This is a genomic window from Pseudomonas syringae (assembly GCF_021606685.1).
Classification (GTDB): Bacteria; Pseudomonadota; Gammaproteobacteria; order Pseudomonadales; family Pseudomonadaceae; genus Aquipseudomonas; species Aquipseudomonas syringae_R.
This window is the reverse complement of the sequence record NZ_WKCB01000025.1, coordinates 1-56070: the sequence shown is the minus strand read 5'-3', so window position 1 is coordinate 56070 and position 56070 is coordinate 1. Positions and strand designations below refer to the sequence as shown.

Below are 56070 nucleotides of genomic sequence, written 5' to 3'. Positions count from 1 at the left end.
TTCTTCCTGGTATTCGTCCATGGTGGACTCCTTTTTGTCTGATTCAAGCGGCTGCAGATAAATGACCTGCATCACCAGCCTAAAGTGCCGTCATGACGAAAAAATGTCTGCGCCATGACGTTCCTGCACTTCAGGATTAAACGTAGCAGCATCAGGCGGATTTAGCATCTGAGGCTTCAAGGCCTCACGCCACATCATTGCAATTGCAATCATATTTCCATTAGGGTGCAGGCATCCCTTGCCAGGAAACTGCCCATGACCACGCATTGCGCACAACATTGTATCGACGCCCTGAGTAACGCCCCCTCCTGCGCCAACTCGCCGCTGTACACCGTGATAAACATGGCCAACACCCTGGAATTCAGCCGCCAGGCCTGGGTCATCCGTGGGCAGTCGCGCTCGCGGCGCGTGGGTGGCTGGCCTACCTGGTTCGCGCGCAATACCGGCGAAAAGCCAATGCTCTACCTGCACAGCGCCACGTCGTCGGCGCAGTTGTGCGCGCTGGTGGACGAAACCGCGCAGCGCGGCATCCTGTGCAACGACATCGAAACCCAGCCCTCGCCATGGCCCAAGGGCACGCAACCTTCCCTGCCGTTGTGGCTGGCGGCCCATCCGCGCTGCACCCCCTATGACCCCGCCTCCGGGGACGAGGCACGGGCGATTGTGCTGGCGGGGTTACACGCACTGTATATCGACAGCCAACCAGGGTTTTATTACCTGGCGCTGCATGACCATCAGAGCACCGTATCGCTGAGCGAGCAGGCCTATGGGGATGCACTCAAAGGCATGTATCGGGTCCAGGGCGACCGCTCGGTAGACGTGCGATTGCTCGGCGCCGGGTGTGCGCTTGAAGAGGTCGTGCAGGCCGCACGCTTGCTGGAACAGGACTGGAATATCACCGCGCAGCTGTGGAGCTGCCCCAGCTACACACGGCTGGCCCGCGAGGCAGCGGCGGCTGAGCGCTGGAACCGCCTGCATCCCACAGCAGCCAAGCGCAGCTGCCATCTGCGTGACTGCTTGGCGGGAAGCGAGGCGCCGGTGATTGCCGTCACGGGCTACCCGCAACCGATTGTCGACCAGTTGGCGGCTTATGTGGATGCGCGCTATGTGGCGCTGGGGGCGGGTTCGGTGCAGGCGGCGGCGCCGAGTCGGTACTGGATTGTGGTGTCTGCGTTAAGGGCATTGGCGGATGCAGGGCAAATCGATGCGCAGCAAGTGCAAACCGCAATGCAGCGCTACCCACTGAAATGACTTGGGATGCAGTCAATGTGGGAGGGGGCTTGCTCCCGATGGCAGTGTGTCAGCGGATACGCCGCTATCGGGAGCAAGCCCCCTCCCACATTGGATCTCTATTGTTTCTTGGAGCTGCGTCGTCCTCGAACCTGTACCCCGGCCTCCACCGCCAGCCCGGCAGTGCGCTCCAACGCATCGGCAAAGGCCTGGCGATGCTCCGGCTCGATCTGTGACAAAAACAACTCATCTACCGTGCTTTCGTAGATTTTCCACATGTGTTTGCGCAACACCCGGCCCGCATCGGTGATCGAGGCAAACGCCGCGCGGCCGTCGCTGTCGCCGTCAGAGCGCGAACGCAGCACCAGGCCGTCTTTTTCCAGGCGGTCGACCAGCCGCGTGAGGTTGTAACGCTCGATGGCCAGCACATCGGCCAATTCGTGCATTCGGCGGGTGCCATCGGGGCCGCTTTCCAGACCCCAGAGGGCGTCGTACCAGGCGTAGGGCGGCAGGTCGGCAGCGGCCAGGCGGCGTTCGATTTCACGGATGACGGTCCTGTGAGCCCTGACAAAACGGAACCATACATCAGGCTCTTTCGACGACATGCAACACCATCCGGGGGATTTCAAGAAGGTTGCAATAGTAGCTCATCCCGCGCTAGATTCGGCCTTGTAGTTGCAATTGCAATTACTTTGACGGCACTCCCACAAGGAATCCGCCACTTAAAATCCGCCTACCCTGGAGCCTCACATGACCCCGAATAACGCAGTCAGACGCGATGACGATCCACAGGAAACCCGCGAGTGGCTGGAATCTATCGAATCGGTGCTGTCCACCGAAGGCCGCCCGCGCGCGCACTACCTGATCGATCAGTTGCTGGATTTCGACGTGGCGCGGCATGGCGACTTCTACGGGCGGGTGACCACCCCCTACGTCAATACCATCCCGGTGGACCGCCAGTTGCCCTACCCCGGCAACCTGGCCATCGAACGACGGACCAACGCGTTTATCCGCTGGAACGCCATGGCCATGGTGCTGCGCGCCGGCAAGCATTCCGGTGTGGGTGGGCATATCGCGACCTACGCGTCAGCCGCCGTGTTGTACGACGTAGGCTTCGACCACTTTTTCCGTGGCCGCACGGATACGCGGGAAACCTTGCGCGAATTTTTCGAAGTGGATCGCCACTTCATCGCACTCGCGGCCTTGAAGGCACTGGCAGATGACGGTGTGGTGGGTCGCGAGAAGGTCAGTGAGGCGATCAAACGCTACGGGATCAACGTCGACAAGGTCGACCCCGTAGCGGTCTGAGTCACTGCGCAGGCGTCGGCAGCGGTGGAATCGCCTCTGTCGGCGGTGGCAGGTCTGAAGTAGCCGGCGCTGGTGCAGGTGCCGGCTCTTCTTGTGGCGCAATCGGCGCAGGCTCGGCCGGTGGCGTCACAGGCTCGGAAACGGCCGGTTCTGCCTTCGGCGCCTCGACCTTGTCGGCAACCGGCGCGGCCTTGGGCTCTGGCACACCCAGGTCAGCCTTGGGCGTCTCGGGAATATGCTCGGCCTTCTTCACTTCCTGCGGCAGGAACACATCCACCAGGGCAAAGTAACGGTCGTAGAACTTGGGCGCGGACACCGTCTCGCTGGCGACTTTGACCATCGAGTCATCGGTGGAGCCAATCGGCATCGACACCGAACCCAGTACACCCACCCCCAGGCTCGCGGAGTTGTTGACCTTCTTCAGCGCATAGCGATCCTGCAAGGCGTTGGCGAACATCGTCGAGTGGTTGACGCCCTTGCCGTCATCCGCGCACACCACGTTGAAGCTGATCTGCAGGTGCGTTTCGCCGGTCTGTTGGAAGCTCTTGTTACCCACCACCAGTTTTGGATCGTTACTGGTGATGATGTAGCCCTGACTCAGCAACGCACGCCGTGCGGCTTCGCACGCGGCGACATCAGTGACCGGGTAATCCCGGGAAAACGTGCCGGAGTCGTCGAAATTCTCATGTTCATAAATAGCGGTCTTGGGTGACGAGCAGCCCGCGGCGCCCGCCAACACCAGCGCCAACCCGAGGCTACGCAAGTGAAATGATGTCGACATTGAAAATCCTGAGGAAAACGGTCCGGGCGGTATTGTGCAACAGAACGACGCGTTGGCGCGCGCATTCCTGTCGGTAAAACGTCACAGGCTTATGGGACGGCGCCTGCAGGAAACAGCCCGGCACACATATGATCAATAAATACGCGCAATTTGGCCGAAGCATGCCGACTTGATGGCCACAGCATCCAGAAACTGCCTCGGTGTTCCAGGTAATCATCCAGCACTCGTTGCAGGCGGCCCTCTGCCACGGCCTGGTTGACCATGTAGTCCGGCAGGCAGGCAATGCCCAACCCTTCGTGCACCACATGGTTGAGGGACTCGATCGTGGTGCTGACAAACGGTGTGCGCAAGGTCGGTTCGGCGCCACCCGGTACGAGGCGCAAGGGCCAGGGCTCGAGTTTGCCGGTGGCGCAGAATTTGTGCCGCAGGCACGCGTGGTCGCTCAACTGCTGGGGCTGTTGCGGCGTACCGTGCTGTTCAAAGTAGGCCGGCGTCCCCACCAGCACCAGGTGGTAATGCCCCAGGTGGCGCGCCATCAAACGCGAATCTTCCGGCTTACCGGTGCGAATCACCGCGTCAAAACCTTCCTCGATCACATCCACCATGCGGTCGGAAAAATCCACATCCAGCTCGATTTGCGGGTAAGCCCGCATAAAGTCGCTGAGCACCGGCATCAACAAGCCACGCACTTGCGGCACACTGATGCGCAATTTGCCCCGGGGCGTGGCGCCGGCCTCCGTCAACTCGCGCTCCGCCGCCTCCACCTCGGCCAAAATACGCCGCGACCGCTCAAGGAACAGCGCACCTTCGCTGGTCAGGGTGATGCTGCGGGTACTGCGATGAAACAGCCGCACGCCCAGGCGTTCCTCCATGCGCGCGATGCTTTTGCCCACCGCCGAGGACGACACCCCCAGCACACGACCGGCGGCGGTAAAGCTGCGCGTCTCCGCCACCTGCACAAAGACCGAGAGGCTGCCCAAGCTGTCCATGACTCTCTCCCTGGTGATTACGGACACCTGCGTCCGATAAGTTCGGAACCTTAGCCTGTTTTTCCGCAAGCGACAGCCCCCTACCCTGCGTCCTTGCCCTTTTGCATGGATCGACATCATGAGCAACAACCCCAAACTGCCCCCGGATACGCTGCCGCTGGGTGGCCTATTGGCACTGGCGTGCGCCGGTTTTATCACCATCCTTACCGAAGCCATGCCCGCCGGGCTGCTGCCACAGATGGGCGAAGGCCTGGGCGTGTCGCCAGCATTGGTCGGCCAATTGGTCACCCTCTACGCCTTGGGGTCATTGCTCGCGGCTATCCCCCTCACACTGCTGACCCGTGGGTGGCGCCGACGGCCGCTATTGCTGGTGGCCATTGGTGGCTTTGCCCTGGTCAACAGCGTGACCGCACTCTCCAGCCACTATGGCCTCACGCTGGTGGCGCGTTTTTTTGCCGGGGTCTTCGCCGGGCTGCTTTGGGCACTGCTGGCGGGGTATGCCAGCCGGATGGTGGCCCCGCACCTGCAAGGCCGCGCGATTGCCATCGCCATGCTCGGCGCGCCGCTGGCGCTATCCCTGGGGGTGCCAGCTGGCACATTACTCGGCACGCTGGTGGGCTGGCGTTTGAGTTTTGCGATCATGACCGGGCTGACTCTGGTGCTGCTGGTCTGGGCTCGCTGGCAGCTCCCGGACTTTGCCGGCCAACCCGCGCAAAAACGCCTGGGCCTGGGCCAAGTACTGCGGCTGCCGGGGATTCGTCCGGTGCTGTGGGTAACGTTTACCTACGTGCTGGCCCACAACATTCTGTACACCTACATCGCGCCGCTGCTGGTGCCCGCCGGGATCGCTGCGGACGTTGACCGGGTGTTGCTGGTATTTGGCCTGGCCGCGCTGGTGAGCATCTGGCTTGCGGGCCTGTTGATTGACCGGTGGTTGCGCCTGCTCGTGTTGATCAGTTGCTCGCTGTTTGGCCTGCTGGCCCTGGCACTGGCGTTATGGATCGAGTCGCCGATGGTGGTCTACACCGCCGTGGCCTTATGGGGCCTGGCATTCGGCGGGTTACCGGCCTTGCTGCAGACGGCGTTGGCGAAATCGGCGGGAGCCTCGGCCGATGCCGCGCAATCGATGCTGGTCACCGTGTGGAACCTTGGGATAGCGGGCGGCGGACTCGCTGGGGGTGTGCTGCTCCAGGGCTGGGGCGTCGCGGTGTTCCCTTGGGCGGTGATTGTGTTGATGCTATTGGCCATCGCCGGTGCATCCAAGGCTTCGCCCCAGCAACTGGCCGGGCCAGCCCTCCAGGTCGAAGGTTAAGAGTCGCGCATAGCCACAGGATTCATAAAAACGCACCAGGTCGCCCGTGCCGCCAGCGTAGCAGTCGACGCGCAGGCGGCTGACACCGGCCGCCCGGGCGCGGTCTTCGGCAAAGGCCAGCAGACGCCGGCCAAGGCCGCGTGCACGCTTGTCACGGCCGACGATCAACCAGCGCACATACACCTCGGGCTCGGTCGCGGCTGGCACATAAGGCATCGCCTCACCTAACACGAGCGCGGCGTGTATACGCCCTTCAGAATCCTCGACGACCCACGCCCCCGGCATCGCACACGCTTGTTCTGCTTGTGCAACTCGCCGGGGCACGGCCGACCACGGCTCAGTGCCCCATTGAGCGTGATTGCCGATGGCGACGAACCAGGCGATCACCTCATCAAAAACCTGCAGCACCGCCGGCGCGTCTGCCACGCCGGCACGACGAATCACCAAGCCCTCCATTCCTTGAATCAACACGCTTGAAACTCCTTGATCGGGATACTCAGCGTCCAGTCTAGCGCACATAAAAAAGCCCCCGGTCTTTTCAGGCCGGGGGCTTTTTGTTCAAAGCGGCATCAGTACTTCTTGATGTCAGCCTTGGTTTCCAACAGCTTGCGATACGCCGCGAAGTCTTGCTGGCCGACACGCGAAGCGAGGAAGCGGCGGTATTGCGCCTTTTCTTCGTCCGATGGGGCTGCAGCTTCGTTGACGCCGTTCAAGCGCACGATCACCAGGCTACCGTCAGCCAGGGTCACGGTGGTGAAGGTCGGCTTGTCCTTGGCCGCAGGCTTGGGCATGCGGAACAGGGCTTGCAGCACAGCCGGGTCGATCGCTTCCTGGCTACGGGTAGCCGCTTCAGTGACTTTCCAGGCTTGACCATCAACCGGCTGGTTCAGCGGCGTCTTGCCATCACGCAGGCTGGCGATCAACTCGTCGGCATGGGTCTTGGCAGCCGCGCTGGCGCGCTCCTTGGCCATCTGCGCACGGATCGGCGCGGCAACGCTTTCCAGTGGCAGTTGGGTCGGCTTGAGGTGCTCTTTGGCACGCAGCACGATGATGGTTTCCGGGTCCAGCTCGATGGCGGTGCTGTTGGCACCTTCATCCAGCACTTCCGGGCTGAACGCAGCGGTGACCACGGCGCGGTTGGCCGCAACACCTTCGCCACCTTCACGGCCAAATGGCGCGGAGGTGTGCACGGTCAGCTTGAGGTCAGACGCTGGTTGGGCCAGGTCGGAGGCTTCGAATGCCGCGTCTTCCAATTGCTTGGTTGCTTCGACAAAACGCTGCTCGACTTGTTGGGTCTTGAGCTCACGGGTCAGCTTGTCTTTCAGGCTGGCAAACGTCGGCACTTGCGGTGCTTCAACGCCCAACAGCTTGATCAGGTGCCAACCGAAGGTGCTGCGCACCGGCGCCGATACCTGGTCCTTGTTCAACGCGTACAAGGCGGTCTCGAAGTCCGGATCGTAAACGCCAGGGCCGGCAAAACCAAGGTCGCCGCCATTGTTGGCCGAACCTGGATCCTGGGAGAACTCCTTGGCCAGGGCTTCGAACTTCTCACCCTTGGCCAGGCGTGCCTGGATGTCTTCGATCTTCGCCTTGGCTTGCGCCTCGGTGACCTTATCGTTCACTTCAATCAGGATATGCGCGGCACGACGCTGTTCAGCGAGGTTGGCGGTTTCTTTCTGATAGGCCGCCTGCAGCTCATCATCCTTGACCGTGACCTGATCAAAGAAAGACGACTTCTTGAGCTCCAGGTAGTCGATGACCACTTGGTCCGGGGTCATGAACTCTTTGGCGTGCTGGTCGTAGTAAGCCTTGACCTCGTCGTCGGTAAGTTTCACCGCCGCAGGGTTGGCCTTGATGTTGACGGTGGCGAAATCGCGGGTCTGCTTCTCCAGACGAGCGAATGCCAGCACCTCGGCGTCGGTAACGAAACCGCTGCCAGCGATACCTGCGCGAACCTGGCCGATCAGCATTTCCTGGGTCAGCATCTGACGAAATTGCAGGCGGCTGTAGCCCAGCTGACGGATCACCTGGTCAAAGCGTTCAGCGTTGAACTTGCCGTCCACCTGGAATTCCGGTGTCTGCAGGATCACCTGATCCAGCGCAGCTTCCGAGAAGCCGAACTTGGAATCGGCCGCGCCTTGCAGCAGCAGCTTGCGATCGATCAGGCCCTTGAGGGCGGCGTCGCGCAGCAGTTTCTCGTCCAGCAGCGAAGCGTCGAAATCCTTGCCCAGTTGTTGCATCAGCTGGCGACGTTGCATGTCGACGGCCTGGCTCAGTTCGGTCTGGGTGATTTCTTCACCGTTGACCTTGGCCACGTCCTGCTTGGTGTTGGTCGAAGCCTGAAAAATAGCCTCGATACCGGTGAACGCCATCAATGCGACGATGATCCCGATAATGGTCTTGGCAATCCAGCCTTGTGAATTGTCCCTGATATTTTGCAGCATGCGTCCCCCAGAAACGGTTGAACTTCAAAAATAGGCAACCGTGGAGCGTGGGTAGAGTCCGGATAGAAGAAAGGCGCATCCGAGGATGCGCCTTCTCGTAACTGGCGGAGCGGTCGGGGGTTTGAATTCGTACCCCCGGCGTGGCGACCCAATGGATACGTGGGTCAGCTGCCGCTCCGCTGCCAGGCCAGACCTAAGTCCGACCCGGGTAGGTAAAGGCTCGGTCGAAGCTTAGTTAACGGCTTCTTTCAGGGCTTTACCGGCTTTGAAACCTGGTTTTTTGGCAGCAGCGATTTGCAGTGCTTTGCCAGTCTGTGGGTTACGGCCAGTGCGAGCTGGGCGGTCAGTCACAGAGAAAGTACCGAAGCCTACCAGTACCACGGAGTCGCCGGCCTTCAGAGCGCCAGTGACGGATTCGATTACTGCATCCAGCGCACGGCCAGCAGCAGCTTTCGGGATATCAGCGGATGCGGCGATAGCATCAATCAGTTCCGACTTGTTCACTCTAAGTCCCCTTATATATCTATTGAGTATGATTCTAAGTTTTTTGGTGAAAGCAAAAACCAGTGCTGAATGACCTACAGACACTTAGAAGAGCCGCTTTATAACAAGGGCTCTAAAAAGCTGTCAAGGAAGCCTCCAGGCTTTAACACATTAATGCGTGCTAATTCTTTCCTTGGAATCAGACTCGCGCTTTTCGTCCTTGGCGACTATCTCCGGAGCCACATCCGGCAAGGGCTCCGGCGCGTATTGCAGCGCAATTTGCAGGACCTCGTCAATCCATTTAACCGGTTTAATCTGAAGATCCTGCTTGATGTTGTCAGGAATTTCCTTCAAGTCGCGAACATTCTCTTCAGGAATGATCACGGTCTTGATGCCACCCCGGTGTGCCGCCAGCAATTTCTCTTTCAGACCACCGATGGCCAATACCTGACCCCGCAGGGTAATTTCCCCGGTCATTGCCACATCGGCGCGCACCGGAATACCGGTCAATGCCGACACCAGCGCCGTGCACATGCCTACGCCTGCGCTAGGGCCGTCTTTGGGAGTCGCCCCTTCCGGCATGTGGATGTGGGTGTCGTGCTTCTCGTGGAAGTCCAGGGGGATGCCCAGGCTCTTGGCGCGGCTGCGGACCACGGTTTGCGCGGCGGTGATGGATTCAACCATCACATCGCCGAGGGAGCCGGTCTTGATCAATTGACCTTTGCCCGGGATCACTGCGGCCTCGATGGTCAGCAATTCGCCACCCACCTGGGTCCACGCCAGGCCAGTCACCTGCCCTACCTGGTCCTGCTGCTCAGCCAGGCCGTAACGGAATTTACGCACGCCGAGGAAGTGCTCCAAGGCGTCGGCGGTTACCTTCACCGAGAAGCGTTTTTCCAGCGCATGTTCCTTGACCGCTTTGCGGCAGATCTTCGCAATCTGGCGCTCCAGGCCCCGTACACCGGCCTCGCGGGTGTAGTAACGAACGATGTCGCGGATCGCCTCGACCTCGAATTCGATCTCGCCTTTCTTCAAGCCGTTCGCCGAAATCTGCTTGGGCGCGAGGTATTTGACGGCGATGTTGATCTTCTCGTCTTCGGTGTAACCCGGCAGACGAATCACCTCCATCCGGTCCAGCAAGGCTGGCGGAATATTCATGGAGTTGGAGGTGCACAGGAACATTACGTCGGACAGGTCGTAGTCGACTTCCAGGTAATGGTCGTTGAAATTGTGGTTCTGCTCCGGGTCGAGCACTTCGAGCAGTGCCGATGCCGGATCGCCACGCATGTCGCTGCCCATTTTGTCGATTTCATCGAGCAGGAACAGCGGGTTGCGTACACCCACCTTTGTCATCTTTTGAATCAATCTTCCCGGCATCGAACCGATGTAAGTGCGGCGATGCCCACGGATTTCCGCCTCGTCACGCACACCACCCAGGGCCATGCGCACGAATTTACGGTTGGTGGCATTGGCAATGGACTCGGCCAGGGAGGTTTTACCCACGCCAGGCGGCCCGACCAGGCACAACACCGGGCCACGAATTTTCTTCACGCGCTTTTGCACGGCGAGGTATTCGAGGATACGTTCTTTGACTTCTTCGAGGCCGTAGTGGTCGGCATCCAGGATGTCTTCGGCGCGCGCCAGGTCCAGGCGCACCTTGGTCTGGGCCTTCCACGGCACCTGCACCAGCCAGTCGATGTAGGAGCGCACCACCGTGGCTTCGGCGGACATCGGCGACATTTGCTTGAGCTTGTTCAGCTCGGCGTTGGCTTTGGTCAGGGCGTCTTTTGGCAAGCCAGCGGCATCGATGCGCTTTTTCAGCTCTTCGATTTCGTTGTGGCCTTCCTCGCTGTCGCCGAGCTCCTTCTGAATGGCCTTCATCTGCTCATTCAGGTAGTACTCGCGCTGGCTGCGCTCCATTTGTTTCTTCACGCGACCACGGATGCGCTTCTCAACCTGCAGCAGGTCGATTTCAGCATCCAGCAGTGCCAGCACGTGTTCGACACGGGCCGGCAGGTCGATGATTTCGAGGATGTCCTGCTTCTGCTCGATCTTGAGCGCCATGTGCGCGGCCATGGTGTCGACCAGGCGGCTTGGCTCATCGATGCTGTTAAGCGAAGACAGGACTTCAGCCGGGACTTTCTTGCCCAACTGCACATACTGCTCGAATTGCGAGAGCAGGCTGCGTACAAAAACTTCGGATTCGCGCTCAGGGGCTTCGGCTTCGTCGATCAGCGCCACTTCGGCGCGCAGGTGGCCATCCACCTCCATGAAACGTTCCACCGCGCCGCGCTGCTCGCCTTCCACCAGCACCTTGACGGTGCCATCGGGCAGCTTGAGCAATTGCAGGACAGTTGCAACGGTACCGACGCGATACAGCGCATCTTCGCCTGGATCATCATCAGCTGGATTTCTCTGGGCCAACAGCAGGATCTGCTTGTCGCCCGTCATCGCGGCCTCGAGGGCTTCGATAGACTTCTCGCGCCCCACGAACAGCGGGATAACCATGTGCGGATAGACGACGACATCACGCAACGGCAGGAGAGGCAATTCAATGGTTGTCTTCATGATTTCGCCTCTATGACAGTTGAAAAATAAACTTGAAACCAAGATGGGGGCTGCGTGTAAAAAAAACAAGCTCAATGCCCGCAGTTACACGCAGTAAAAAATCTTCATGAAAAACAAAGGGGCCCCTAGAGGCCCCTTGTTTGTACCGAAACTGCGAAACGCTTACGCGTCTGGCGCAGCCTTGGCAGCCGGCTCACTGTTTTCGTAGATATACAGTGGCTTGGACTTACCTTCTATAACGCTTTCGTCGATCACCACTTTACTCACCTCGGACTGCGAGGGGATTTCGTACATGGTGTCGAGCAACACGCCTTCGAGAATAGAACGCAGGCCACGTGCACCGGTCTTGCGCTCCAGTGCCCGTTTGGCCACCGATTTGAGTGCGTCGGTACGGAACTCGAGGTCCACGCCTTCCATTTCGAACAGCTTCGCGTATTGCTTGGTCAGGGCGTTTTTCGGCTCGGTGAGGATCTGAATCAGAGCAGCCTCATCCAGCTCGTCCAACGTGGCCAGGACCGGCAGACGGCCAACGAATTCCGGGATCAGACCGAACTTGACCAAATCGTCAGGCTCGACTTCACGCAGGGACTCGCCCACCTTCTTGCCTTCTTCCTTGCTGCGCACTTCCGCACCGAAACCGATGCCGCCACGGGTGGAGCGCTGCTGGATAACTTTTTCCAGACCGGAGAACGCACCGCCACAGATGAACAGGATGTTACGCGTATCAACCTGAAGGAATTCCTGCTGCGGGTGCTTGCGGCCGCCTTGTGGCGGTACGGAAGCAACCGTGCCTTCGATCAGTTTCAACAGGGCCTGCTGCACGCCTTCACCGGAAACGTCCCGAGTGATCGACGGGTTGTCGGACTTGCGCGAGATCTTGTCGATTTCGTCGATGTAGACAATACCCATCTGGGCCTTCTCTACGTCGTAGTCACACTTCTGCAGCAGTTTCTGAATGATGTTCTCGACATCTTCACCCACGTACCCAGCCTCGGTGAGGGTGGTTGCGTCGGCGATGGTGAATGGAACGTTCAGCAAGCGAGCGAGGGTTTCTGCAAGCAGGGTTTTACCCGAGCCTGTAGGACCGATCAGCAAGATGTTGCTCTTGCCAAGCTCAACTTCGTCGCCTTTCTTGTCACGCTGGTTGAGGCGCTTGTAGTGGTTGTACACCGCTACGGCCAGAACCTTCTTTGCACGCTCTTGACCAATAACGTACTGGTCAAGGATGCCGCTGATTTCTTTAGGCGAAGGCAATTTATGCGCGCTGCTTTCGGCCTGGGCTTCCTGCACCTCCTCACGGATGATGTCATTGCACAGGTCGACGCACTCGTCGCAGATAAAGACCGAGGGGCCGGCAATCAATTTGCGCACTTCATGCTGGCTTTTGCCACAGAAGGAGCAATAGAGCAGCTTGCCGTTGTCCTCGCCGTTGCGGGTGTCAGTCATTCGTTCGATCCAAATCCGATAGGCTTGCAACACAAGATGAAGGCTTATGCGGGCTTTTTCAAGCCCGCCAGTGGTCGGACACGCCGACCAGCCCTATTTTGAGCGGCTTAGATTAAGCGGGGCGCTTCTCGATCACTGCGTCGATCAGACCATAGGCCTTCGCAGCTTCCGCACTCATGAAGTTGTCGCGGTTGGTGTCGCGCTCGATTTCTTCCAGGGTGTGCCCGCTGTGCTTGGCCATCAACGTGTTGAGGCGCTCGCGAATAAACAGGATTTCCTTGGCGTGAATTTCGATGTCCGACGCCTGGCCCTGGAAACCGCCCAGCGGCTGGTGAATCATCACGCGCGAGTTAGGCAGGCAGTAACGCTTGCCTTCGGCACCGGCCGTCAGCAGGAACGCGCCCATGCTGCAAGCCTGGCCAATGCAGGTAGTCGATACGTTCGGCTTGATGAACTGCATGGTGTCGTAGATCGACATGCCTGCCGTCACCGAACCGCCCGGGGAGTTGATGTAGAGATGGATGTCCTTGTCCGGGTTTTCCGCTTCAAGGAACAGCAGCTGCGCACAGATCAGGTTGGCCATGTAGTCCTCTACCGGGCCCACCAGAAAGATCACTCGCTCCTTGAGCAGGCGCGAGTAGATGTCGTAGGCGCGTTCGCCACGAGCGGACTGCTCGACAACCATCGGGACCAGGCCGCCTGCGGCCTGGATATCAGAGTTCTGCTGAATATAGGAATTACGGAACATGCTCTGCAGTTACTCCCAAATAGTCATGTCTTGAAAACGCATAAGCCAGCGCGAGGCTGGCTTATGGTTGAATTTCCAACGAGTTGGACAATCAGTCGGCTTGTGCTGCTTCCGCCGGTTTGACTGCTTCTTCGTAAGAGACCGCTTTGTCGGTCACCTTAGCCTTCTGCAGAACAGTATCCACAACTTGTTCTTCCAGCACAACCGAACGTACTTCGTTCAGTTGCTGGTCGTTCTTGTAGTACCAAGCCACAACCTGCTCAGGCTCCTGGTAGGCCGAAGCCATTTCCTGGATCATTTCACGAACGCGGTCTTCGTCAGGCTTGAGGTCGAATTGCTTGACCACTTCAGCCACGATCAGGCCCAGCACAACGCGGCGCTTGGCTTGCTCTTCAAACAGCTCAGCAGGCAGTTGGTCAGGCTTGATGTTGCCACCAAACTGCTGCACAGCTTGAACGCGCAGGCGATCCACTTCGTTGGACAGCAGAGCCTTAGGCACTTCGATCGGGTTGGCGGCCAGCAGACCGTCCATGACCTGGTTCTTGACCTTGGACTTGATGGCCTGGCGCAGTTCACGCTCCATGTTCTTGCGAACTTCGGTGCGGAAGCCTTCGATCCCGGTTTCCTTGATGCCGAATTGAGCGAAGAACTCTTCGTTCAGCTCTGGCAGCTTAGGCTCGGAAACGCTGTTGACGGTCACGGTGAACTCGGCGGCTTTGCCGGCCAGGTCCAGGTTCTGGTAGTCAGCCGGGAAAGTCAGGTTCAGAACGCGTTCTTCACCAGCTTTAGCGCCAACCAGGCCGTCTTCGAAGCCCGGGATCATGCGGTTGGAACCCAGCACCAGCTGAGTACCCTTGGCGGAGCCGCCAGCGAACACTTCGCCGTCAACCTTGCCCACGAAATCGATGTTCAGCTGGTCTTCGTTCTGGGCAGCACGCTCGGCCACTTCGAAACGGGTGTTCTGCTTGCGCAGGATTTCCAGCATGTTGTCCAGATCGGCATCAGCCACTTCGGCGCTCAGGCGCTCGATTTCGATACCTTCGAAACCGGCCACTTCGAACTCTGGGAACACTTCGAATACGGCTACGTACTCCAGGTCCTTGCCAGCTTCCAGGGACTTAGGCTCGATCGAAGGCGAGCCAGCCGGGTTCAGCTTTTGCTCAACAACGGCTTCATAGAAGGAAGCCTGGATCACGTCACCTACCGCTTCCTGACGCGCATCAGCACCAAAACGGCGCTTGATTTCGCTCATTGGCACTTTGCCTGGACGGAAACCAGCGATCTTGGCTTTTTGGGCGGTCTGCTGCAGACGCTTGTTGACCGCAGTCTCGATACGCTCGGCCGGCACGGTGATGCTCAGGCGGCGCTCGAGAGCAGTAGTATTTTCAACAGAAACTTGCATGGATATTCCTCGTTGCACAGACGTTAGCCGGCCATTTCCGACCCCAATCAAGGGCATGCATTCTAGTGGGTCAAACTCAAGAAGTCACCCTACTGGAAATACGCCCGTAAACAGCCGGCAATTTATCGGTACGAAGGCACTGTCAGCGCCTCGCCCCGGTGACAAATAAAGCCAATCACGCCAGGGCTCTGCGCCGCCCTTCTATATATAGAAGAGGTCGTGGCCAATCTCCCTGACGCCCTACCCTGCAATGAGGGCAGATAGACAACGCAGTATCATCGAGACACATAAATACGATGAAACGCACCGCCACTGCGACCCAGAACCTGCAGCCGCGAAAATCCGAACCGCCAAAACCAAAAAAGGCGCCAGACTGTTAAATCTGGCGCCTTTCGAATATGGGGTGGACGAAGGGGATCGAACCCTCGACAACGGGAGTCACAATCCCGTGCTCTACCAACTGAGCTACGCCCACCATATTGCGTTAACAAAGAAACCAAACTACTTCTTTGTTGAGCCCCACCCCGTCTTTCGACCGAGCAGCACTTTAATTGGTGCGGATGAAGAGACTCGAACTCTTACGCCTCGCGGCGCTGGAACCTAAATCCAGTGTGTCTACCAATTCCACCACATCCGCGCTTGAAGCTCTTAAAGCAAAGGCGCCAGATGATTAATCTGGCGCCTTTCAAAATATGGGGTGGACGAAGGGGATCGAACCCTCGACAACGGGAGTCACAATCCCGTGCTCTACCAACTGAGCTACGCCCACCATATAGCGCTACTTGTGCCAAAGCTGCCTAATGGCGCACCCGGCAGGACTCGAACCTGCGACCATCCGCTTAGAAGGCGGATGCTCTATCCAGCTGAGCTACGGGCGCCTTATTAATCTGTACTCGTTGAAGATTACAAACTAAGTGCTTCCAGCCTCACAGAACAACACTCTATCCTGCTCGACCTTCTTAACCAGTGCTAGGCTGTGCCCGACAAGTGCGACGAATAGTATAGAGGGTCCTGAAACCCGTCAAATCTTTTTTGAAAAAAATTCATTTTATTTAAGGGGTTAGGCCAATTTGCAGACCAAGCGCCTTTGCCCTCACGCCTTGGCGTGCGAGAATGCGCGCACTTTTCTTCCCCCTCTCGATGGTTAATCACGCGTAATGACTGCACAACTTATCGACGGCAAATCAATCGCCGCCAGCCTGCGCCAGCAGATCGCCAAACGGGTCACCGAGCGCAGCCAGCAAGGCCTGCGCACCCCGGGCCTCGCGGTGATCCTGGTCGGCAGCGATCCTGCCTCTCAGGTTTATGTCTCGCACAAGCGTAAAGACTGTGAAGAGGTCGGCTTTATTTCCAAGGCCTACGACTTGCCTTGCGAAACCACCCAGCAGGCCCTCACCGACCTGATCGACGGCCTCAACGATGACCCCGGCATCGACGGCATCCTGCTGCAACTGCCGCTGCCCGAGCACCTCGATGCCTCCAAGTTGCTCGAGCGCATCCGCCCGGACAAAGACGTCGACGGTTTCCACCCTTATAACGTCGGCCGCCTGGCCCAGCGTATTCCGCTGCTGCGTCCTTGCACCCCCAAAGGCATCATGACCTTGCTGGAAAGCACCGGTGTCAACCTGTACGGCCTCGATGCGGTCGTCGTCGGCGCGTCCAACATCGTCGGTCGCCCGATGGCCATGGAGCTGCTGCTGGCCGGTTGCACCGTAACCGTTACCCATCGCTTCACCAAGGACCTGGCCGGCCACGTCGGCCGCGCCGACCTGGTGGTGGTGGCCGCCGGCAAGCCGGGCCTGGTCAAGGGTGAGTGGATCAAGGAAGGCGCCATCGTCATCGACGTGGGCATCAACCGCCAGGAAGACGGCAAGCTGGTTGGCGATGTGGTGTACGAAACCGCCCTGCCCCGCGCCGGCTGGATCACCCCCGTACCCGGTGGTGTGGGCCCGATGACCCGTGCCTGCCTGCTGGAAAACACCCTGTACGCAGCAGAAACCCTGCACGGTTAATAACCCGCCGTACTGAAAAAGCCCTGCCTTATCGCGGGGCTTTTTATTGGCCGCGATAAAACCGGTTTTTTCTTAGTTTTTAAGCACTTTCGTCTGGTTCTCGAAGAACATTCGACAGTTATTCGTCCATACTCCTAATATTAATTTTGTGTTTTCCAGGGTTTTACAAAGTAGCAAGGCCCAGCAAATACAGGGCCTTTACTACTTTGGGATACACACCATTCGATAGCGGAACGCAGTCAGTGGTACAAAAATTGGTACGAGATCCATCCCTCACACGGCGTCCTGCCGACCGAACACAACTACCCAAAGAACCGACTGCTAAGCTCTTCAAACTGCCAGAGGAAAGCCGATGCCAAATTCAGACCTACTCCCCTCCCTTCTGTCCAAGCTCTACGAAAACCAGCTGGCCCTTGAGGCATCCATCATGGAGTTAACAAACTGGGTGCAGCAGCGCGGCTCCGTTGAAGTCGCCGAGAACATCCGTGGCGCCCTGCACACCATCAACGAGAACGAAGAGTTCATCAAACTGACACTGGGCGTTCTGATGTCGCCTGAGTGATCGCTACTTGCAGGCAATCGTCCACAGCTGGTCAAGCTTTGTGGTGTAGCTCTGGCTCATCATCTCACGCCGCATCCCCCAGTCAGGATTGGTAGGCACGCTGGCAGACCGTAGCGTCCCCCTTCCCCATCGATCGTTGATTTGGTCCAGCACTGACATTACCCGTGTCGCTTCTGCCGGCTGCGAGACCGCGAATAGATCATCGGTGTACTCGCCAGGCTGGCAGAGGTTCAGCAACATCACCTCGGCCTTGCTGTACTTGAATCCAGGCCGAAAAATACGGTCGAGCGCATCAACGGCGGCTTTGGTGAGTAGCCCGTGGTCAGGGTCACCGGCTTGAGCTGGGAGCCTATCGAGCGCAATGTGTTGAGCTGTTCCAGACCGCCACGGTAGCCCGGAAAAATATCGCCCTTGAGCGTGATCTTCTCGTCACCCATGCCCACGGCCTGCTGGGCCGACCGACGCGTCAGGCGCTCCTGGGAGGCCCAGCGGTATTCAGTCGAGCGACGCAGCGAATCAAAGGCCGCCGTATCAAGGTTGAAGTAATACGGTTGCGCCTTCGGGTCCAGCGGCTGAATGATCAGCAGATGGGGAAAAGGCTTCACCGCCTCTTTCGCCGGCGTCGCATCCGTGGCGAGCGCGCCAGTGGGCAGGATGTTGGCCAACGACGGGTCAATCTTGCCGGCGATCTTGTTGATCGCGGTAGCTGCCCGCCCTGCCTGCTCCTTCAAGGTGCCCAGGCGCTCGTCAATCTGCGACAGCGCGCGCGTAGCACGGTTGTAGGTGGCCACCAGCTGGCCAACCTTGGCTTGGGCAGTGGCAATACCGCGCATGACTCGCTGAAGCTTCTCCCCCACGGCAGGGCCAATAAACGGCAGATCCTCCAGCTCGTTAGCCGCGCCGGTGATTTCGCTGATCGCACCGTTTGACCACTTCGGATGTTGCCGACTGGCTGTCAATGGCATGGGACTCAGCCTGTACAGCGGCAACCTTGTCAGCCGCTGGCTGGTCCCCGTAGGCGATGTCATTGATCCGCACGCTAAGTTCGATGATCGACCTATCCAGGCTGCGCTCACGAACCGTTCCGGCGTAGGAAGCGGCGTTTGCAACACTCGGCGTATTGCGGGCAATTTCTGCAGCGTAGGCAAACGAACTCGCGCCACCAGGCAGATCCCCCACATAAACCCCGACCGTCACGATGTCGACGGGATGACCATCTCCGTGCAAGGCCAAAATTCCGCGATACAGCTCGGCGTTGTCCTCGTAGTAAAAGTCCTCTGGCACCAGGTCGGCGGCCAGGATGTCGATCAGCTCAGGGCGCAGGAACATCGCTCCCAGCACACCGTGTTCAGCTTCCAGGCTGTAGGGATCACGCATTGTAATTACCCTCAACAACCTTCACGAAGTTGCTTGGGGCAATCAGCCAATCGAAGTTGCAGCGGAAAGGATTCCCGCCAGAAGCCGAAACCTTACCCATCAGAAACTCGCTGGAGCGCACCAGGGCGAAATACTCAGCCCAGAAACTGAGATCCTGATGAACATCGCTTTCGTTCCAACGTGCGCTGACCTTGGCAATCCGATCCTTGGTCAACAACATGACTCGGGGGAACTCCGGGATCGTTGCGTTGAACAAATCGACGATTGCCTGGGTTGGGCATTTCGGCTTCGAAATTTTCGTTGGTTGCTCGGCACCAACAAGAGGTGACGGTTCACTTGATGGTTCTATTACGGTTCTGGGTGCGGCTGCTGCGGGGGTTTGCGTCGTGAGCTGCGGGGGTGGTGGTGCATCTGCTGCGGGGTGCGCCGCCTGCGGGGGTGCATAAGATGCGGGGGTTAGGGTGTAAATCGTTGAGCGCCCCATACGCTCCCGGACAGACAGGATGCCCACTTGGCCGAGCCACTTGATGGCAGCCTGAACCGTCCGTTCAGCGAGGCAAGTACGCTCAGAGATACGAGCAACGGAAGGCCAGCAAACACCCTCGTCGTTTGCATTATCGGCCAGCGAAATCAGTACAGCCTTTTGCGGGCCGCTCATGCCTTGCAACGGCCAGCACAGGCTCATGATGATGGTACTCATGCAGGGACATCCTGAGCAGGAGCCAGGGATGCCTTCAAGTAATCGAGGCATTCCCGGCGGAATTGAGACTTGGAAGCGCGCGAATACTGGCCGCTGATCATCAGGGCGGCATTCATCGCTGCGGATTGATTGGTGACTATGTGTCGTGACACCTTTTCGGGCTCGCCGGGAAGTGTCGTGACATCGCCAGAACTATTGACTGGGGGGGTGTTTTTGATCATTATTGACCTCGCTAAAACGCTGTACTGAACCGCCCTGCCAGGCGGTTTTTTTATGTCTGCTATTTGGGCACTGGATGAATCAACAGCTAATCCAGATCACTACCAGGCCTCGTTCTTCAGGTACAAAATCATCCCAACGAATGGCTAAGAGGCCTCTGGATATAGATCCGGTCTAAGCTCATGACGCGGTATACCGGTTGCCTGCTCGACGGAGATCACGCGCTCCGCTGGCACTCGCCCGGAGGCACACCAGCGCTGAACGTTCTGTGGCGTGCAGCCAAGCACGCGAGCTAGGGCCGACTGGCTGCCTGCTGCCCTGGCAGCACGCTCTGCTGCATTAGGTTCCATAGAATCCTCGTTAAAACTGCAATTACAACTCAAAGTTACAGAATTTCGAATATATCTACAAGTGAGAATTGCAATGCTCGCTACAAGTGCTGGTTGTATTCTCACTTCCATGACAACGACCTCCTCACGCATAGCCGCAGCACGAGAAGCGCAGGGACTCAATCAATCTGAGTTAGCCCGCAAGCTTGGCGTTAGCCCTCAGTCGGTCCAAGCATGGGAGTCGGGGCGCACAGCTCCACGAAACCCGCGCATCAAGCATCTGAGCGAAGTGCTTGGCGTCTCACTGGCTTACTTGATGGGTGAATCTGGGCCAGCCGAATCACACAGCGCCACTACTGACACCTCTCTACAAGCAATCGAACCCTGGGACGAAAGCACCCCTCTTGATGACGATGAGGTTTACGTACCTTTTCTTCGCGAGATTGAGCTCGCGGCCGGCTCTGGAAAATTTGCCATAGAGGAAAGCGACAGCTCTCGACTGCGCTTTTTCAAGAAGGATCTGCGGCACAACGGCGTTCAATTCAGTAACGCAAAGTGCGTGGTTGTAAGCGGGAACAGCATGCTTCCGGTATTACGAGACGGTGCAACCGTGGGTATCAATGTTGGAAAAAATACACTGAAGGACGTGGTTGACGGGGAGATGTACGCCATCAACCACAACGGCCAACTCAGAATTAAGCAACTGTTTCGCCTACCCACAGGCATTCGCTTGCGAAGCTTCAACCGCGATGAGCATCCTGATGAGGAGTACACATTTCAGGAGATCCAGGAGCAGCAACTTGGCATCCTGGGCCATGTGTTTTGGTGGGCAATGTACTCCCGCTAACCAATTCTAAATTCATTCCAAATCACCAGAGCCCGCCATTGCGCGGGCTTTTTCATGCATCCTAAAATTACAAAAATGCATCCTGTCTGCAAAAATAATTACAACCCACGCTTGCAAATTACAATTATGGGTTGTAATTTTGCCTCATCGCCGGATAACAACCGGCCCGATGGAAGGCAGCGATGAACCGGCCTCAATGGTTCAGAGGGTTGGCAACTGACCCGGGTGCGCAGCGTAAAGCGCCAAGACGAGTTATCCAGCGGGAGAACAAGCCGAAAGGCCCGCGGCTGGACAAACAATTTGATGGGCCGGCGACGACGCCAGTAGCGGGAAGCCGGCAAGCGACACCAGAAGATTTCACTTCTGCACCTGGTGACGGGTGCAGCGGGAAAACAACCGGGAGTCAAAGCGATGAACGAAATCATCAACGGCGCATGGAAGGGTCACCTCGGTAGAGGCCTTGCGCCCAAAGAGCTTCAGTACCTACTGGCCGCCGCCCAGGGCATGACGGCCAAAGAGATTGCCCGCCAGTTCGACGTAGCAGCCTGCACTGTAGCGAAGCGCCTTTCCTGCGCCATGTTCAAGCTCGGCGTTACCCGTCAGACCGCCATGATTGCCGAAGCTATGCGCCGCCAAATCATCTCGCCGATGTGCTTCGTGTTGGCGGCGCTGATCGCCATGCACGCAATGATCGGTGACGAGTCAATGCGTCGTGACCGCCGGGTGCCAGAACGCCGTACTGCAGAAGTCAGGATGGTACGCCGCGCCGAACAACTGGCGCTGCTTGCCTGATCATAGGTGGCCACTGCCTACCCGGTGAGCGAACAACGTAGAATTGGCAGCCATGTAAACGCACAGATACCAGCGCAGCCCAGATAGCCCCGCTGGCTTGTTACGTAATGAGGGAATAGCCCGGTTTCGACTGGGCTTTTTTATGTCTCGCTTTTATCCGTCAGCACCCTCCCCTGGGCCACCGGCAAAAAACAGTCGGTCAGGCTGCTGACGAATAAACGCAACCCACTGAGGTGTCAACCATGCACGCATCAATTCAACAGCGCATAGACGGGGTGGCGGCCCTGCATGTACGGTCCCGCATCGCCACCGCCGAGTTCTACGCCTTGATCGGAAAGGAGCAGCCTGTGCAACAGATTCGATTCCAAATTATTTGCCGCGGCAAGGCGTATCACATCGTTGAAATCGCGACTCGAAAGGTGAAGGGCTTCCGCTGGACGTGGAAGGAAGCGGTCAATCTGGCACAAGTGTTGGAAGCACACGCCCAAGGCATAAATATCTCACGGCCAGGTTAGTCCACATTCAATCTAAGGCTTACTAAAGCATAGTCCTGGTCACGCTGGCTGCCATGTCAAAAGCTGACTTAAGTACCTTATCAAAGTATCTCATACGCCCTTTCAGACTTGGCTGATTTAATGCCTTCAATATATATATTTTATCAGGCTTATCTAGATTCAATAGAGCCGCTTTTAAATAATCTGGATACTCTTTGTTTTCGGCACGACCTTTAACACCCGAAAAATATATGTGTCTATAGGCATCAATTTCGTTCTTTAAAGTTTCAGATTCAACCCGAAGATTTTCCATATCCTTTTGCAACTTTAACGTTTCTTCGTGAAGCGTCTTCGACAGTTCGATGATGAACTCCATTTCAGCCTTAGATCTTCTTGTGAGACTTCTCAAAGCTCCGAGCAGTGCAACAATAGCCAATAATACGGGTGCGAGAGCAACCAACGACATTAAATCTTCCATTACTCGCTCCTCAACCAGAACTCAGTGAAAGGTCTAAGATCAATAACGTGATACCAAAACTTCAGAGCAACATTCGTTACAAATAAAATCCCAATCGTCCATAGCGCATTGAAATCACCGACCGCGACGGCGGTCTTATTAGTAATCTGATACATAACCGCACCAAACATTGCGATATAAAAAATTGCGATAATAATGGAGATCACCAAAATAGGACCGATCCGGCATACCATCCCAGTTGATATCGAGTACATGCTAGCAGCCAAAACTGCCGACGCCACACTTACATCCCCAGAAATAGCCCATTCAACTAAAAGTGGACTGATTGGGAGAACTAGGTTCAAAAGAACGCTCATTATCCAATGCTGTGCAGCCTCTAAACGATCTATCCCTGTACTCATCGCACTACTCATTATCAAAAAATTCAACTTAACCGTATTTTTCGGCATCCACATACCGCATCAGCAGTAGATGATGGCTGATTGTCATGATGTCACATAACCCAACATATTACTCCTTTCGCATGCGGTCACGGATTGCGGCACCCGGGTGCCAGCGCCAACTACAGACATGGCTGGATATACCGTCCCACCGAATTGAAGAGGTAGGCGATGGCCGAGGAACATCAGGACGTCGACGGCGGAAGCCATGAAGCAGCGCCGCAAGCGCGAGAAGGCAGCTCGACTTCAACAACCAGCAGGAGGTGTTTCAGAACCTGCTGCGCAACGTGATCGCCGCAGACTTCGAAACGGCGGCGCAGATGCTCAATTGTGTCACGACACCTTTTGTTGTCAGCGAAAAGGTGTCGCAAGCATTTTATGAAAGCAGTATCGCTGAACTCGCGACAGATCCAGGCGATCTAGAGAGACCAGATGTCAGTCTCTGAACGTTACCTTGCCTGGCGCGGCAGCTGCAATACGAACCATGTCACCAGTAGTTTTACTGCTGCCAATGATGGTTAAGTGACCGCCACCGCTAGCGATTGCTGCCGCAATGCGAACCAAATCACCCGTAGTTTTTTGAGTATCAATCTCTAAAGACGCCCCGGCCGCCGCAATTCTCACGAGATCTCCGGTCGTTTTTGCACTTACACCCATTTTGCTCTCCTAATTCCGGCTCCATGCCGGTAACCCGTAATACCCCAACTCATACCAAATTGCTATGATGCGCCAAAAGCCAGGCTGGTCCAGCATGCCTAGGTTCACAACGCTAGAGACGCATATTGTGGGTGGCTATCGAGATCGATTGCGACAGGAATATCGGCAATTCCATAGATGGGCCTTGAGATGCAAATGAACGGGACATGCAGGCTCAGCTCCTCGAAGATGCTTATCCCCCATTGAGCGATCAAAAGGATGTAAAGCGCAGACATCGCATTGTAGACAGCATTAAAGTTTGCAAGGCATAACTTGTCAAAAGCATCATGCTTGACATGATTATAGGCATCGTACCATTGGAGTGTTTGCGTGGGCTTCTCGACACTCCAGTCCTTAAAGGGGTAAGAACTGCCACACCCGTGGCGCAATTTCAACGAAGCGCCCCAGTCCTTAAGATACAAAACCTGAATAAGCTTGGCAAAGTCACCAGTATTATAATTTTTTCGATTTGGTTTTACATTATTTACCTCCAAAATTCCTGAGAAGTTAGCCTCAATCTCGGTACAAGACAAAATCAGCAACTCTCTCATTCTATTACTATAAGCCTTGTAATTATCTGTGTGGGGCTCAAGATACCTAAAGCTATCAGAGAACTCATTAAATAGCTCTGAGGCGTTACGAGCTGCACGCAGCTTGACAATATAGTCGTTATATTCAATTTTTGGATGAGGGTTACAGGTCACCTCTCCATTCTGTACAACGACGCCACGCCAAATGCGCCGGTTCTTTACGCCAGGTTTAAATGCCGACTTAACGATTGTTTCTATTTTGTTGACTTTGCAAGCTGGTGAAAGCTGCATAATAACATCGGTAGCGAACGCGATTAATGACTCTTCACTTTGATAGTCCCACTCCCCATCGAGCGAGCTGCTCAAAAAAAAGACGGACTCCCTCATATCTTTCTCAAACCTGAGCTCGAGTGATCCAGGGATATAAAAATTAACTTTCGTCTGTGCACTTCTCCAGAAAGCGGCGAATTCCTGAAATCGGGACTTAACAACGTACATTTCCATAATTTAAAACTTCCCGAAGGTGAATTAGCTACAAACTGACTATGGTCATAAATACCCCACTTCAACGAATCACGCCAGCCGACCAGGATCCCCTATGTCCGCACAACAGATCGACGAAAAGAAGCTAGAGCGCGCAATCCGCAAGATTAAACACTGCCTGGCACTGGCACAGAGCGCAAACGAAAACGAGGCAGCTACTGCGCTCAGGCAGGCTCAGGCACTGATGCGGGAGTACCGGCTGACCGAAATGGATGTGAAGTTGAGCGATGTCGGTGAAGTTGAGTCCGCCCTCTTCCGCACCAAGCGGCGACCAGCGTGGGATCAGCAGCTCAGCATAGCTGTAGCAGAAGCATTCAGTTGCACAACCCTACGGCGCAGGACGTGGAGTTCTGCGAAAGCCCAGGTAATTGAGTGCGCAACATTCGTCGGAGTGTCTCCCGCCCAGAACATCGCCCTTTACGCGTACGAGGCACTGCACACCAAGCTCACGCAAGCCCGCAAGGCCTACTGCTCAGAAGTCAGATCTGGCGTTCATCGCAGTCAGTATTCGGCAGAAACTGCCGGCGACCACTTTGCACTGGCGTGGGTCTGGGAGGTTCAGTCGAAGCTGAAAGCACTTGTGCCTCAACGCGACGACGATTCGCCCGAGCATCCCGCCACCGGACAAGACCTCGTCGCAATTCAAGCTAAGGACAAAGCTCTGATCAGCGAATATCTCGCTACCCAGAATATCGGGGAATCCAGGAAAGGAAAATCCGTTGAGTTGGACCTGAACGCTCAAATCGCCGGCATGCTCGCCGGTCGCAATGTGGAGCTGCATGCGGGCCTCGCGCGCGGCGGCGATAACCGCCTAGCGCTCTTGGCGAGCTTCTGATACAGGCTTATTGCTCCGAAGATCTATGGCGCAGTTAGGAGTCGAATAGGCTGTAATTGTTGATGTCGACCGGAGTGATCCAAGGGCTTTCCCCGCTTTCAATGCGCATGATCAGATAGTCTCTGGTGCGACCTATGTGAAACCTCTGACCTAGCTTTTCCATTTGCTCAATCAGTGCGCTTTGGATGCCGTAACGACCGCACTTCGAACAGACTCTTTCTACCAACGTTCCACCAAATCCCACAGTTTTATCCTCGGACATGCAAATCAAACACGTCATTTTCAGCGCTCCTTGTGGATCACCATTCAACTGTAGCTGATGCCTCACCACCCACCACCGCCCGGTCCTGCCAAAGTTCAGGACTCAGATCAGCTAACCGAAGATTTCATAAGCCAGCAGCGTCGATAATTCCATGCAAGCTTTTTCGATTCATCAGTCACTGGCGGATGGAAAAAACTGCCGCGCCCTTCAACCAAGATAGCAGCTACGGACAAAGAGTTAATAAGATTGATTAGCCGAAGGAAATTTGCTGCTGATGCGTAGCCTTCAAAAAGTCCATGCGAAATTCCATGCCGATTAAGAAGAGTTTCACGAGTATATAAAGACGTATGTTGATAAAGTGCAGTCTCGATGAATACAACAACATTCCCGAGCATTTGAATGCGCTCATGAAACCGCTCAAAAAAAGCAACATTCATTTGTTCTGGATACCAACCATAGCCGTCTAGAGCGCTATCAACTTCTTGCTGCTTTAGCTTTTTGAAAACTCTGAGTAGGGAGCGAGCATCTACTTTTTCGCCAACCGATAGGCCGAGATCGTTACCCATCGTCCTGATTATGCCCTCTACACAGGGAATTAGGCCTGTGATCGCCACTCCGTAAAGCCCTAGAAAATATGCCTTTATTGACTCACTTATTTGATCGGCGTACTTACTCATCGTCCGTTTCTTACGGTATACACCTTCTACAAGCGCTGCCAACGACTCACAATCAAACATACCAATCAAGCCAGCATCTGCGATTTTAAGCTTTTCTTCCATCGTGGGAGCGCATTGAACTGCGAATGATAGCTTGCTTAGCATACCCATCTGGTAATAAGGCGGGACAACGATATCTACCGAAAGAAAATCATCACGCATTCTAGTCAGCCCTGAATGCGTTATCGGAACACTTAATTCTTTTGGAAAAAAAGCTATAACATCAGGCGTACTAACTTTATAACCCACTACTTTATAAAAAACGTCTATGGCGGCAGCTTCAACCCGCCAACCATGCTCTGCCTGTTTTTCAAGGCATTCTTGGACAGCACACAAACCTCGTTTTAAAGCCTGCCTTCTGGAACACAGTCGATAAGCCGCAGCAATATCCATGTTGCCCTCCAAAAAAATAGAAGATCATCGTTTGAGACGGCGCAGCGTCAACTAAACAGCAGAAAATGTCATTAAAAACCTAGAAGCACCGTTACTCCTACACCCTCCAAAGTCAGCCGCTATAGCGGCAAGGACGAAGTCATGCCCGAAGAAATCAAATTGATCCAGCCAGCCCCCGTCGTGCGCGATGAATACGGCATGTTCGCTCATCCCGATATGCCCGACTTCGACGAGGGCGACGGTGAAAAGTGTAAGGCCTGGATCGCTGTACAGCGCTTACAGGTGAAGATGGTGCGGCTCGAATATCACAGCGACGAAGCAGTCTCTGAGCGCTATTTCGAAGCTGGCGACCCGGACTGCAGTTACTGGGAGCCGGACCGACCTGACGGCGAGGGTTGGTTTTGCCTGGCGATTCATGACACGGACGACGGCCCAGCCTGCTGGTGGGCGCGCCGTGAAGTGACGCCATGATCCTGCTCACGGTGCCTGCCATCCTCTGGTTCGCTTACGCCTTCATCTACAAGGGGCCGAGGCCATGAGAATTTTCAACTGAAAATAGTCGGGAAACCGTCAGTTCGCTGCGTTGAACATAGGGGCTCATCACACTAGGTGTACCTCATGAAAACTTTCGCAGAAGCGGTCATCGCCATTGCCCCTGTGGCCAGCCGCAAGTCCAGAAATCGCTTCTTCCGCTACTACGACAGATGGACTAACCGCCTATTTATGCGGGGTTTCATCAGCCTTCACGAGCGTCAAGATCTGCGTAAGCAAATCGCAGAGGCCTATTTAGCCTCCTTGATGTAATAACCCCCACTACATCCTGCCGCTTAGCGGCAGGCCAACCTTTTGCCGCCCTGCGCAGTAAGGAAACAACATGAACATCATCAAGACAACGCCGCCCAGTACGGGCAGCGGGAGGTAGCTATGGCTGAGGCCAAGGAAAAGTCAGAAGCATTTCAGCTCGACAAGGTGCCGGAGGCGCGCATGGCCGAGATCATCGGCACCACAAAACGCGCCCTGGAAGGAAAGCGTGATCGCGGCGTAATCCCAGAAGGGGTTTGGAACAAGATAGATGGCCGGATTTTTTATAGCATAAGGAGATATGAAGCATGGCTAGAAAGCCAATGGGCCTGCCCACAGGAGTTGAGTTCGTTGGGCAGTCTGTCCGCATTCGATTCACCTGGCGCGGTAAGCGCCGCTGCGAAACTCTCGCGCATCCCCAAACACCAAAAGGCATCAAGGCGGCAGCCGATCTACGCGATCAAGTAATTAGCCTGGCCAAGCATGGGGTTCTGGATGATCAGCGCTACGCTGAGCTTTTCCCGAACTCCAGCTACATGCCGGTTTCCCTGGAGATGACATTCGGCGAGTACGCCCAGGCCTGGTTAAACAGCCTGGAGATTGTAGCGGGCACCCGGAGAAACTACCGCGCGACGATCAACACCTACTGGATGCCTTGGCTTGGCCAACTGCCGATCACGGCAATCACTACGATGGTGCTGCGGCGTGTCATCAGCGAAACCGTATGGGAAACGCAATCTATTAAGCGAGAATCCATCGCCCGGGTTACCTCGCTGCTCAAGTCCGCGGTCCACGACGAGCTGATTGATCGGAATCCCGCGGCGCCAATCAAGCTTCCGAAAAAGGCAAAAAAGCAGGTCGACCCTTTTTCCGGGGAAGAGGCGGCAGCAATCGTTGAATGGATGTATGTGAATTTCAAGAAGCCAGGCGTGCAGGTGTTTGCTGCCTACTTTGAGTTTGCTTTCTATAGCGGCTTGAGGACTGGAGAGATAGCGGCTTTGCGCTGGGATGAGGTCGATCTGGAGGCGCGTACTGCACACGTCTGCCGTATCGTTGTTGATGGAGAGGTTCAGGAGCGCACCAAGACCAAGTACGCGAGGACGGTGATGCTGAACAGTCGGGCGCTGAACGCATTACGGCAGGCTAGGCAGATCGCCGACGACCGCTTGCAACAGCGTAGAAGGGTCAAAAAGGAGTCGAAGTTCGTTTTCCCACCATCGGGAAGTTCTGAGTTTATCGGCCGGCCATCCCAGACTGCAGAGCAGTTCGCCAAGGCTCTGGCGGCGCTGGAAATACGCGCCAGGCCCCAGTACAACTGCCGCCATACCTATGCCACTATGTGTTTAATGGCCGGAATGAACTCCGCATTCGTCGCCGTTCAGCTCGGGCACAGCGTTCAGGTTTTGCTTACGACCTACGCAAAATGGCTGTCGTCGACTACAGACTGGTCGGAGCTTGGAAAGCTTGAGCAAGCCATGATTGGTACAAAATTGGTACAAGCCTAACCAATCATCGGCTTACAGCCTTTATTTAAAGGCTATCTATCGCTTTCTGACCCATACTCCTAAAATGTAACGGCATTTGTCATATAACCCGTTCCAGAACGGTATTTCCTTACTTTTTTAGCGAGTTCATCCGCGTGAAAATTCGTCTTTCTATTGTCAGCCTGTTGTTTGCGTTCACAGGCACCTTTGCGCACGCAGCCGAAACCACCCAGGCCCCGCGTGACACCTCCAAACTGCAAATCGCCTCGGGCAGCGCCATGCTGGTCGACCTGCAGACCAACAAGGTTATCTACTCCAGCAACCCCGACGTGGTGGTGCCTATCGCCTCGGTGAGCAAGTTGATGACCGGCCTGGTGGTGCTGGAAGCCAAGCAGAACATGGATGAGTACATCGATATCAACATCAAGGACACGCCGGAAATGAAGGGCGTGTTCTCCCGGGTCAAAATCGGCAGCGAAATGCCGCGCAAGGAAATGCTGCTGATCGCCTTGATGTCGTCGGAAAACCGCGCCGCCGCCAGCCTGGCTCACCACTATCCGGGCGGCTACCCAGCCTTCATCGCGGCAATGAACGCCAAGGCCAAGGCGCTGGGCATGACCAGCACGCATTACGTCGAGCCCACCGGCCTGTCGATCCACAACGTGTCCACCGCCCGCGACCTGAGCAAACTGCTGGCCGCCGCGCGCCACTACCCGCTGCTGAGCCAACTGAGCACGACCAAGGAAAAGACCGTGTCTTTCCGCAAGCCAAACTACACCCTGGGCTTCTCCAACACCGACCACCTGATCAACCGCGCCAACTGGGACATCAAGTTGACCAAGACCGGCTTCACCAACCAGGCCGGCCACTGCCTGGTGCTGGTGACCAGCATGGGTAATCGTCCGGTGTCGCTGGTGATTCTGGATGCGTTCGGCAAATTCACTCACTTCGCCGACGCCAGCCGCATCCGTAACTGGGTCGAAACCGGCAAGAGCGGCTCGGTGCCGGACGTAGCGCTGCGCTACAAGGCTGACAAGAACCTGAAGAATCGGCCAAACGCTGCTGAAGTTCGCCGCTGAATAACACACCGATCCAATGTGGGAGGGGGCTTGCTCCCGAATGCGGTGATTCAGTCGATATATCGGCTGACTGACACTCTGCATTCGGGAGCAAGCCCCCTCCCACATTTGAGCAAGGGTGTTTTCAGAAATGTCGTTTACTTGCTTTCCGCCAACACCTTGAGCGCCTGCGCCGCCGCCCGCTCCTGCCCGGCCTGGCCCGTCGCGTCGGCAGCCGCGCGCCAACGCTGCGCGTCGACATTGGCCGGCAACTGGCTCGGACGCTGGGTGAGGATCGCCCAGTGCCCGGCGTTACTCCACTTCGACTCAAAGTCGCTGAAGCTCATCAACAGCCGCCGGTCCATGCCTGAGCGCAACAGCACCGTGCTTTTCTGCTGGTTGAAGCCCACTACGACCACGTAACGCGCCTCGGACCACAGCCCACCGCCGATGCGCGCCATCACCGGGTACCCCGCCGCCACCTGCGCCAGCACCGCGGTGAGCTTGGCATCCAGCGGGTACACCATCAGCCCGTACTCGCGCGCCAACACCTGCATGTTGCGCTCAAGGTCCGCCTCACCGCCCGGCAAGTGCAGCGGCTTATCCAACAAGCCGGGTGTCATGACAATGCCTTGTTGCGACAGCATGCTGGCCAAAGCCGAAGGGCCGCTTTGATAAGCCTCGCTGCGAAACGTCGGTACGCCATTGAGTTCGACGCGCTCCGGCAGGCCCGCCAGCTTCGACGGCTGCCCGGCACAGGCCGCAAGCCCGAGGGCACAGGCCAGTAGCACGGATGTTTTAAGGTTCGACCGTAACCGCAATTTTTTACTCTCTTGATCAACTGCCGGTAAGGGCCCTGATCATAGGACGCTCTGCCACGCGGGTATAGCCCGCAGTGCCAGTAAAACGCCGCGCATAGAGCAAACAAGTTGGACAGCACGACCATTGGTCAATAGCAGGCAACCGCCCAGTGACTAGACTGTCCATTGAGAAGACTGTGTGTGCCCCCTGCGGGGCGAAAGGAGGCCAGAATGAGCCTTGCAACAACGATTTTCATGTTGATCTGCGGTTGGCTGGCGGTAGCCGGCGCCATGTTGTGGGGGGTGCTGCGCATCACCCGTCGCCATCATCACCCCCACGCCACACCCGCTGCACCCGCCAAGCCCCATAAGGCCGCGGTGCACCACGCCTAGCCAGGCATGCAGTTGAAGTCCTGAGTGGCCGCGACCTCTTTGCCGTGGCCATCTTCCAGCGCGGCGCGCACGGTAGTGCCCAGGCTCGACTCGACCAGGGTGTAGTGCTCACCGGCCTTGAAGTGCTTGTACTCGACCCGCCCCTGACAATCCTGCTGATTGTCGTCGCCGGCCTCCTCCTCGAATAACGTCACATCCAACCGATGCGCCCCGGGGGCCACTTCAAAAAAGCGCCCATCCTCCACGCGCTTGCCGTCCACGCGTTCAGCCAACAGGTCATTCGGCGCTTCCTCTTTCAATCCGATCCAGGCTTCGCTTGGGTCCGCTTGGGGGATCGGGCCGGCGCAGGCTGACAACAGCAACACTGCACCCAGGGCGGGAATCAACAACAAAGGTTTGAATGGTTTAAGTGACATAGCAGGCAGGGCTCCAAAGCACATCAGAAAAAGTCGCGTTTGATGGGGAACAAGCTTGGAGAGCAGCCCCTTGCAGAACAAATGAATACATATGAAACGATCTTCAGCCCTTACCTAAATGTTCCTTCACCTGGCTGAAAGGTGCGTGTTAGGTGGGTCGCGTGAGACTGCCGGGGTTTGCAATCCTGCACCTAAAGAGGTTCACGCATGCTCGGGCTGGTGAAGACCGCACTGCAAAAGCCGTACACGTTTATCGTGTTGGCCATATTCATCTGCATCATCGGGCCGATGGCGGCCCTGCGAACGCCCACCGATGTGTTTCCCGATATCGGCATTCCCGTGGTCGCCGTGGTCTGGCAGTACAACGGCCTGTCGCCGGACGCCATGGCCGGTCGGGTGATCTACACCTACGAGCGCTCCTTGAGCACTACCGTCAACGACATCGAACATATCGAATCGCAATCACTGCCCGGCATGGGCATCGTCAAGATTTTCTTCCAGCCCGGCGTGGATATCCGCACCGCCAACGCGCAAGTCACGGCGGTGTCACAAACCGTGCTCAAGCAAATGCCGCCGGGCATCACGCCGCCACTGATCCTCAACTACAGCGCCTCCACAGTGCCGATCCTGCAAATGGCGTTTTCCAGCCCCAGCCTGTCGGAAGCCAAGATTCGCGACCTGGTGCAGAACAATATCCGCCTGCCCCTGAGCGCCCTGCCCGGCCTGGCCATGCCGACCCCGATGGGCGGCAAGCAACGGCAGATAACCCTCGACCTCGACCCGCAGGCGCTGGCCGCCAAAGGCTTGTCGGCCCAGGACGTGGGCAACGCCCTGGCCCTGCAAAACCAGATTATCCCAGTGGGCACCGCCAAGCTCGGCCCCAACGAATACACGATCCTGCTCAACAACAGCCCCAAGGCGATTGACGAGCTAAACGATCTGCCGATCAAGACCGTGGATGGCGCGATCATCACCATCGGCCAGGTGGCCCACGTGCGTGACGGCTCGCCGCCACAGACCAACATCGTACGCGTCGACGGTCATCGCGCCGTGCTGATGCCAGCGCTGAAAAACGGCAGCATTTCCACCCTGTCGATCATCGATGGCATCCGCCAGATGCTGCCGCGCATCAACGAAACCCTGCCGCCGTCGCTCAAGACCTCGCTGCTGGGTGACGCCTCGGTGTTCGTCAAGCAGTCGGTGGGCAGCGTGGCCCAGGAAGGCATCATTGCCGCGCTGCTGACCAGTGCGATGATTCTGCTGTTCCTCGGCAGTTGGCGTTCGACGCTGATCATCGCCGCCTCGATTCCCCTGGCCGTGCTCTCGGCCATCGCTTTGCTGGCGATCAGCGGGCAAACCCTCAACGTGATGACCCTCGGCGGGCTCGCATTGGCGGTGGGTATTTTGGTGGACGACGCCACGGTGACCATCGAAAACATCAACTGGCACCTGGAGCAAGGCAAGGCGGTGAAGACCGCGATCCTCGACGGCGCCGCGCAAATTGTCGGCCCGGCGTTCGTCTCGCTGCTGTGCATCTGCATCGTGTTTGTGCCGATGTTCCTGTTGCAGGGCATCGCCGGTTACCTGTTCCGGCCTATGGCGCTGGCGGTGATCTTTGCCATGGCCAGCTCGTTCGTCCTCTCGCGCACCCTGGTACCGACCCTGGCGATGTTCCTGCTCAAACCGCACGTACCCGAGCAAGGGCCAGGCCATCATCCGGAAGATGCATTCATCAACCACCATGAAGGCGAGCAGCATAAGAAACCGCGCCACGCAGCCCTGCAAGCCGTACTGAATTTCCAGCAGGGTTTCGAGCGGCACTTCTCGAATATCCGCGACACCTACCATGGCCTGCTGATGTTGGCGCTGGGCCATCGCACGCGCTTTATCGTCGGCTTCCTGGCCTGCGTGCTGGCGTCGTTCCTGCTGCTGCCGAGCCTGGGCCAGGACTTTTTCCCGGCGACCGATGCCGGTGCCCTGGCCCTGCATGTGCGCCTGCCGTTGGGCACGCGCATTGAAGAAAGCGCCGCCGCCTTCGACCGTATCGAGGCGCGGATTCGCGAGGTGATCCCGCCACAGGAGCTGGACACCATCGTTGACAATATCGGCATCCCGCTCAGCGGCATCGACATGGCCTACAGCAGCAGCGGCACCATCGGCCCGCAGGACGGCGACATCCAGGTCAGCCTGAAAAAGCACCACGCACCGACCGCCGACTACGTGAAAAAGCTGCGTGAAGCCTTGCCGCAGAGTTTCCCCGGCAGCCACTTCGCGTTCCTGCCGGCGGACATCAGCAGCCAAATCCTCAACTTTGGCGCGCCCGCCCCACTGGACGTGAAAATCTCCGGGCGCAACGACGCAGAAAACCGCGCGTATGCGGTCGCGCTCGAACGCCGCCTGCAACATGTACCCGGCATCGCCGACCTGCGTATCCAGCAGTCCACCGGCTACCCGTCGCTGCAGGTGAATGTCGACCGCATGCGCGCCAACGGTTTGGGCATTACTGAGCGTGACGTGACCAACAGCATGGTCGCCTCCCTCGCCGGCAGCTCCCAGGTGGCGCCGACCTTCTGGCTTAACCCGGCCAACGGCGTGTCGTATTCCATCGTGGCTGCAACGCCGCAATACCGCCTCGACAGCCTGCCGTCACTGGAAGCCTTGCCGGTGACCGGTGCCGATGGGCAGTCGCAGATCCTCGGCGGCGTAGCGAGCATCTCCCGCGTGCAAAGCCCGGCGGTGGTGACCCACTACAACATCGAGCCGACACTGGACCTGTACGCCAACGTGCAAGGCCGTGACCTCGGCGGCGTGGCCCGCGATGTGCAAAAAGTGCTGGATGACACGGCGTCCATGCGCCCCAAAGGCGCAGTGATCAGCCTGCATGGGCAGATCGACGCGTTGCATGAGGCCTTCAGCGGCTTGAGCCTGGGTTTGCTCGGCGCCGTGGTGCTGATCTACCTGCTGATCGTGGTCAACTTCCAGTCCTGGGCCGACCCGTTTGTGATCATCACTGCCCTGCCGGCCGCGTTGGCCGGCATCGTGTGGATGCTGTTTCTCAGCGGCACCTCACTGTCGGTGCCGGCGTTGACCGGGGCGATTTTGTGCATGGGCGTGGCCACCGCCAACTCGATCCTGGTGGTGAGCTTCTGCCGCGAGCGCCTGGCCGAACATGGCGACGCCTTGAAAGCCGCCATGGAGGCTGGGTACACACGCTTTCGCCCCGTGTGCATGACCGCCCTGGCGATGATCATCGGCATGTTGCCCCTGGCGCTTTCCGAGGAGCAGAACGCCCCCCTCGGCCGGGCGGTCATCGGTGGTTTGATCTTTGCCACCGTCGCCACTTTGTTGTTTGTTCCCGTGGTCTTCAGCCTGGTCCACGGTCGTCACCCTACTCGCGCTGCAGTTGGAGAAACCCCACATGTCGTCTGATCACACACCCTCGCGCAAGCGCCTGATGCTCATGGGTATCGGCGGCCTGACCCTGGCCGCCCTGCTGGTCGCCAACGGCCTGCATGCCCGCACGCTGCACGAACAATCCGTCACCGCCTGGACCGAAACCGCCGCCATCGCCCAAGTGAGGGTGTTGCAGCCCAAGCAGAACGTGGCCGGCGACACCCTGCGCCTGCCTGCCCACCTGGAGGCCTGGAGCAAGGCGCCGATCCATGCGCGGGTCAGCGGCTACCTCAAGGACTGGAAAGTCGACATCGGCAGCCAGGTCAAGGCCGGGCAAGTGCTGGCCGAAATCGACAGCCCGGACCTCGACCAACAGCTGGCACAAACCCACGCCCGCCTGATCCAGCAACAAGCGAACGCGCGCCTCGCCGAAACCACCGCCACGCGCTGGCAAAACCTGCTGGCCAGCCACTCGGTATCGCGCCAGGAAGCCGATGAAAAAACCTCCAACGCCGCCGCTGCCAAAGCCAACGCCCAAGCCGCGGCTGCCGACTACGCGCGCCTTACAGCGCTGGAAAGCTACAAGACCCTGCGCGCGCCGTTCGCCGGTACCATCACCGCGCGCAACACCGATATCGGCCAGTTGATCAAGGCCGACACCGACAGCGCCCCCGAGCTGTTCAACATCGCCGACACCCACCAGTTGCGCCTGTATGTGCCGGTGCCGCAGAACTACGCGGCGGTGATTCACCCGGGGCTTGAAGCTGAGTTGACCGTGCCCGAGCACCCCGGCGAGCACTTCAAGGCGCGGCTGATCGGCGACTCCACCGCCATCGACCGCCGCTCGGGCACCCTGCTCGCGCAGTTCGTGGCCGATAACCCTGACGGCGAGTTGCTGCCCGGTGACTACGCCGAGGCAACCCTGCCGATTCCGGCGGACACCCATGGCGTGAGCATCCCGGCCAGCACCTTGATCTTCCGCGCGCAAGGCACCCAGGTGGCGGTGCTCGACGCGCACAACCATGTGCACCTGCAAACCATCCACATCGGCCTGGACCTCGGCGAACGCCTGGTGATCGACCAGGGCCTGAAGCCCGCCGACCGCGTCATCGACAACCCACCCGACGCCCTGCGCGAAGGCGACCCGGTGCACCTCGCCGATGCCTCGGGAGGTGCCCATGCGCCCAAGGCTTAACCCCCTCGTGGCGCTGATGCTGCTGGCCTTGCAAGGCTGCTCGATGGCGCCCACCTACACGGTGCCCTCGGTTGCGCTGCCGGCGGGCTACCGCGAACAGACCAGCGACGGCCCCTGGCACAGCGCGCAACCGTGCGACCAACTGGCGCCCGAATGGTGGACGCTCTATAACGATTCGCGCCTGAATGACCTGCAACAGCAACTGCTCAAGGCCAACCCGGACCTGGCGGCGGCGCTGGCGCACTTTGACGCGTCCCAGGCGTATGCCAGCCAATTGCACGCCGGGCTGTTCCCACAGATCAGCGCCAGTGCGCAGCCGCTGCGCCAACGGCAATCCGATTCGCGACCGTTGCGGGGCACAACGCAGCCGTCGGTATACAACAGCAATACCGCCGGGTTTTCGTTGAGCTATGACCTGGACCTGTGGGGCAAGATCCGCAACCAGGTGGCGGCCGGTGATGCGCAGGCGCAAGCGTCTGGCGATGATCTGGCCGTGGCGCGCTTGAGTCTGCAACACCAGTTGGCAACCTTGTATGTGCAACTCAATGGGCTGGACGCGCAGGCGCGGATCCTCAATAGCTCACTGGATGATTTCAGCCAGGCGTTGCAGTTGACGCGCAGCCGTTATGAAGGCCAGATCGCCTCGGAACTGGACCTGACCCGCGCGCAAAATCAATTGGCCGAAGCCAAGGCGCAACTGGACGAAGTAAGCGGGCAACGCAACCTGACCGAGCATGCGATTGGTGAGTTGGTGGGTGTGGCGGCCAGCGATTTCACGTTGCCGCCAAGCCAACAATTGATGGCGTTGCCAGGCATCCCTGCGCAATTGCCGAGCCATCTGCTGCAACGTCGCCCGGACATCGCAGCGGCGGAGCGCCGGGTGTTTGCGGCGAACGCCAACATCGGCGTGGCCAAGGCCGCGTGGTACCCGGATTTCAGCCTGACCGGGTTGATTGGCGGGCAGACTCAGGGCGTCGGCAATCTGCTGTCTGCGGGCAATCGCTATTGGGCACTGGGGCCATTGATGAATGTGCCAATCTTTGATGGCGGCCGCCTGAGCGCCAATGAACGCCAAGCCAAAGCCGAGTTTGACGAAGCATCGGCGCAGTACCGCAGCCAGGTACTCAAGGCTGTGCGCGAAGTGGAAGACAACCTGGGCCAACTGCGGGATTTGCAGCAGGAGGCGCAGGATGAAAAGGCAGCAGCGGATGCGGCAGGGCACACACAGGGCTTGGCGATGAACAGCTATCAGGCTGGGGCTGTGAGCTACCTGGATGTGGTGACCGCGCAGACGGCGGCGTTGCAGGCGCAAAGGACATTGCAGGCGGTGCAGACCCGGCAGCTGCAGGCGAGTGTGGGGTTGGTGACGGCGCTGGGTGGGGGTTGGGAGCCTGAGAATGTTCTCGGCAGCGCACCGCTCTAGAAGCTGCTTGCTTGCGATTGCCGTGTGTCAGTCAGCTCATGTGTAGCTGACACACCGCCATCGGGAGCAAGCCCCCTCCCACAGGGGGCTCGCGTAAGACACACAATGTATGAGCGCCGCAGAACCCATGTGGGAGGGGGCCCTGTACTAGACACACTATGTATGAACACCGCACAACCAATGTGGGAGGGGGCTTGCTCCCGATGGCGGCGTTCCAGACACATCCAGCCAAAAGCCTGTCGATCACTCTTGCAACAGCCGATCTAGCCTCTCAGAACCCCCTGGAAGAGAGGCCAAGGAATGGCAGACTTACCCGCTTCACACCGCCTGCGCATCGGGCGCTTCAGCGAGCGGAGCCGTATCTACCTGATTACGACAAACACTCACGAACGCATCCCGATTTTTTGCGACTTCCACCTGGGTCGGCTGGTTGTCTGGCAATTTCGGCTGGCTCAGTACCAAGGGCTCGCGAACTCCCTTGCGTGGGTGATCATGCCGGACCATTTCCATTGGATTATTGAGCTGAAAAAAGGCTCTTTGGGGGATCTGATGTGTCAGGTGAAGTCCAAGAGTACACGGGCGGTTAATGGTGCAAGTGGGCGCAAAGGAAGACTCTGGCAGGAGAGCTTTCACAACCGGGCACTGCGCAAGGAGGATGACCTGGTGAAAATGGCTCGGTATGTGGTGGCTAATCCATTGCGGGCAGGATTGGTCAAAAAGATCGGCGACTACCCCTTGTGGGATGCCATCTGGATCTAACATCAAACACATGTGGGAGGGGGCTTGCTCCCGATAGCGGTATATCAGCTAGAGATAAGCTAACTGATACACCGCTATCGGGAGCAAGCCCCCTCCCACATTTTTCAACCGCATTTCAGGCCGCGAGTTTGCCGCTGGCGATGGCTGCAGAGGCTGCCACCATCGCGCGCAATAGCACCGCACACCCCGCCGCCAGATCATCCGGCGCAGCATTCTCGATTTCGTTGTGGCTGATGCCACCCTCGCACGGCACAAAAATCATCCCTGCCGGGCCGAGTTCGGCGACGAAGATTGCGTCGTGCCCTGCCCCGCTGACGATATCCATGTTCGACAGGCCCAGGCCGTTTGCCGCATCGCGCACGGCGTCGACGCAGCCTTTGTCGAAATACAGCGGTGGGAAATCCGCCGTGGGTTCCATCTCAAAACTCAAGCCATGCTTGGCACAGGTTTCATCGATCACCTTGCGCACCTGGGCAATCATCGAGTCCAGCCGCGCCGGCTCCAGGTGACGAAAGTCCAGGGTCATGCGCACTTCACCGGGGATGACGTTGCGTGAACCCGGGTAAGCCTGCAGGCAACCCACGGTGCCACACGCGTGCGGCTGATGGCCCAGCGCCGCCGCATTCACTGCGGCAACCACCGCCGCCGCGCCTACCAGCGCGTCCTTGCGCAGGTGCATCGGCGTCGGCCCCGCATGGGCTTCGACGCCGCGCAGCTTGAGGTCGAACCACTTCTGCCCCAACGCGCCGAGTACCACGCCGATGGTTTTTTTCTCATCCTCAAGAATCGGCCCTTGTTCGATATGCGCTTCGAAATACGCACCTACCTTGTGCCCACTCACCGCACGCGAACCGGCATAGCCAATCGCGTTCAGTGCGTCACCCACCGTCACACCATCGGCATCGGTCTTGGCCAAGGTGTCGGCCAGGGTAAATTTCTCGGCAAACACGCCGGAGCCCATCATGCACGGTGGAAAGCGCGAGCCTTCTTCGTTGGTCCACACCACCACTTCCAGCGGCGCTTCGGTTTCGATCTTGAGGTCATTCAACGTGCGCAGCACCTCCACACCGGCCAGCACACCAAAGCATCCGTCAAACTTGCCGCCCGTGGGCTGGGTGTCGATATGGCTGCCGGTCATCACCGGTGGCAGGTTGGGGTTGCGGCCTGGGCGACGGGCGAAGATGTTGCCGATGCCGTCGACCGTCACCGTGCACCCTGCGGCCTCGCACCACTGCACGAACAAGTCGCGGGCCTTGCGGTCGAGGTCGGTGAGGGCCAGGCGGCACACACCGCCCTTGGGGGTGGCGCCGAGTTTGGCGAGGTCCATCAGCGACTGCCACAAGCGGTCGCGGTTGATGTGCTGATGGGTCGATTGCAGAACGTCGAGGGCAGCGTTCATGGGGATCTCCTCAGGCTGATTTTTTATAAGTGGAACAGGTTGAACGCGGTCCAAAGTGGGAGGGGGCTTGCTCGCGATAGCAGTCATTCAGCCAATGCCTGGGCGACTGACCCGCCGCAATCGGGGGCAAGCCCCCTCCCACATTTGGATTGCATTCCACGTCCGTTACAGCGGCGATTTAGCAGTGACCGGGCTGACGCCGCGTTTGACATTCAAGCCGTAATACAGCAAGCCGCCCAGCGCGGAACCGGTAAACCAGCCGTAGCTGTAGAACCAGCTGAACGCATCGCTGCCCAGCGACAGCAAGGTCAGCACCACCGGCACGCCAAACGCGATAAAACCGCTCCAGTTCCACGCCGGGTACACGTCGTCGCGGTACAGGCCTGCGAGGTCCAACTGCTGTTTGCGGGTGATGAAGTAGTCCACCACCATGATCCCGGCAATCGGCCCCAGCAGGCTTGAATAGCCCAGCAACCAATTGGAATACACGGTTTCCAGGCTCACATCCGAGACGATCAACCCAAGTTTTTTCAGCAGTTCATGCCCCATCAGCAGCAGCCCGACCAAGCCGGTGAGGATCACCGCAGTGGTGCGGTTGATCAGCTTGGGGGCAATGTTCTGGAAGTCGTTGGTGGGCGACACGATGTTCGCCGCCGTGTTGGTGGACAAGGTGGCGATAATGATCAGCAGCATGGCGATGGCCACCCACACCGGGCTCTGGATATGCCCGATCAGGGTCACCGGGTCGGACACGCTCACCCCCACCAGCTTGACCGAGGCGGCGGTCATGATCACGCCAAGGGCAGCGAACAGGAACATGGTCAGCGGCAGGCCAAAGATCTGCCCGAGGATCTGGTCCTTCTGGCTTTTGGCGTAGCGGCTGAAGTCGGGAATATTCAACGACAAGGTGGCCCAGAAACCCACCATCGCCGTGAGGCCGGCCATGAAGTAACCGGTGAGGCTCGCGCCCTCAGGGCGCTTGGGCGGGATCGCCATCAGTTCGCTGATCGACACATTCGGCATCGCCCACACCAGCAGGCCGATGCCGACCGCCACCAGCAGCGGTGCGGACAGGGTTTCCAGGCGTTTGATCGACTCGGCGCCACGCAGCACCACCCACAGATTCAGGCACCAGAACACCATGAAACCGATCACTTCACCGGTGCCACCAAGGGATTTCCACCCCTCGAAAATCGAGCCGAGAAACAAGTGGATCGCCAGCCCGCCGAACATGGTCTGGATACCAAACCAACCGCACGCCACCAGCGCGCGAATCAGACACGGCACATTGGAACCGAGGATGCCAAAGGATGAACGCAACAACACCGGAAACGGAATGCCGTACTTGGTGCCAGGGAATGCGTTAAGCGTCAGCGGGATCAGCACCACGATGTTGGCCAGCAAAATGGCCATCAGCGCCTCGCCCACCGATAGGCCGAAATACGCAGTCAGCACCCCGCCCAGGGTATAGGTGGGCACACAGATCGACATGCCGACCCACAGCGCGGTGATGTGCCACTTGTTCCAAGTGCGTTCGTGCACCTTGGTCGGTGCCATGTCGTGGTTGTAGCGAGGGCTGTCGAGGACGTCGGGGCCGGCGTCGAGTTCGTACAGGCCGTTGCGTTCAATGACTTGCGATCTGTTCTGTTGCATGGCCGCTCCACGGTTTTTTCGAATTATTTTTGCTCATCTGCGGGGTAAGTGCAGATGGCCGGAGTACCTCGTAAACAACATGACATCACGGGCCCGGCCAGCCGTCACTGCACTCAATAACCGTGCCGACAACCGCCCTTGAACCCGCACCGCTTATATAACTGGCTGATGTTAATCAGCTTTCCGATTGAGCCTCGGGTACTTGTCAGGCTGCTCAGGCTGAACAGCGCGCAAGTTGTCCGAACTGTCAGGACTCAATCTGGTGCAACACAATTATTTTTATTTCCCGGCCCCGTCAAGGGGCATGTCTCAAGCGTCTGATTTGCAATAAGAAATGTTGTTCAATTTAAGAACCTGTCAAGTGCGTCAAAATGGTGAGCGACCGCTACATTTTGGTGAATTGTTATTTTTATCCATATAAATCAATGACATAAACAAGATATAAGCTTATAAAAAATCTTCTTGCTCAATCGAAAAACTCGGGCTAGTTTCTATTCCTGTCACCGATGACAGGAATTAACCGAACATCGGCAAGCAGCATTACAACACTTAGAACTGGCACAAGCCGGTCAAGCCTGTGAGGAACTCGACATGTCGCTGTTGATCCGTGGCGCCACCGTAATTACCCATGATGAAAGTTACCGCGCCGACGTGTTATGTGCCGGCGGTCTGATTCGCGCTATTGGCACGGATCTGGATATTCCCGCCGGCACCGAAATACTCGACGGCAGCGGCCAATACTTGATGCCCGGCGGCATCGACCCACATACCCATATGCAACTGCCGTTCATGGGCACGGTGGCCAGTGAAGACTTTTTCAGTGGCACGGCAGCTGGCCTGGCGGGCGGCACCACGTCGATCATCGACTTCGTGATCCCCAACCCGCAGCAATCGCTGATGGAAGCGTTCCACCAGTGGCGTGGCTGGGCTGAAAAGTCCGCGTCCGACTACGGTTTTCACGTGGCGATCACTTGGTGGAGCGAGCAGGTGCGCGAGGAAATGGCCGAACTGGTGAGCCACCACGGCATCAACAGCTTCAAGCATTTCATGGCTTACAAGAACGCGATCATGGCGGCGGACGACACCCTGGTCGCCAGCTTTGAGCGCTGCCTGGAACTGGGCGCAGTGCCCACCGTGCATGCCGAGAACGGTGAGCTGGTGTACCACCTGCAACGCAAGCTGATGGCTCAGGGCATCACCGGGCCGGAAGCGCACCCGCTGTCGCGTCCGTCCCAGGTGGAGGGCGAAGCGGCCAGCCGCGCAATCCGCATCGCCGAGACCATCGGCACGCCGCTGTACCTGGTGCATGTGTCCACCAAGGAGGCACTGGATGAAATCACCTATGCCCGAGGCAAGGGCCAGGCGGTGTACGGCGAAGTGCTCGCCGGCCACTTGCTGCTGGACGATAGCGTCTACCAGCACCCCGACTGGCAAACCGCTGCCGGCTACGTGATGAGCCCGCCGTTCCGCCCGCGCGGGCATCAAGAGGCGCTGTGGCACGGCCTGCAATCGGGCAACTTGCACACCACCGCCACCGACCACTGCTGCTTCTGCGCCGAGCAAAAAGCCGTGGGCCGTGACGACTTCAGCAAGATCCCCAACGGCACCGCCGGTATCGAAGACCGCATGGCGCTGCTGTGGCACGAAGGCGTCAACACCGGGCGCCTGTCGATGCAGGAATTTGTCGCGCTGACCTCCACCAACACCGCGAAGATTTTCAATCTCTACCCGCGTAAAGGTGCGATCCGCGTGGGTGCCGATGCTGATCTGGTGCTGTGGGACCCCGAAGGCACACGCACGATTTCCGCCAAGACCCATCACCAGCAAGTCGACTTCAATATCTTCGAAGGCAAGACCGTGCGCGGTGTGCCGAGCCACACCATCAGCCAGGGCAAGCTGGTCTGGGCCGATGGTGACCTGCGCGCCGAACGCGGTGCCGGGCGGTATGTGGAGCGGCCGGCGTATCCGTCGGTGTTTGAGCAGTTGAGCAAGCGGGCGGAGCATTCCAAGCCAGTGGCTGTGAACCGCTGATATCGCCTTCGCGAGCAAGCCCGCTCCCACATTCGGCTGCGTTCCTCCAGACAAAACGGGGTCGAATGTGGGAGCGGGCTTGCTCGCGAAGAGGCCAGCACAAGCAACACAAAAACCAATGCCCATCAGAGGCAGTACCTCAATAACCGTGAGGCCACCACCGTGATCCAGACCCTGACCCACCTCCCCCATCCCCCTGAAGATGGGCCGACGCTCGCCAGCCATTTCACCGACCTGGCGCCGCCCCTCAATGCCCGCCAGGCGCAATTGGAAGCCTCGCGCTGCCTGTACTGCTATGACGCGCCGTGCGTGAACGCGTGCCCGAGCGAGATCGACATCCCGTCGTTCATCCGCAACATCCACACCGAAAACGTGCAAGGCGCCGCGCAAAAAATCCTCTCGGCCAACATCCTCGGCGGCAGCTGCGCGCGGGTTTGCCCGACGGAGATTTTGTGCCAGCAGGCCTGCGTACGTAACAACGCCGAAGAATGTGCCCCGGTGCTGATCGGCCTGTTGCAACGCTACGCCATCGACAACGCGCACTTCAGCGAACACCCCTTCCAGCGCGCTGCGCCCACCGGCAAGCGGATCGCCGTGGTCGGCGCCGGGCCAGCGGGTTTGGCGTGCGCGCACCGCGCCGCGCTGCACGGCCATGACGTGGTGATTTTCGAAGCGCGGGAAAAAGCCGGCGGCCTGAATGAATACGGGATCGCCAAGTACAAGCTGGTGGATGACTTCGCACAAAAGGAACTGAATTTCCTCCTGCAGATCGGCGGCATCGAGATTCGCCACGGCCAGCGCCTGGGCGATAACCTCACCTTGAGCGAGCTGAACCAGCAATTCGACGCGGTGTTCCTCGGCCTTGGCCTGGCCGCCAGCAAGCAGCTCGGCCTGCCCCATGAAGACGCCCCCGGTCTGCTCGCCGCCACCGACTACATCCGCGAACTGCGCCAGGCCGATGACCTCACCCAACTGCCCCTGGCCGACCGTTGCATCGTGCTCGGCGCGGGCAACACCGCCATCGACATGGCCGTGCAAATGGCCCGCCTCGGTGCTCGCGATGTGAATCTGGTGTACCGCAGAGGCCTGGCGGACATGGGCGCCACCCACCACGAACAGGACATTGCCAAGGCCAATCAGGTACGCCTGCTGACTTGGGCCCAGCCCCAAGAAGTGCTGTTGGATGAACAGGGCCACGTGCGCGGCATGCGCTTTTCGCGCACGCGCATGGAAAACGGGCGCCTGCACCCCACCGGCGAGACCTTCGAACTGGCCGCCGATGCGATCTTCAAGGCGATCGGCCAAGGCTTCGACAGCAAGGCCTTGCACGACCCACTGGCCCAGCAACTGCACCGCGTCGGCGAACGGATTTTTGTCGATGAGCACCTGCGCACCAGTATTCCCGGCGTGTATGCCGGTGGCGATTGCGTCAGCCTCGGCCAGGACCTCACCGTACAGGCCGTGCAACATGGCAAGCTGGCCGCTGAAGCCATGCACGCCCAACTCATGCTGAATGTGGAGGCTGCGTAATGGCCGATCTCTCGATTGTGTTCGCCGGTATCAAAGCCCCCAACCCCTTCTGGCTGGCCTCCGCGCCGCCCACCGACAAGGCCTACAACGTGGTCCGTGCCTTCGAAGCGGGCTGGGGCGGCGTGGTCTGGAAAACCCTCGGTGAAGACCCGGCAGCGGTCAACGTGTCGTCACGGTACTCGGCGCACTTTGGCGCCAACCGTGAAGTGCTGGGCATCAACAATATCGAACTGATCACCGACCGCTCCCTGGAGATCAACCTGCGGGAAATCACCCAGGTGAAAAAGGACTGGCCCGATCGCGCGTTGATCGTGTCGCTGATGGTGCCTTGCGTGGAGCAATCGTGGAAAAACATTCTGCCGCTGGTGGAAGCCACCGGCTGCGACGGAATCGAGCTGAACTTCGGCTGCCCCCACGGCATGCCCGAGCGCGGCATGGGCGCGGCGGTGGGCCAGGTGCCGGAGTATGTGGAACAGGTGACGCGCTGGTGCAAGACCTATTGCTCGTTGCCGGTGATCGTCAAGCTCACGCCGAACATCACTGATATCCGCGTGGCGGCGCGCGCGGCGTATCGCGGTGGCGCGGATGCGGTGTCGCTGATCAACACCATCAACTCGATCACCAGCGTCGACCTGGAGCGTATGGTTGCCCTGCCCGTGGTTGGCACCCAGAGCACCCACGGTGGCTATTGCGGTTCGGCGGTCAAGCCGATTGCGCTGAATATGGTCGCGGAGATCGCCCGCGACCCGCAGACCCAAGGCCTGCCGATCTGCGGCATCGGCGGCATCGGCAACTGGCGCGATGCGGCGGAATTCGTCGCGCTGGGCTGTGGCGCAGTGCAGGTGTGCACGGCGGCGATGCTGCATGGGTTTCGGATTGTCGAGGAAATGAAAGATGGGCTGTCGCGCTGGATGGACAGCCAAGGCTACACAAGCCTGCAGGCATTTTCCGGGCGGGCGGTGGGCAATACTACGGATTGGAAGTACCTGGATATCAACTACCAAGTCATCGCCAAGATCGACCAGGCAGCCTGCATTGGCTGTGGGCGTTGCCACATAGCCTGTGAGGATACGTCGCACCAGGCGATCGCCAGTTTGAAACAGGCGGATGGCACGCATAAGTACGAGGTGATTGATGACGAGTGCGTGGGCTGCAACCTGTGTCAGATCACCTGCCCGGTGGCCGATTGCATCGAGATGGTGCCGATGGAGACGGGTAAGCCGTTTCTGAATTGGACGCAGGATCCGAGGAATCCTTATCGGGAGGCGGTGTAGGTCTTTAGGGCCTCATCGGGGGCAAGCCCCCTCCCACATTTACTGCATTTTGCCTGAAGGAATGCAGTCAGATGTGGGAGGGGGCTTGCCCCCGATGAGGCCCTCAGCCCCACCACGAGGCCCAGCTCAAGGCTCCAACCCAATCCCGCGCAAAATCACACTGGTCACCGTCTGTATCGCCTTCTCGAACTGCATGTCCGACAACGGCTGGTGATCATTCAAAATCTTCACCTGATGATCAAAGTCGGCATAGTGCTGGGTCGACGCCCAGATCATGTACAGCAGGCTCGACGGTTCCACGGGCAGAATGCGTTTGTCTTCCACCCACTGGCGAATTTTCGCTTCCTTCATCTTGGCCCAGTCGTACAGGCTTTCATCCAGGGCCTCACCGAGGGTGGGCGCACCGTGGATGATTTCATTGGCCCAGACCTTGGAGCCATAAGGCCGCGTGCGCGAGCGTTGCATCTTGGCGCGGATGTAACTGCTGAGCACTACCCGGGGATCATCGAAGGTTTCGAAACTCAGGGCGTCCTGCTTCCACACTTCCAGCAAGTCGAACAGCACCGCGCTGTACAGCTCGCTCTTGGTGGTGAAGTAGTAATGCAGGTTGGAACGCGGCAGTTGCACTTCTTCAGCGATATCCGCCATGGCGGTGCTGCCATAACCCTTCTCGGCGAAGATTTTCTCTGCCGCCAGCAGGATTTTTTCGACGTTGACCCGACGGATACCGATCTTGTGATTGCCCATAAGGGCTCCCTGACAAAGACATAGGGCAAAGACTACCACCCGCTCTAGATCGGGGCGACAGGCGCAGCTGAAACTTCGTACACTGCCCGCTCCTCCCCATTGATGGGTATTGCGCAATGTTGATCAAGAAAACCGTTACCACCGTCACACTGCTCGCGTCCTTGCTGGGCGCCTCCGCGGCATTTGCCCATGCCCACCTCAAAAGCACCACACCGGCGGCAGACAGCAGCGTCACGGCACCGGCCGAGCTGCGCCTGACCTTCAGCGAAGGCGTCGAGGCGACCTTTACCAAAGTGTCGCTGAGCAAAGACGGCACCGAGGTCGCGATCAAGGGCCTGGATACGCCGGACGCCGACAAGAAAACCCTGGTGGTCACGCCTGCCGCCCCGCTCGCGCCCGGCAACTACACCGTGGTGTGGAACGCCGTGTCGGTCGACACCCACAAGAGCAACGGCGAATACCGCTTCAAGGTCGGCCAATAATCCATGGCGAGCCTGCTGGTGCTGTGTCGCTTCGTGCATTTCAGCGTCGTGTTGTTGATGTTCGGGGCCTGTGTACTCAGGCCCTGGTTGCTCGGCGCAGCACCGCAGCCGGCACTGGACCGGCAACTGCTGCGCATCAGCCGTGGCCTGGCCTGCCTGGGGCTGTGCACGGGCGCGGCCTGGTTGCTGTTGATCACGGCGAGCATGGCCGGCAGTTGGGACGCAGCGCTGCAACCGGCCACGGTGCACCTGGTGCTGGGCAAGACGTTTTTCGGCCAGGTGTGGGTCTGGCACTTGCTGTTCAACCTGTTGCTGCTGGCGCTGCTCAAACCCTGGCCCGCCCTGCGCCTGCCCTTGACCGCCCTGCTGCTGGCGACCCTGGCCCCGGTCGGCCATGGCGCCATGCTCGACGGGCTGAGCGGGCAGTTGTTGATCCTCAACCAAGTGGTGCATCTGCTGTGCGTCGGCGCATGGCTCGGCGGGCTGATGGTGCTGGTGCTGATCCTCCGGCAGCCGCAGGGTTTTGCATTGGCGCCGATTCTGCGCCGCTTCAGCGGCGTGGGTTATGGCCTGGTCGCCGGGTTGCTGGTGACGGGTTTGATCAATGTGCGCGTGCTCACCGGGCAGTTATGGCCCACGCCGCTGTTCACCGGGTTCGCCCTGATTTTGCTGATCAAGGTGATGTTGGTGCTAGGCATGCTGGCGCTGGCATTGCTGAATCGATTGCGCCTTGCGCGCTGCGAAGAACGAGTGGGCACCTTGCAGACCAGTGTGGTGGTTGAATGGTTACTGGGTGTTTCAGCGGTGGCGGCGGTGTCGCTGCTTGGCACCCTTCCACCCATGGTCATACCCCACTGAAAACCTTCACTTGAAGTGGGGTCAATGTGGAAGGGGCGGTGCGACGATTCGACTTGCCCCGCCACATTCACTGTGCTCACTTTTATATCGTCGCGCCGTGGTCATCGTATAACTTCTGCTTGACACCCCACGAAATCCTCGCAAATATCCGCCCCAATGTTGTACGACGACGTATGACAAATAATAAAAACAACAAAAGAAAAGGGAGCTTCACTGTGAGTCAATTCGCCCGCAATTCCTCTCGCCTCGGTCTTATCAGCCTCAGCAGCCTCGCCTTCACCCTGCCCCTCACGGCCCACGCCGATGGGTTTGTCGACGACGCCAAAGCCACGCTCAACCTGCGCAACGCCTACTTCAACCGCAACTTCACCAACCCGACCAACCCCCAGGGCAAGGCTGAAGAGTGGACGCAGAACTTCATCCTCGACGCCAAATCCGGCTTTACCCAGGGCACCGTCGGCTTCGGGATTGACGTGCTGGGCCTGTATTCGCAAAAACTCGATGGTGGCAAAGGCACCGCCGGCACCCAGCTGCTGCCGGTCCACGACGACGGCCGCCCGGCCGACAATTTCGGGCGCCTGGGCGTGGCGCTGAAAACCAAGCTGTCGAAGACCGAGTTGAAAGTCGGCGAATGGATGCCGGTGCTGCCGATCCTGCGCTCCGACGACGGTCGCTCGCTGCCCCAGACCTTTCGTGGCGGCCAGATCACGTCCAATGAAATCGCCGGCCTGAGCCTGTATGGCGGGCAGTTTCGCGGCAACAGCCCGCGCAACGACGCGAGCATGGAAGACATGTTCATGAACGGCAAAGCCGCGTTTACCTCGGACCGTTTCAACTTCGGTGGCGGCGAATACACGTTCAATGAAAAACGCACGCAGGTCGGCCTGTGGTACGCCGAACTCAGCGACATCTACCAACAGCGCTACATCAACCTGAACCACAGCCAGCCCGTGGGCGACTGGACACTGGGTGCCAACCTCGGCTACTTCAGCGGCAAAGAAGACGGCAGCGCCCTGGCTGGCGACCTAGACAACAAAACCGCCTTCGCGCTGCTCTCGGCCAAGTACCAGGGCCACACCTTCTACGTGGGCCTGCAGAAACTCACCGGCGACAGCGTGTGGATGCGGGTCAACGGCACCAGCGGCGGCACGCTGGCCAACGACAGCTACAACGCCAGCTACGACAACGCCAAGGAGAAATCCTGGCAGCTGCGCCATGACTTCAACTTCGTGGTACTCGGCGTGCCCGGGCTGACCCTGATGAACCGCTATATCAGCGGCAGCAATGTGCACACCGGGACCATCACCGACGGCAAGGAATGGGGGCGCGAATCGGAACTGGCCTACACGGTGCAGAGCGGCGCGCTGAAGAACCTGAACGTGAAGTGGCGCAACTCGACCATGCGCCGCGATTTCAGCAATAACGAGTTCGATGAAAACCGGATCTTCATCAGCTATCCAATCTCACTGTTGTAGAACTCAGTCTTCCAGCCACAAAAAGCCCCCTGTGGGAGGGGGCTTGCTCCCGATAGCGGTGGGTCAGTCACAGCTGCATTCACTGACACTCCGCCATCAGGGGCAAGCCGCCTCCCACATTTGCACACGGTCATCTGGAGAACGTTGACAACCTGAGGAATCCCTAACAATACTTCGCTATAGTCATACGACAACCTACAACAAAAACCTGGAACGCCCATGACCACCACAACCACGCCTGTTCCCTTCAACCGTCTGCTGCTCACCGGTGCCGCCGGTGGCCTGGGCAAGGTTCTGCGCGAACGCCTGCGCCCTTACACGAACGTACTGCGCCTGTCGGATATCGCCGAGATGGCCGCCGCCGGCGACCATGAAGAAGTACAACCCTGCGACCTCGCCGACAAACAAGCCGTGCACCATCTGGTGGAAGGCGTCGACGCGATCCTGCACTTTGGCGGCGTGTCAGTGGAGCGCTCGTTTGAAGAAGTGCTCGGCGCCAACATCAGCGGCACATTCCATATCTACGAGGCCGCACGGCGCCATGGCGTGAAGCGCGTGATCTTCGCCAGTTCCAACCATGTGATCGGCTTCTACAAGCAAACCGAAACCATCGACGCCCATTCGCCACGCCGCCCGGACAGCTACTACGGGCTGTCCAAGTCCTACGGCGAGGACATGGCCAGTTTCTACTTTGATCGCTATGGCATCGAGACGGTGAGCATCCGAATCGGCTCCTCGTTCCCGCAGCCACAGAACCGTCGGATGATGCACACCTGGCTGAGTTTCGACGACCTTACCCAGCTGCTCGAACGCGCGCTGTATACCCCCAACGTCGGCCACACCGTGGTCTACGGCATGTCGGATAACCTCGACACCTGGTGGGACAACCGCTACGCCGCGCACCTGGGTTTTGCGCCCAAGGACAGCTCCGAAGTGTTCCGCGCCGAGGTCGAAGCGCAGCCGCCGGTTGCCGCCGATGACCCGGCCAAGGTCTACCAGGGTGGTGCGTTCTGCGCCGCCGGGCCGTTCGGTGACTGATACAGACCACCCCAAGGGAATGAGTGGCCATGACTGCTGAATTGATTGTCGACGCCCGCAATGCCGTAGGCGAATGCCCAGTGTGGGTGCCAGAAGAAAACGCGCTGTACTGGGTGGATATCCCCAACGGTGGCCTGCAACGCTGGAGCGCCACCAGCGGCCACATCGCCGCCTGGACAGCCCCGCAGATGCTCGCCTGCATCGCGCGCACCACGGCAGGCAACTGGGTGGCCGGGATGGAAAGCGGGTTTTTCCAGCTGACCCCGCACAACGACGGCAGCCTCGACACCACGGCCCTGGCCGGTGTCGAGCACCCGCGCGCGGACATGCGCCTGAACGACGGCCGCTGTGACCGCCAGGGCCGCTTCTGGGCCGGCAGCATGGTGCTGAACATGGGCTTGAATGCCGCCGAGGGCATTCTGTACCGCTACGCGTCCGGTTCGGCGCCGCATGCTCAGTTGGACGGGTTCATCACACTCAACGGCCTGGCCTTCAGCCCCGATGGCCGCACGATGTACGCCTCGGACTCACACCCGCTGGTCCAGCAGATCTGGGCCTTTGACTACGACACCGAGACCGGCACGCCGTCCAATCGCCGCGTGTTCGTCGACATGCACCAGCACCTCGGGCGCCCCGACGGCGCAGCGGTGGATGCCGACGGCTGCTACTGGATCTGCGCCAACGACGCTGGCCTGGTCCACCGTTTCACCCCCCAGGGTCGCCTGGACCGTTCGCTGAACGTGCCGGTGAAAAAACCCACCATGTGCGCCTTTGGCGGCAGTCGCCTGGACACGCTGTTTGTCACCTCGATCCGTGACGACCCGCGTGAGCAGTCACTGTCCGGCGGCGTGTTCGCCCTCAACCCCGGCGTTACCGGTTTGCCGGAGCCCAGCTTCATCCTCTAGCTGCATCGCTGTGCATTGAATACAACAATAAAAACACAGGAGTGACACCCCATGGACTTCAAACGCACCTTGCTCGCCGCCGCACTTCCACTCACCTTCGTACTCAGCAGCGCCGCCCACGCGCTGGAAATCAAATTCGCCGACATCCACCCCGCCGGCTACCCCACCGTCGTCGCCGAAGAGAACATGGGCAAGGCCCTGACCAAGGAAAGCAACGGCGAATTGACCTTCAAATACTTCCCAGGCGGCGTGCTGGGCTCCGAGAAGGAAGTGGTCGAACAGGCCCAGGTCGGCGCCGTGCAGATGACCCGCGTCAGCCTCGGCATCGTCGGCCCGGTGGTGCCGGACGTGAACGTGTTCAACCTGCCGTTCGTGTTCCGCGACCAGGCGCATATGCGCAAGGTCATCGACGGCGAGATCGGTGACGAGATCCTTGCCAAGATCACCGACTCCGAATTCGGCCTGGTAGCCCTGGCCTGGATGGACGGCGGCACCCGCAACCTCTACACCAAGAAGCCGGTGCGCAACATCGCAGACCTCAAGGGCATGAAGATCCGCGTGCAGGGCAACCCGTTGTTCATCGACGCCTTCAACGCGATGGGCGCCAACGGCATCGCCATGGACACCGGCGAGATCTTCAGCGCCTTGCAGACCGGGGTTATCGACGGCGCGGAAAACAACCCGCCCACGCTGCTCGAACACAACCACTTCCAGAACGCCAAGTTCTACACGCTCACCGAGCACCTGATCCTGCCCGAGCCCATCGTGATGTCGAAAATCACCTGGAACAAGCTCACCCCCGCCCAGCAGGACATGGTAAAAAAAGCCGCCAAGGTCGCCCAGGCCGACGAGCGCGTGTTGTGGGACGCCAAGTCCGCCAGCAGCGAAACCAAGCTCAAGGCCGCCGGGGTCGAGTTCATCACCGTCGACAAAAAACCCTTCTACGACGCCACCGCAGCGGTTCGCGCCAAGTACGGCGCGGCTTACGCCGACATCATCAAGCGCATCGACGCCGTCGAGTAACCCCCCCTCCTCCAGCAAGGCCTGGCGCGGTCGGCATTGACGCGCCCGGTTACGGTGAACGCCATGAAGAATTTACTGTTGCGCATCAACGACCGCATCTACATGACCTGCATCTGGGTCGCCGGCCTCTCGGTTCTCGGGGTGGCACTGATCATTCCCTGGGGCATCTTCGCCCGCTACATCCTCGGCACCGGCTCCAGCTGGCCGGAGCCCACCGCCATCCTGCTGATGCTGGTGTTCACCTTTATCGGCGCTGCCGCCAGCTACCGCGCCGGCGCGCATATGTCGGTGGCCATGATCACCGATCGCCTGCCGCCCGCTCAACGTCGAATCGTGAGCATTATTTCGCAATTGCTGATGGCGACCATCTGCCTGTTCATGACGGTGTGGGGCGCCAAGCTGTGCCTGTCCACCTGGAACCAGTTCATGAGCGCCATCCCTACCCTGCGCGTGGGCATCACCTACATGCCGATCCCGATCGGCGGGCTGCTGACCCTGGTGTTTGTGCTGGAAAAACTACTGCTCGGTGATCAAAGCAACCGCAGGGTCGTGCGCTTCGACCTGGTTGAAGAAAGCGAAGGGGCTGCCTGATATGGACGCATTGATTCTGTTGGGCAGCTTTATCGCCTTGATCCTGATCGGCATGCCGGTGGCCTACGCGCTCGGGCTGTCGGCGCTGATTGGCGCGTGGTGGATCGACATTCCGTTCCAGGCCTTGATGATTCAAGTGGCGGGCGGGGTGAACAAATTTTCGTTGATGGCGATTCCGTTCTTCGTGCTGGCCGGGGCGATCATGGCCGAGGGCGGCATGTCGCGGCGCCTGGTGGCGTTTGCCGGGGTGCTGGTGGGTTTTGTGCGCGGCGGTTTATCGCTGGTCAACATCATGGCCTCGACGTTTTTTGGCGCCATTTCCGGCTCATCGGTGGCGGACACCGCCTCGGTCGGCTCGGTGCTGATCCCGGAAATGGAACGTCGCGGGTATCCCCGCGAATTTGCCACCGCAGTAACCATCAGCGGCTCGGTGCAGGCGCTGCTGACCCCGCCCAGCCACAACTCGGTGCTCTACTCCCTGGCCGCCGGCGGCACGGTGTCTATCGCCTCGCTGTTCATGGCTGGTGTGGTCCCGGGCTTGCTGATGAGCGCCTGCCTGATGGTGCTGTGCCTGATCTTCGCGAAGAAGCGCGACTACCCCAAGGGCGAAGTCATCCCCTTGAAACAGGCGCTGAAAATCTGCGCCGACGCGCTCTGGGGGCTGATGGCCATGGTGATCATCCTCGGCGGCATCCTGTCGGGCATCTTCACGGCCACCGAGTCTGCGGCGATCGCCGTGCTTTGGGCATTTTTCGTGACCATGTTCATCTACCGCGACTACAAATGGAGTGAGCTGCCCAAGCTGATGCACCGCACGGTGCGCACCATTTCCATCGTGATGATCCTGATCGCCTTCGCCGCCAGCTTCGGCTACATCATGACCTTGATGCAGATCCCGGCGAAGATCACCACGATGTTCCTGACCCTGTCGGACAACCGCTACGTGATCCTGATGTGCATCAACGCCATGCTGCTGTTGCTCGGCACGGTGATGGACATGGCGCCGCTGATTCTGATCCTTACACCGATCCTGCTGCCGGTGGTGCTGGGTATTGGCGTCGACCCGGTGCACTTCGGCATGATCATGCTGGTCAACCTCGGCATCGGCCTGATCACCCCGCCGGTGGGTGCGGTACTGTTTGTGGGCGCGGCGGTGGGCAAGGTCAGCATCGAGAAAACCGTGAAGGCGCTGCTGCCGTTTTATGGCGTGCTGTTTCTGGTATTGATGGCCGTGACCTATATTCCGGCGTTGTCGCTGTGGCTGCCGAGCGTGGTGCTGTAAACCTTGCTTCAAGACAACAACGATCAACTGTGGGAGCGGGCTTGCTCGCTAAGTCGGTATACCCGTAAAGGATGTACCGGCTGACACACCGCTTTCGCGAGCAAGCCCGCTCCCACATTTTGAACACCCGTGTTTGTTCTATTTCATACGGCGGAACACCATGCCTTCGAGCTTCGTCGAACTTCAGGATCAACTCACCCACCTCACCCTGGCCCCCGCCATCGGCGGCAGCATCGTCAACTGGACGGTGCGCGCCACCGGCCAGCCGCTGTTGCGCCACAGCGATGAGCAGGCGATCACTACCGAGCTGCCGGGCAAGCTGGGCTGCTACCCGTTGGCACCGTGGTCGAACCGGATTGCCCAAGGCGGTTTCGACAATCCCGCCGGTTGGCTGGCGCTGACGCCCAACAGCCTTACCGACCCCTTGCCGATTCATGGCTCGGCCTGGCAGCAGGCGTGGCGCGTGGTGAGCCAGACAACGCATGAAGTGGTGCTGGAGGTGGTGTGCGACACGCCGTTCGCCTATCGCGCCGAGCAGCGGTTTCGCTTGCACGACGGTGAACTGCGTATCGGCCTGCGCGTCACGCATCTGGCTGAAAAGCCAGCATGGCATGGGCTGGGGCTGCATCCCTACCTGCCGCGTCGGCCGGGTACACGCTTGCAGGCCAAGGCTGCACAGGTGTGGTTGAGTGATGCGTGCAAGCTGCCCACGGGGCTGACGCCAATCCCGGCGGAGTGGGATTTCAGCCAGCCCAAGGCACTCCCGGAGGGCCTGGTGGACAATGGGTTTTGCCAATGGGACGGGCAGTGTGTGATCGAGCAACCGGAGCTTGGGTATACGCTGGAATGCCAGGCCAGTGGCGCCGATTACTTCCTGTTGTTCTGCCCGCCGGGGTTGGGGTTCTTTTGTATTGAGCCGGTGAGTCACCCGGTGAATGCGCATCACTTGTCGGGTAGGCCCGGGTTGAAGTTGCTGGAACAAGGCCAATCAACCCAACTGGAGTTCAGCCTGAAATACTGCGCCCTGCAAGGGTGAGCTTTTGTGGCGACGGAGTGTAGCGGCTGGCCTCTGTGTTGCGCGGGGTGTCGCTTGTTGGGCGAGGCGCGGGCGCTGGAGGGGAGTG

57 protein-coding genes, 4 tRNA genes and 2 pseudogenes (1 of these 63 only partly in view) are annotated in these 56070 nt (G+C 58.8%); 32 read left to right on the top strand and 31 right to left on the bottom strand.

Annotated elements, in window-relative coordinates; all coding sequences use genetic code 11:
* A protein-coding gene (locus GIW02_RS12445; protein WP_236418485.1) for a hypothetical protein crosses the window boundary here: on the bottom strand, positions 1-72 show its 5' portion. Its footprint begins 66 nt before the window's first position; only the first 72 of its 138 coding nucleotides appear in the window; its start codon is at positions 70-72; its stop codon lies off the left edge, out of view.
* Positions 73-255: 183 nt separating this feature from the next.
* Between GIW02_RS12445 and GIW02_RS12440 the strand changes: the two genes are divergently transcribed.
* Positions 256-1251 (top strand): transketolase-like TK C-terminal-containing protein, encoded by a 996-nt coding sequence (locus GIW02_RS12440; RefSeq protein ID WP_236418484.1) that lies wholly within the window; start codon positions 256-258, stop codon positions 1249-1251.
* Positions 1252-1349: 98 nt separating this feature from the next.
* Here GIW02_RS12440 and GIW02_RS12435 read toward each other — a convergent pair whose 3' ends face one another.
* Complete coding sequence (locus GIW02_RS12435; protein ID WP_236418483.1) at positions 1350-1835, bottom strand: MarR family transcriptional regulator; 486 nt, start codon at positions 1833-1835, stop codon at positions 1350-1352.
* Positions 1836-1980: 145 nt separating this feature from the next.
* Between GIW02_RS12435 and aceE the strand changes: the two are divergent.
* Positions 1981-2376: pseudogene (aceE, locus tag GIW02_RS12430) on the top strand (pyruvate dehydrogenase (acetyl-transferring), homodimeric type); the annotation flags it as partial.
* A 163-nt stretch (positions 2377-2539) separates the two neighbouring features.
* Here aceE and GIW02_RS12425 read toward each other — a convergent pair.
* Together GIW02_RS12425 and GIW02_RS12420 are read right to left on the bottom strand one after the other, a co-directional pair.
* The gene (locus GIW02_RS12425) at positions 2540-3319 is read right to left on the bottom strand and encodes a DUF2242 domain-containing protein (RefSeq protein WP_236418481.1); all 780 of its coding nucleotides are present in this window, start codon (positions 3317-3319) and stop codon (positions 2540-2542) included.
* An 89-nt stretch (positions 3320-3408) separates the two neighbouring features.
* On the bottom strand, positions 3409-4308 hold the full coding sequence (locus GIW02_RS12420) for a LysR family transcriptional regulator (protein WP_236421880.1): 900 nt from the start codon (positions 4306-4308) through the stop codon (positions 3409-3411).
* Positions 4309-4426: 118 nt separating this feature from the next.
* On the opposite strand from GIW02_RS12420, the gene GIW02_RS12415 reads away from it, so the two are divergent.
* Positions 4427-5620, top strand: a complete 1194-nt coding sequence (locus GIW02_RS12415; RefSeq protein ID WP_236412751.1) for an MFS transporter — start codon at positions 4427-4429, stop codon at positions 5618-5620.
* Here the strand turns inward: GIW02_RS12415 and GIW02_RS12410 are convergent.
* The 11 genes from GIW02_RS12410 to GIW02_RS12360 form a co-directional block, all read right to left on the bottom strand.
* Positions 5546-6091: a GNAT family N-acetyltransferase gene (locus tag GIW02_RS12410; RefSeq protein WP_236412748.1), complete on the bottom strand. Its 546-nt coding sequence runs from the start codon at positions 6089-6091 to the stop codon at positions 5546-5548. The genes GIW02_RS12415 and GIW02_RS12410 overlap by 75 nt on opposite strands.
* A gap of 98 nt (positions 6092-6189) precedes the next feature.
* The gene (locus tag GIW02_RS12405; RefSeq protein WP_236412746.1) at positions 6190-8064 is read right to left on the bottom strand and encodes a SurA N-terminal domain-containing protein; all 1875 of its coding nucleotides are present in this window, start codon (positions 8062-8064) and stop codon (positions 6190-6192) included.
* A 231-nt stretch (positions 8065-8295) separates the two neighbouring features.
* A complete protein-coding gene (locus GIW02_RS12400; RefSeq protein WP_003174819.1) occupies positions 8296-8568 on the bottom strand; it encodes an HU family DNA-binding protein in 273 nt (90 codons plus the stop codon).
* Between the two features lie 150 nt (positions 8569-8718).
* Complete coding sequence (gene lon / locus GIW02_RS12395; protein ID WP_236412737.1) at positions 8719-11115, bottom strand: endopeptidase La; 2397 nt, start codon at positions 11113-11115, stop codon at positions 8719-8721.
* Between the two features lie 162 nt (positions 11116-11277).
* Entirely contained in the window at positions 11278-12561 is a 1284-nt protein-coding gene (gene clpX, locus GIW02_RS12390; protein WP_017136464.1) for an ATP-dependent Clp protease ATP-binding subunit ClpX, read from the bottom strand.
* A gap of 112 nt (positions 12562-12673) precedes the next feature.
* Positions 12674-13309: an ATP-dependent Clp endopeptidase proteolytic subunit ClpP gene (gene clpP / locus GIW02_RS12385; protein ID WP_236412727.1), complete on the bottom strand. Its 636-nt coding sequence runs from the start codon at positions 13307-13309 to the stop codon at positions 12674-12676.
* Between the two features lie 91 nt (positions 13310-13400).
* Positions 13401-14711: a trigger factor gene (gene tig / locus GIW02_RS12380; RefSeq protein WP_236412725.1), complete on the bottom strand. Its 1311-nt coding sequence runs from the start codon at positions 14709-14711 to the stop codon at positions 13401-13403.
* A gap of 399 nt (positions 14712-15110) precedes the next feature.
* Positions 15111-15186 (bottom strand) — tRNA-His (locus GIW02_RS12375).
* 77 nt (positions 15187-15263) lie between these two features.
* Positions 15264-15348 (bottom strand) — tRNA-Leu (locus GIW02_RS12370).
* A gap of 56 nt (positions 15349-15404) precedes the next feature.
* Positions 15405-15480: transfer RNA gene (locus tag GIW02_RS12365), tRNA-His, on the bottom strand.
* 32 nt (positions 15481-15512) lie between these two features.
* Positions 15513-15589, bottom strand: a tRNA-Arg gene (locus GIW02_RS12360).
* A gap of 279 nt (positions 15590-15868) precedes the next feature.
* On the opposite strand from GIW02_RS12360, the gene folD reads away from it, so the two are divergent.
* Both folD and GIW02_RS12350 read left to right on the top strand, forming a co-directional pair.
* Entirely contained in the window at positions 15869-16723 is an 855-nt protein-coding gene (gene folD, locus GIW02_RS12355) for a bifunctional methylenetetrahydrofolate dehydrogenase/methenyltetrahydrofolate cyclohydrolase FolD (RefSeq protein ID WP_236412714.1), read from the top strand.
* A gap of 352 nt (positions 16724-17075) precedes the next feature.
* Positions 17076-17285 carry a hypothetical protein gene (locus tag GIW02_RS12350; RefSeq protein ID WP_236412707.1) on the top strand — a complete coding sequence of 70 codons (210 nt, stop codon included), beginning with the start codon at positions 17076-17078 and terminating at the stop codon, positions 17283-17285.
* A gap of 3 nt (positions 17286-17288) precedes the next feature.
* On the opposite strand, the pseudogene GIW02_RS12345 reads toward GIW02_RS12350, so the two are convergent.
* The 6 genes and pseudogenes from GIW02_RS12345 to GIW02_RS12320 all read right to left on the bottom strand — a co-directional run.
* Positions 17289-17609 (bottom strand): annotated as a pseudogene (locus GIW02_RS12345) (DUF4113 domain-containing protein); the annotation flags it as partial.
* Positions 17525-18250 carry a phage tail protein gene (locus tag GIW02_RS12340; protein ID WP_236412705.1) on the bottom strand — a complete coding sequence of 242 codons (726 nt, stop codon included), beginning with the start codon at positions 18248-18250 and terminating at the stop codon, positions 17525-17527. The gene GIW02_RS12340 and the pseudogene GIW02_RS12345, both read right to left, overlap by 85 nt.
* Positions 18177-18662, bottom strand: coding sequence for a DnaB-like helicase N-terminal domain-containing protein (locus GIW02_RS12335; protein ID WP_236412703.1), 486 nt, complete (start codon positions 18660-18662; stop codon positions 18177-18179). Before GIW02_RS12335 ends, GIW02_RS12340 begins: the two co-directional genes overlap by 74 nt.
* On the bottom strand, positions 18655-19362 hold the full coding sequence (locus tag GIW02_RS12330; protein WP_236421879.1) for a helix-turn-helix domain-containing protein: 708 nt from the start codon (positions 19360-19362) through the stop codon (positions 18655-18657). The genes GIW02_RS12335 and GIW02_RS12330 overlap by 8 nt, the downstream gene beginning before the upstream one ends.
* Positions 19359-19583, bottom strand: coding sequence for a hypothetical protein (locus GIW02_RS12325; protein WP_236412699.1), 225 nt, complete (start codon positions 19581-19583; stop codon positions 19359-19361). The genes GIW02_RS12330 and GIW02_RS12325 overlap by 4 nt, the downstream gene beginning before the upstream one ends.
* A gap of 144 nt (positions 19584-19727) precedes the next feature.
* On the bottom strand, positions 19728-19931 hold the full coding sequence (locus GIW02_RS12320) for a transcriptional regulator (RefSeq protein WP_214497948.1): 204 nt from the start codon (positions 19929-19931) through the stop codon (positions 19728-19730).
* A gap of 73 nt (positions 19932-20004) precedes the next feature.
* On the opposite strand from GIW02_RS12320, the gene GIW02_RS12315 reads away from it, so the two are divergent.
* The 3 genes from GIW02_RS12315 to GIW02_RS12305 all read left to right on the top strand — a co-directional run bounded on the left by GIW02_RS12315 (position 20005) and on the right by GIW02_RS12305 (position 22064).
* Positions 20005-20757, top strand: a complete 753-nt coding sequence (locus GIW02_RS12315; RefSeq protein ID WP_456361638.1) for an XRE family transcriptional regulator — start codon at positions 20005-20007, stop codon at positions 20755-20757.
* Between the two features lie 411 nt (positions 20758-21168).
* Positions 21169-21549, top strand: a complete 381-nt coding sequence (locus GIW02_RS12310) for a LuxR C-terminal-related transcriptional regulator (RefSeq protein WP_236412689.1) — start codon at positions 21169-21171, stop codon at positions 21547-21549.
* 242 nt (positions 21550-21791) lie between these two features.
* Positions 21792-22064 carry a hypothetical protein gene (locus tag GIW02_RS12305; RefSeq protein WP_236412687.1) on the top strand — a complete coding sequence of 91 codons (273 nt, stop codon included), beginning with the start codon at positions 21792-21794 and terminating at the stop codon, positions 22062-22064.
* A gap of 22 nt (positions 22065-22086) precedes the next feature.
* Here the strand turns inward: GIW02_RS12305 and GIW02_RS12300 are convergent, their stop codons facing one another.
* Together GIW02_RS12300 and GIW02_RS12295 are read right to left on the bottom strand one after the other, a co-directional pair.
* Entirely contained in the window at positions 22087-22521 is a 435-nt protein-coding gene (locus GIW02_RS12300) for a hypothetical protein (RefSeq protein WP_236412686.1), read from the bottom strand.
* The gene (locus GIW02_RS12295) at positions 22521-22922 is read right to left on the bottom strand and encodes a hypothetical protein (protein ID WP_236412684.1); all 402 of its coding nucleotides are present in this window, start codon (positions 22920-22922) and stop codon (positions 22521-22523) included. The genes GIW02_RS12300 and GIW02_RS12295 overlap by 1 nt, the downstream gene beginning before the upstream one ends.
* A gap of 302 nt (positions 22923-23224) precedes the next feature.
* Here GIW02_RS12295 and GIW02_RS12290 point away from each other — a divergent pair, with 302 nt between their 5' ends.
* Positions 23225-23407, top strand: a complete 183-nt coding sequence (locus GIW02_RS12290; protein WP_456361637.1) for a hypothetical protein — start codon at positions 23225-23227, stop codon at positions 23405-23407.
* Here the strand turns inward: GIW02_RS12290 and GIW02_RS12285 are convergent.
* On the bottom strand, positions 23397-23618 hold the full coding sequence (locus GIW02_RS12285; RefSeq protein WP_236412682.1) for a hypothetical protein: 222 nt from the start codon (positions 23616-23618) through the stop codon (positions 23397-23399). The genes GIW02_RS12290 and GIW02_RS12285 overlap by 11 nt on opposite strands.
* Positions 23619-23722: 104 nt before the next feature.
* Entirely contained in the window at positions 23723-24691 is a 969-nt protein-coding gene (locus GIW02_RS12280) for a hypothetical protein (protein ID WP_236412680.1), read from the bottom strand.
* A 94-nt stretch (positions 24692-24785) separates the two neighbouring features.
* Between GIW02_RS12280 and GIW02_RS12275 the strand changes: the two genes are divergently transcribed.
* Positions 24786-25565 (top strand): DUF2786 domain-containing protein, encoded by a 780-nt coding sequence (locus GIW02_RS12275; RefSeq protein ID WP_236412678.1) that lies wholly within the window; start codon positions 24786-24788, stop codon positions 25563-25565.
* A 369-nt stretch (positions 25566-25934) separates the two neighbouring features.
* Here GIW02_RS12275 and GIW02_RS12270 read toward each other — a convergent pair whose 3' ends face one another.
* Positions 25935-26936 carry a hypothetical protein gene (locus tag GIW02_RS12270; protein ID WP_236412676.1) on the bottom strand — a complete coding sequence of 334 codons (1002 nt, stop codon included), beginning with the start codon at positions 26934-26936 and terminating at the stop codon, positions 25935-25937.
* A 141-nt stretch (positions 26937-27077) separates the two neighbouring features.
* Here GIW02_RS12270 and GIW02_RS12265 point away from each other — a divergent pair, with 141 nt between their 5' ends.
* The 5 genes from GIW02_RS12265 (at position 27078) to pbpG (ending at position 30300) form a co-directional block, all read left to right on the top strand.
* Positions 27078-27407 (top strand): hypothetical protein, encoded by a 330-nt coding sequence (locus tag GIW02_RS12265; protein WP_236412673.1) that lies wholly within the window; start codon positions 27078-27080, stop codon positions 27405-27407.
* A 147-nt stretch (positions 27408-27554) separates the two neighbouring features.
* The gene (locus GIW02_RS12260; RefSeq protein WP_236412671.1) at positions 27555-27740 is read left to right on the top strand and encodes a hypothetical protein; all 186 of its coding nucleotides are present in this window, start codon (positions 27555-27557) and stop codon (positions 27738-27740) included.
* 120 nt (positions 27741-27860) lie between these two features.
* Positions 27861-28205 carry a hypothetical protein gene (locus GIW02_RS27250; RefSeq protein WP_236412669.1) on the top strand — a complete coding sequence of 115 codons (345 nt, stop codon included), beginning with the start codon at positions 27861-27863 and terminating at the stop codon, positions 28203-28205.
* Entirely contained in the window at positions 28106-29242 is a 1137-nt protein-coding gene (locus GIW02_RS12250) for a tyrosine-type recombinase/integrase (RefSeq protein WP_236412754.1), read from the top strand. The genes GIW02_RS27250 and GIW02_RS12250 overlap by 100 nt, the downstream gene beginning before the upstream one ends.
* A 134-nt stretch (positions 29243-29376) precedes the next feature.
* Positions 29377-30300 (top strand): D-alanyl-D-alanine endopeptidase, encoded by a 924-nt coding sequence (gene pbpG, locus GIW02_RS12245; RefSeq protein WP_236412668.1) that lies wholly within the window; start codon positions 29377-29379, stop codon positions 30298-30300.
* 137 nt (positions 30301-30437) lie between these two features.
* Here pbpG and GIW02_RS12240 read toward each other — a convergent pair whose 3' ends face one another.
* Positions 30438-31100 (bottom strand): peptidase C39 family protein, encoded by a 663-nt coding sequence (locus GIW02_RS12240; RefSeq protein WP_236412665.1) that lies wholly within the window; start codon positions 31098-31100, stop codon positions 30438-30440.
* A 210-nt stretch (positions 31101-31310) separates the two neighbouring features.
* Between GIW02_RS12240 and GIW02_RS12235 the strand changes: the two genes are divergently transcribed.
* On the top strand, positions 31311-31472 hold the full coding sequence (locus tag GIW02_RS12235; RefSeq protein WP_236412663.1) for a hypothetical protein: 162 nt from the start codon (positions 31311-31313) through the stop codon (positions 31470-31472).
* Here the strand turns inward: GIW02_RS12235 and GIW02_RS12230 are convergent.
* A complete protein-coding gene (locus GIW02_RS12230; protein ID WP_236412661.1) occupies positions 31469-31888 on the bottom strand; it encodes a PA0061/PA0062 family lipoprotein in 420 nt (139 codons plus the stop codon). The two genes, GIW02_RS12235 and GIW02_RS12230, sit on opposite strands and share 4 nt — an antisense overlap.
* Before the next feature lie 207 nt (positions 31889-32095).
* Between GIW02_RS12230 and GIW02_RS12225 the strand changes: the two genes are divergently transcribed.
* The 4 genes from GIW02_RS12225 to GIW02_RS12210 all read left to right on the top strand — a co-directional run bounded on the left by GIW02_RS12225 (position 32096) and on the right by GIW02_RS12210 (position 38658).
* Positions 32096-35317, top strand: coding sequence for an efflux RND transporter permease subunit (locus GIW02_RS12225; protein WP_236412659.1), 3222 nt, complete (start codon positions 32096-32098; stop codon positions 35315-35317).
* Positions 35307-36476 (top strand): efflux RND transporter periplasmic adaptor subunit, encoded by a 1170-nt coding sequence (locus GIW02_RS12220; RefSeq protein ID WP_236412657.1) that lies wholly within the window; start codon positions 35307-35309, stop codon positions 36474-36476. Before GIW02_RS12225 ends, GIW02_RS12220 begins: the two co-directional genes overlap by 11 nt.
* A complete protein-coding gene (locus GIW02_RS12215; protein ID WP_236412655.1) occupies positions 36460-37899 on the top strand; it encodes an efflux transporter outer membrane subunit in 1440 nt (479 codons plus the stop codon). The genes GIW02_RS12220 and GIW02_RS12215 overlap by 17 nt, the downstream gene beginning before the upstream one ends.
* A gap of 300 nt (positions 37900-38199) precedes the next feature.
* Entirely contained in the window at positions 38200-38658 is a 459-nt protein-coding gene (locus tag GIW02_RS12210) for an REP-associated tyrosine transposase (protein WP_236419340.1), read from the top strand.
* A 115-nt stretch (positions 38659-38773) separates the two neighbouring features.
* Here the strand turns inward: GIW02_RS12210 and GIW02_RS12205 are convergent, their stop codons facing one another.
* Both GIW02_RS12205 and GIW02_RS12200 read right to left on the bottom strand, forming a co-directional pair.
* Positions 38774-40057 carry a Zn-dependent hydrolase gene (locus tag GIW02_RS12205; RefSeq protein ID WP_236419342.1) on the bottom strand — a complete coding sequence of 428 codons (1284 nt, stop codon included), beginning with the start codon at positions 40055-40057 and terminating at the stop codon, positions 38774-38776.
* A gap of 165 nt (positions 40058-40222) precedes the next feature.
* The gene (locus GIW02_RS12200; RefSeq protein WP_236419344.1) at positions 40223-41710 is read right to left on the bottom strand and encodes an NCS1 family nucleobase:cation symporter-1; all 1488 of its coding nucleotides are present in this window, start codon (positions 41708-41710) and stop codon (positions 40223-40225) included.
* A 591-nt stretch (positions 41711-42301) separates the two neighbouring features.
* On the opposite strand from GIW02_RS12200, the gene hydA reads away from it, so the two are divergent.
* The 3 genes from hydA (at position 42302) to preA (ending at position 46545) form a co-directional block, all read left to right on the top strand.
* A complete protein-coding gene (gene hydA / locus GIW02_RS12195; protein ID WP_236419345.1) occupies positions 42302-43741 on the top strand; it encodes a dihydropyrimidinase in 1440 nt (479 codons plus the stop codon).
* 162 nt (positions 43742-43903) lie between these two features.
* Positions 43904-45271: an NAD(P)-dependent oxidoreductase gene (locus GIW02_RS12190; RefSeq protein ID WP_236421878.1), complete on the top strand. Its 1368-nt coding sequence runs from the start codon at positions 43904-43906 to the stop codon at positions 45269-45271.
* Positions 45271-46545 (top strand): NAD-dependent dihydropyrimidine dehydrogenase subunit PreA, encoded by a 1275-nt coding sequence (preA, locus tag GIW02_RS12185; RefSeq protein ID WP_236421877.1) that lies wholly within the window; start codon positions 45271-45273, stop codon positions 46543-46545. Before GIW02_RS12190 ends, preA begins: the two co-directional genes overlap by 1 nt.
* Positions 46546-46671: 126 nt before the next feature.
* On the opposite strand, the gene GIW02_RS12180 is transcribed toward preA, so the two are convergent.
* Positions 46672-47292: a TetR/AcrR family transcriptional regulator gene (locus tag GIW02_RS12180; protein ID WP_025854871.1), complete on the bottom strand. Its 621-nt coding sequence runs from the start codon at positions 47290-47292 to the stop codon at positions 46672-46674.
* A 116-nt stretch (positions 47293-47408) separates the two neighbouring features.
* Between GIW02_RS12180 and copC the strand changes: the two genes are divergently transcribed.
* From copC to GIW02_RS12135, 9 genes are all read left to right on the top strand, one after another.
* Positions 47409-47774, top strand: a complete 366-nt coding sequence (gene copC / locus GIW02_RS12175; RefSeq protein ID WP_236418682.1) for a copper homeostasis periplasmic binding protein CopC — start codon at positions 47409-47411, stop codon at positions 47772-47774.
* 3 nt (positions 47775-47777) lie between these two features.
* The gene (copD, locus tag GIW02_RS12170) at positions 47778-48632 is read left to right on the top strand and encodes a copper homeostasis membrane protein CopD (protein WP_236418683.1); all 855 of its coding nucleotides are present in this window, start codon (positions 47778-47780) and stop codon (positions 48630-48632) included.
* A gap of 215 nt (positions 48633-48847) precedes the next feature.
* Positions 48848-50107 (top strand): OprD family porin, encoded by a 1260-nt coding sequence (locus GIW02_RS12165; RefSeq protein ID WP_236418684.1) that lies wholly within the window; start codon positions 48848-48850, stop codon positions 50105-50107.
* A gap of 219 nt (positions 50108-50326) precedes the next feature.
* Positions 50327-51145, top strand: coding sequence for an NAD-dependent epimerase/dehydratase family protein (locus GIW02_RS12160; protein ID WP_236418685.1), 819 nt, complete (start codon positions 50327-50329; stop codon positions 51143-51145).
* A 29-nt stretch (positions 51146-51174) separates the two neighbouring features.
* Positions 51175-52050 carry an SMP-30/gluconolactonase/LRE family protein gene (locus GIW02_RS12155; RefSeq protein WP_236418686.1) on the top strand — a complete coding sequence of 292 codons (876 nt, stop codon included), beginning with the start codon at positions 51175-51177 and terminating at the stop codon, positions 52048-52050.
* A gap of 51 nt (positions 52051-52101) precedes the next feature.
* Entirely contained in the window at positions 52102-53073 is a 972-nt protein-coding gene (locus GIW02_RS12150; protein WP_236418687.1) for a TRAP transporter substrate-binding protein, read from the top strand.
* 63 nt (positions 53074-53136) lie between these two features.
* Positions 53137-53664, top strand: a complete 528-nt coding sequence (locus GIW02_RS12145) for a TRAP transporter small permease (protein WP_236418688.1) — start codon at positions 53137-53139, stop codon at positions 53662-53664.
* A 1-nt stretch (position 53665) separates the two neighbouring features.
* Positions 53666-54946 (top strand): TRAP transporter large permease, encoded by a 1281-nt coding sequence (locus GIW02_RS12140; RefSeq protein WP_236418690.1) that lies wholly within the window; start codon positions 53666-53668, stop codon positions 54944-54946.
* Between the two features lie 160 nt (positions 54947-55106).
* Complete coding sequence (locus tag GIW02_RS12135; RefSeq protein WP_236418691.1) at positions 55107-55982, top strand: aldose 1-epimerase; 876 nt, start codon at positions 55107-55109, stop codon at positions 55980-55982.
* Positions 55983-56070: the final 88 nt, after the last annotated feature.

Bases quoted from the DNA above. Each gene is read 5' to 3' on its own strand.
- GIW02_RS12425 (WP_236418481.1), bottom strand. From the start codon at position 3,319: ATGTCGACATCATTTCACTTGCGTAGCCTCGGGTTGGCGCTGGTGTTG.
- GIW02_RS12320 (WP_214497948.1), bottom strand. From the start codon at position 19,931: ATGGAACCTAATGCAGCAGAGCGTGCTGCCAGGGCAGCAGGCAGCCAG.
- GIW02_RS12270 (WP_236412676.1), bottom strand. From the start codon at position 26,936: ATGGATATTGCTGCGGCTTATCGACTGTGTTCCAGAAGGCAGGCTTTA.
- clpP (WP_236412727.1), bottom strand. From the start codon at position 13,309: ATGTTCCGTAATTCCTATATTCAGCAGAACTCTGATATCCAGGCCGCA.
- GIW02_RS12275 (WP_236412678.1), top strand. From the start codon at position 24,786: ATGTCCGCACAACAGATCGACGAAAAGAAGCTAGAGCGCGCAATCCGC.
- GIW02_RS12325 (WP_236412699.1), bottom strand. From the start codon at position 19,583: ATGATCAAAAACACCCCCCCAGTCAATAGTTCTGGCGATGTCACGACA.
- GIW02_RS12140 (WP_236418690.1), top strand. From the start codon at position 53,666: ATGGACGCATTGATTCTGTTGGGCAGCTTTATCGCCTTGATCCTGATC.
- GIW02_RS12415 (WP_236412751.1), top strand. From the start codon at position 4,427: ATGAGCAACAACCCCAAACTGCCCCCGGATACGCTGCCGCTGGGTGGC.
- GIW02_RS12315 (WP_456361638.1), top strand. From the start codon at position 20,005: ATGCTCGCTACAAGTGCTGGTTGTATTCTCACTTCCATGACAACGACC.
- GIW02_RS12220 (WP_236412657.1), top strand. From the start codon at position 35,307: ATGTCGTCTGATCACACACCCTCGCGCAAGCGCCTGATGCTCATGGGT.
- hydA (WP_236419345.1), top strand. From the start codon at position 42,302: ATGTCGCTGTTGATCCGTGGCGCCACCGTAATTACCCATGATGAAAGT.
- GIW02_RS12160 (WP_236418685.1), top strand. From the start codon at position 50,327: ATGACCACCACAACCACGCCTGTTCCCTTCAACCGTCTGCTGCTCACC.
- GIW02_RS12310 (WP_236412689.1), top strand. From the start codon at position 21,169: ATGAACGAAATCATCAACGGCGCATGGAAGGGTCACCTCGGTAGAGGC.
- GIW02_RS12440 (WP_236418484.1), top strand. From the start codon at position 256: ATGACCACGCATTGCGCACAACATTGTATCGACGCCCTGAGTAACGCC.
- clpX (WP_017136464.1), bottom strand. From the start codon at position 12,561: ATGACTGACACCCGCAACGGCGAGGACAACGGCAAGCTGCTCTATTGC.
- GIW02_RS12335 (WP_236412703.1), bottom strand. From the start codon at position 18,662: ATGCGTGATCCCTACAGCCTGGAAGCTGAACACGGTGTGCTGGGAGCG.
- copC (WP_236418682.1), top strand. From the start codon at position 47,409: ATGTTGATCAAGAAAACCGTTACCACCGTCACACTGCTCGCGTCCTTG.
- GIW02_RS12205 (WP_236419342.1), bottom strand. From the start codon at position 40,057: ATGAACGCTGCCCTCGACGTTCTGCAATCGACCCATCAGCACATCAAC.
- GIW02_RS12295 (WP_236412684.1), bottom strand. From the start codon at position 22,922: ATGAGTACAGGGATAGATCGTTTAGAGGCTGCACAGCATTGGATAATG.
- GIW02_RS12215 (WP_236412655.1), top strand. From the start codon at position 36,460: ATGCGCCCAAGGCTTAACCCCCTCGTGGCGCTGATGCTGCTGGCCTTG.
- GIW02_RS12145 (WP_236418688.1), top strand. From the start codon at position 53,137: ATGAAGAATTTACTGTTGCGCATCAACGACCGCATCTACATGACCTGC.
- GIW02_RS12135 (WP_236418691.1), top strand. From the start codon at position 55,107: ATGCCTTCGAGCTTCGTCGAACTTCAGGATCAACTCACCCACCTCACC.
- GIW02_RS12420 (WP_236421880.1), bottom strand. From the start codon at position 4,308: ATGGACAGCTTGGGCAGCCTCTCGGTCTTTGTGCAGGTGGCGGAGACG.
- GIW02_RS27250 (WP_236412669.1), top strand. From the start codon at position 27,861: ATGGCTGAGGCCAAGGAAAAGTCAGAAGCATTTCAGCTCGACAAGGTG.
- GIW02_RS12260 (WP_236412671.1), top strand. From the start codon at position 27,555: ATGAAAACTTTCGCAGAAGCGGTCATCGCCATTGCCCCTGTGGCCAGC.
- GIW02_RS12155 (WP_236418686.1), top strand. From the start codon at position 51,175: ATGACTGCTGAATTGATTGTCGACGCCCGCAATGCCGTAGGCGAATGC.
- GIW02_RS12230 (WP_236412661.1), bottom strand. From the start codon at position 31,888: ATGTCACTTAAACCATTCAAACCTTTGTTGTTGATTCCCGCCCTGGGT.
- GIW02_RS12285 (WP_236412682.1), bottom strand. From the start codon at position 23,618: ATGGGTGTAAGTGCAAAAACGACCGGAGATCTCGTGAGAATTGCGGCG.
- GIW02_RS12150 (WP_236418687.1), top strand. From the start codon at position 52,102: ATGGACTTCAAACGCACCTTGCTCGCCGCCGCACTTCCACTCACCTTC.
- GIW02_RS12235 (WP_236412663.1), top strand. From the start codon at position 31,311: ATGAGCCTTGCAACAACGATTTTCATGTTGATCTGCGGTTGGCTGGCG.
- tig (WP_236412725.1), bottom strand. From the start codon at position 14,711: ATGCAAGTTTCTGTTGAAAATACTACTGCTCTCGAGCGCCGCCTGAGC.
- GIW02_RS12180 (WP_025854871.1), bottom strand. From the start codon at position 47,292: ATGGGCAATCACAAGATCGGTATCCGTCGGGTCAACGTCGAAAAAATC.
- copD (WP_236418683.1), top strand. From the start codon at position 47,778: ATGGCGAGCCTGCTGGTGCTGTGTCGCTTCGTGCATTTCAGCGTCGTG.
- GIW02_RS12225 (WP_236412659.1), top strand. From the start codon at position 32,096: ATGCTCGGGCTGGTGAAGACCGCACTGCAAAAGCCGTACACGTTTATC.
- folD (WP_236412714.1), top strand. From the start codon at position 15,869: ATGACTGCACAACTTATCGACGGCAAATCAATCGCCGCCAGCCTGCGC.
- GIW02_RS12305 (WP_236412687.1), top strand. From the start codon at position 21,792: ATGCACGCATCAATTCAACAGCGCATAGACGGGGTGGCGGCCCTGCAT.
- GIW02_RS12435 (WP_236418483.1), bottom strand. From the start codon at position 1,835: ATGTCGTCGAAAGAGCCTGATGTATGGTTCCGTTTTGTCAGGGCTCAC.
- GIW02_RS12265 (WP_236412673.1), top strand. From the start codon at position 27,078: ATGCCCGAAGAAATCAAATTGATCCAGCCAGCCCCCGTCGTGCGCGAT.
- GIW02_RS12405 (WP_236412746.1), bottom strand. From the start codon at position 8,064: ATGCTGCAAAATATCAGGGACAATTCACAAGGCTGGATTGCCAAGACC.
- GIW02_RS12200 (WP_236419344.1), bottom strand. From the start codon at position 41,710: ATGCAACAGAACAGATCGCAAGTCATTGAACGCAACGGCCTGTACGAA.
- GIW02_RS12350 (WP_236412707.1), top strand. From the start codon at position 17,076: ATGCCAAATTCAGACCTACTCCCCTCCCTTCTGTCCAAGCTCTACGAA.
- GIW02_RS12210 (WP_236419340.1), top strand. From the start codon at position 38,200: ATGGCAGACTTACCCGCTTCACACCGCCTGCGCATCGGGCGCTTCAGC.
- GIW02_RS12300 (WP_236412686.1), bottom strand. From the start codon at position 22,521: ATGGAAGATTTAATGTCGTTGGTTGCTCTCGCACCCGTATTATTGGCT.
- preA (WP_236421877.1), top strand. From the start codon at position 45,271: ATGGCCGATCTCTCGATTGTGTTCGCCGGTATCAAAGCCCCCAACCCC.
- GIW02_RS12340 (WP_236412705.1), bottom strand. From the start codon at position 18,250: ATGCCATTGACAGCCAGTCGGCAACATCCGAAGTGGTCAAACGGTGCG.
- GIW02_RS12280 (WP_236412680.1), bottom strand. From the start codon at position 24,691: ATGGAAATGTACGTTGTTAAGTCCCGATTTCAGGAATTCGCCGCTTTC.
- GIW02_RS12330 (WP_236421879.1), bottom strand. From the start codon at position 19,362: ATGAGTACCATCATCATGAGCCTGTGCTGGCCGTTGCAAGGCATGAGC.
- lon (WP_236412737.1), bottom strand. From the start codon at position 11,115: ATGAAGACAACCATTGAATTGCCTCTCCTGCCGTTGCGTGATGTCGTC.